Below are 57,671 nucleotides of genomic sequence, written 5' to 3'. Positions count from 1 at the left end.
AGGTCCCGAGAATGACCGGGAAGTCCGCGTTGGGCGCGCTGAGCACGACGGTGACGGCATTCGGCCCGCTTGCCTTGACGCTCTCGATCTGGTCGGCGAGCGTCTTGGCTTTCGAGGCCACTGCCGGGTCCTTGTGACGCATCAGCGAATAGACGACATCAGCCGGCGTCAATCCCTTGCCGTCGTGGAAGGTCACGCCCTTGCGTAGCGTGAAAACCCAGGTCTTGGCATCCTGCGTCGTGAAGGACTCCGCCAGAGAGGGCTGCGGCGTCAGCGTCGCATCCAGCTCGGTCAGATTGTTATAGAGCATCGTGCCGCGGCTATAGTCGGTTTTGTTCGACTGCTTTGCCGGGTCCAACGTATCGCTGGCAGACGCATTGTCCCCTGCCACACGGATCTTGCCGCCACGGCGCGGCGTCTCCGCGTGCGCGGTGGTCGCGACACCGGCCAAGGTGCCGGCGAGCGCCAACTGCATGCCGCCGGCGGCCAGGATCGCGAGCACGTCGCGACGCGTGGCACCTTTTTTCAGGACGGACATCAAATGATCCGATTGCCGTTCACCGAGCAGGGTCTCGAGTTTCTTGCGTTGCGTCATGGTGCCAAGTTCCGATGTCAAGTTCCAGGGAGTAATACGGTGCGCGCGGTCGACACGCATCGTGTCGGCGTGCTTCCGGTTGCGCGATGCTCAGGCCAATGCGTCTTTCATCTGGTAGTACATGCCGATGACCGGCAGGAACCACGGCGGTCCGACATGGCCCGGAATGGCCGGCCAATCGCGATGTCGCCACGGATTCGCTTCGGTATCGCCGAGCATGGTCTGCGCCATTTTCTGACCGGTATGAACCGACATCTGCGTGCCGTGGCCGCTGAAGCCCATCGCGTAGTAGAGCCCGTTGCGCTCGCCAGCGTGCGGCAAGCGATCGCGCGTCATGTCGACGATACCGCCCCAGCAGTGCGTCAGCGGCACGTCCTGCAGTTGCGGAAACGTTGCGAGCAGACCTTGCTGCAGAATCTTTCCGCTCGCCGCATCGGACAAGGGATTCGAGATGGCGAAGCGGGCGCGTCCGCCGAAGATCAGCCGATGATCGGGCGAGATGCGGAAGTAGTGATGCAGATTCGAGGTGGTGACATAGGTGCGTCGTTCGCGCAGCAGGGCGGTGGCGCGCGCCTCGCCCATCGGTGCGGTCGCGACGATGAAACTGCCGATCGGCACGATGCGTCGACGAATCCATCCGAAGGAACCGTAGCCGCCATGACGCGAAGCGCCGGTGGCGACAAAGACGCGTTCGGCGCGAATCACGCCGCGCGGCGTATGTACGCGATAACCGTGCACGCTGCCGCCGATACGCGAGAGCCGTTCCACCGGTGTCGACAGATGCAGGCTGGCGCCGTGCTTCACGGCCGCTCCCGCCAGGCCGCGACCGAAACGCCCCATATGCATCTGTCCGCTTTTTTTGTACAGCAAGCCGCCGTGATACTGATCGCTGTCGACTTCGGCGCGCACGGTGGCGCGATCGAGCAGGCCCATATCGGTATCGACTTTATCGTCGGCGAGCCGTTGAAAGCTGCGCGCCAGCGTCTCGTAATGCGCCGGGCGTGATGCCAGCTTCAACTTGCCGTGTCGCAGGAAATCGCAATCGATCTGTTCCTGCTGCACAAGGCGAGCAACCGTATCGACCGCATCGTCGTAGACATGATAGAGCGCACGCGCCTTGTCGGTGCCGATCTTGTCCGCGAGCGTGGCGTAGTCGACCGCCAGACCGTTGTTCACATGGCCGCCGTTGCGTCCCGATGCTTCCGCGACGACGTTGTCATGGGCTTCCAGGATGGCGACGCGCAGACCACTGCGGGCCAGTTCGAGCGCTGCGGAGAGGCCGCAGAAGCCGGCGCCTATCACCACGACATCCGCTGTCGCGGGCAGGGGGCTGGCCTCCCAGTGCGTGGGCGGCAGTCCTTCCTTCCAATAAGATTCCAGTTTCATCGAGCGGGCAATCGGCTTAGAGAGGGGACCCGGTGATGACCGGGCCGAGACAATGGAATGATTGAATCACGTCAAAACCAAGGCTTCACCTCGTATTGACCGTGCGCGGCAGCGGGAACTGCGGTTTGAAGGGGCCTTCACGGCATTGTTTGCGGTGCCGAAGCAAGGAACGGAAGAATTCGAAGGCTCCGATGAAAAGGACCGAATTTTCCTAGCCGCGCGGCGCGGGCGATAGGCATCATCGACATCGACGCGTCCTATTCCAGTCTATTCCGTCCTACCTCGTACCCATGAGCGCTTCGACGACCTCCTTCCTATTGCGCGATTCGCCCGATCCGGCGTTTCACATCAGGGATATGGCGGCGGCCGACCTTGCCACCGCCTTGCATTTTTCCGAAGACATCGGCTGGCCCCATCGACTCAGCGATTGGCGCTTGTTAAGCGACCTGGGTCAAGGGCGTGTAGTCGAGGCCCATGGCGGTCTCGCTGCGGTGGGGCAACGCTGGACCTGGGGCACGCAGGCCGGCTCCATCGGGCTGCTGGTGGCCGCGCCCGCCTATCGCGGAGGCCCGAGCGAGCGGCGCTTGCTGGCGGATTTGATGGCCGGCCTGTTCGATCGCAGTATCGTGCTGTATGCCTTTGGCGATCGACTGCCCCTCGCGCAAAGCGCGGGTTTTCACCAGGATGGCGGCATCGAGCAATGGCAAGGCCGACCGCGCCCGGCGCCCTTGATGCCGCTGCCCGATGGTGCCCGCCTGCGCCCGGCAAGCCGCCGCGACGTGGCGTCGCTTGCGGCCTTGGACGCGCGGGCGAGCGGCATGTCCCGGGAGCCGATGATCGCGGCCTGGCTCGATCATGCGATGCACGCGATCGTCCTGGATAATGAGATGGAAGCCGTCGGCTTTGCGATCATGCGGCGTTTCGGGCGCGGTGTCTATATCGGGCCGGTTGCGGCGGCAAATGCGCTGCAGGCCCAGGCGATGATTGCGCATCTCTGTAGCGCGGCCACCGGGCGATTCCTGCGGATCGATGTTCGCAGCGAGATCGTCGCGGAAATGCGCCCCTGGTTGACCGCATTGGGCTTGAGCTGTGTGACCACCGTGCCGATGATGCGTCACGGCCCCGCGCTTGCGGTGGATCCAAAGGTGCGTCATATCGCGATCGCTGCCCAGGCGCTGGGATAGAGGGTTGCCTTGGAGCCGGCGTGCGCGGTACTCTCTAGCCGGTGCGCTGCGCCCGGCGCCGGCAGGACGCACCGTGCCACGACACAACGACCTCTGGCTGGAAATTCATGGCAGCAAATCTGAAACTCGATCGACTGGATCTCCGCATCCTGAGCCAATTGCAGAAAAACGGCCGGATGACGAATGTCGATCTCGCGGAAGCGGTGGGTTTGTCCGCCAGTCCATGCCTGAACCGCGTGAAACGGCTGGAGCAGGGCGGTTTCATCGACGGTTACAGCGCGCAGATCAGGATGGAGAAGTTGGGCGACACCTTGACGGTGTTTACCGAAGTCACGCTGTCGGATCACCATCGCGAAGACTTCATCCGTTTTGAGAAAGCGGTGAAGGAGATGGACGAAATCATCGAGTGCCATCTTGTCAGCGGCGGCTATGACTATCTGCTGAAGGTCATCACCCGTGGGGTGAATCACTATCAGGAATTGATGGAAGGCTTGCTCGAACGCAATATCGGTATCGAAAAATACTTCAGTTTCATCGTCATCAAGTCGCCGTTCATCAAGACACACTACCCGATAGAACGGCTTTTCTCGCCCTCGGCCTAGGCGCCTGCGGCCATCACCACATAGACTTTGCGAATCGGGGCCTTGACGTCCCAGACGCCATTCGTGTCGGCCGGGAAGAACAGCGTATCGCCTGCGCGAATCGCGAGCGCTTCGCCCCCAACCGGCGTGAACGTGCATTCGCCGCTGAGGATATGCATGACTTCGGCATTGGCCAACTGCCGTTCGAAACGCCCCACGCTGACTTCCCAGATTCCGCTGCGATTCGCACCGGCCCCCTCCAGGTCGACGGCGAGACTTTTGGTGACGCAGGGGGGCGTCGACAACGGCCGGGCTACCGGTCCGTCGATTTCGAGCGAGTCCAGTTGCGCCGCCTGGCGCAAGATCGTGATCGGCATGATGGTGGTTTTCCGGTAGGCGCGCTTATTGGTCGGCTTCCACCGCGTCGGCCAATTGGGCGAGCGTATGGAAATGGAAATCCGGCACCGTATGGGCCGATTCGATCGTGCCGCCCGAACTGGTCTGGCCATGGCGCCGTTCGATCCAGCAGGTCGTGATCCCTAGCTTTTTCGAGATGCCGATGTCGTGATACTGGCTCTGCGCAACGTGCAGATTGTCTTCCTGCGTATAGCCCCATGCGCCTTCGAAGCGGCCACGCGCGTAGGCGAAGTATTGCGCATCGGGCTTTTCGCAGAGCGAGTCGTCGGCGCTCAATTTCAGATCGAAAGGCTGGCCGAGTGTGGTCGCGAAGTGTTCCAGCGCCCAGCGTTGGCCGTTGGTCATCGTCACCAGCTTGAAATGCTTACGCAGGCGCGCCAGCGCTTCGATGGAATCCGGGAAGGCCGGCCAACGCGATACCGAATCTCGGAAACCTTGCGCGATGGCATCGGTGTCGGGCAGGCCAAGCCCCGGTGCCACGATGTGCCAGCAAAGTTCCAGGTCGTCCGGATAGGCGATCGTATCCGGGCGCTTGCGGGCCTGACGATAGGCGGCGAGAAAGTCTTCGTCCTGCACCTTCGAATCCGGTGCGACTTCGCGCAGATAGTTCAGCATGCCACGTTCGAAATCGATCAGCGTGCCGACAACGTCGAACGTCAGGACCTTGAAACGCTTCAGACTCATGAAAGACTCTCTAAGGAATGAAAGTGAACGGCATGGCCGCCGGCGAGGGCGGCCTGACTGTGTGAGGGTGAAAAATTCGTCGATGCGCCAAGACGAAGCCGGTGCATCAACGTCTGACATTCCACGGCATGCGCGGTACCGACGGTCTTCATGCTGCGGGAAAGATGACTTTGATCGTAGAATCCGCTGGCGAGCGCGGCCTGTAACGCTGTCGCGCCGCTTTCCAGCATCGTCAGCGCATGCTGCACGCGAACACGCGAGACATATTGATGCGGTGGCACGCCCACGTGCTGCTTGAACACCCTTGCGAAGCGCGCGACGCTCAGGCGCGCGATGGCGGCCAGCACCGGCACCGCGTGATCAGCCGCGGGGTGCCGGTGGATCAGCGTACAGATGGCCTCGATCGCCAGTGCATGGCGCCGGGACACCTGGACGCGGGCGCCGTGTGTCGCAAGCGGAAAGGATGCCGTCATGTCGGACCGTGGAATCGGGTGCATGACGGAAAGCATAAGGCACGCGAAGCCGTCGAAAAAACTGATTTCGCGCACGGCCGCCGCAGCGAATAGCGATAAGGCGAGGTCGCGCCGCAGATTCTATGCCGTATTGCCATGACAGGTATCGGTGCGTCGCGCGCCGCCGTTGCCTGCGTGTTGCGCTCGCATCTGCGGAAAGCGATCACCGACGCGACGCATGTTTTCGCAGATCTCGGCAACGATCCAATCACGCGCCTCCGCCACGATAGACGGACTCGATCAACTGTCCGCAGGCGCGTTGCCGTCCAATCTCGTCGCGTAAGCGCAAGCGGCGTGTCGTGCTCCGCGTGATGTCCGTGCGCTACGCGGTCTGCCGAGGCGCATCGACCGTGGTATTTTGCAGCGCGAATTCGAGCGCTTCACTAAACGATACCAGGAGCTTTTCGCTGGCCTCGGCCTGCGCCGGTTTGCTGTCTTCGGCGAAGGGATCGGCAATGCGCACGGCCGCGCGCGCAGCGTGAGGCAGCCGCGCGGCAATCGTGTTCGTCAGCCCCTCGGCGTGCGAATCGGTATCGGCATCCGCCGGGCTATAGACGAGGAAACACGCCCCGACCAATGCCGGGTTCGCATTCGGCGGTGGCGACATGAATTCTTCCGGCGTGATGTGGCGCGCATCCAGATCGCGCGCACGAAGCACGCGTACGAGAATTTCGGCCATCAAGGAGTCATAGAGCGCGTGGGCCGGCACGACCAGAATCAAGGAGCGAGGCGGACCGCTGATAGGACCTTGCATCTTGCCCAGAACCGCTTCCCGACGCGATCTCAAAATTTGGCCGAGACTGGCGCCGTCGGCCAGCGACACTTTGGGCAGACGCCGCCGGCGCCGCTTCGAGTCCGCGGTGATGTCCTCGAGCACCACCAGAATGGAGTTGCCGACGGCGCTCCGCTCGGCCTCGCCAATCGTACCCCGGTCGACATCGGCTTTGGCGAGCATCAGCGCTGGAATCAAGACCTTGTCGCAATAGGCCACCAGCGAGCGCTTGCGAATATAGCTGCGCGCGTCGCGGCTGATTTCGATGGCGTCATTGGATAGCGCGCGTTGGTAAAAGCGCTCCGAAAGACTCAAGGCGGGAAGGTCCGCGAGCAGTATCTCGAAAATACGCAAGGACTCGAAATGTCGCGCGAAGACGACCAGGCACAGCGTGAGCGGCGTCGATAGAACCAGTCCTACCGGGCCCCATAACCAGGCCCAGACAATCGCGGACAGCACCACGGACAATGGTGAGAGTCCGGTGCTATGGCCATAGAACAGCGGCTCGATGAATTGCGAGAAAACCAGCTCGACGGACACGAAGATGACGACGACGGTCAGCGCCAACGTCCATCCATCCGACGAGATCATACCCATGAAGGCGGCGGCCGCCGCGGCGATCAGCACCCCGACATACGGAACATAGCGGAAGACGAAGGCGAGAATGCCGAACAGCAGGGCGCCCGATAAATCGGCGATCCACAATGCGATGGCGATCGTCAAGCCGACACAGGCATTGATGATCAGTTGCGAGACGAAGTAGTGCGACAGCCGCTGCCCGGCTTCATTGACCGCCACGGTGGTTGCCCGGATGTCGCGGGTGCCCGTGACGCGGATAAAGCGGTCGCGCAGCGCCTCGTGTTCGAATAGCACGAACACGAGGACGGCCAGGACGACGCCGGTGGACGACAGGATGGGCCAGGCGAAACGGATCAGCCACTGCAGCAAGAAGCGCGGGTCGTTTCCGGGCAGCGACGCGCCGTCGAGGAATTTCGGGACGGCACCCCCGGTGGCGGCGCCGTTGCTGCTATTCAGGGTGCCGTAGTCGAACACCGACCGGAAACGCTCGCTGAACCAATTGGTGCCGACATTGGCGAAATTGGATAGCGCGAGGATCTTCTCGTGCAGCACCACGGCGTACAGCGGAGCGTCGGAGGCCAGTTGAATCACGCGAGACGCGATCAGGATACCGATAAAGCCCGCCACGACGACCGCGATCAGCACCGCCAAGGTAATCGACAAATTGTGACCGAAGCCGGCGCGCCGTAGCCGGGCCACCAGCGGCATGATCAGGAAGCTGAGGATGATGGACAAGGTTACCGGGATCAGTACCTCGGCCGCGAAATGCAGCGACGCGACGATGACGACGAAAGCGATCGCATAGACACTACGCTCGAACAGCGTGGATACGGACTTGGGTTTCTGCACGGTTGGATCGATCGGTCAGCGGAGAAGGGCGGTGCAAGCGTGGACGATAGCGCAACGGTCGGCGTGCCGGACAAGTGGACAAGTCGCCCGGCAGCGATCGCCATGCCTTACTGCGTAATCTACCACGGCCGCCGTCGCGGCTCCGGCGACGGGAAACGTTCGCGAGCGTGGCGAGCGCACATCACGGAATAACGATAAGACGTTCTTTCGAGATGGAAAGATGCGGTTTCCATTTGTAACGAATCGTTATTTTATATTACAATCGCTAAATTCACCGTTCCTTTTCACCGGTAAGGCCGCGACCGGGCTGTATGGCGCCCGCTTTTTTGCGATACCGCTGCGAATCTTCCATAAAACCTCATTCATCTCACAATAAATGGATGCGATTCGATTTGGTGCTCTTTTCAAGGCCAGTTGGACGAACGGTATCGCGGCCATCGTCAGCCGCCCATTGATCAGTCTTATTGTTTTCACGCTGACCTTTTCCACCACGCTGTGGAGTACGGAGGTGGCGGAGGTGATACGCGCTGCAAAGGTAACGGGCGCCGCGGTTGTCCCAAAATATTATTTGCGAGAATTCGGCGCGGCGATCGGCGCGGTGCTCGGTATGGTGATGTTGTCGGTTCAGGTCATGCGGTATGCGACGTTCGGCGAAGACAACAGCGCCGGCATCTCGTATTTGCGGGGTGTCTGGCGGAATTGGTGGCTGACCTGGATTTTCGCGTTTGCGTCCGTGTTCGGCGGGATTATCGCATTCGTCGTACCGTTTTTGCTGATGCGTCTGACGTCGTTGACGCACGGCGGCGTGCTGATGTGGCTCGTGATCGGCGTGCCGCTTTTTATCGTGGTTATCGCGCTCGATGCGTTTGCTTTGATTCGGCTGGAGATGCTTTACTGCAGTCGCGCAATCGGCGAGCGTTTGTCGATATCCGGTGCGTGGCAATTGACTAGGGGACGATTCTGGACCATTTTCTTATTACACTTCGTCGTCGGCATCCCGATTTACGCAGCGAAAATACTGCATTATTTTTTCTATCATATTTTGCTTTCGGTATTGAGCCACGCCAATCTCCTGTTGGAAACGGCGACCGTTGGCGCGATCACGACGATGCTTGCGACGGCCGTCTGGTCGGCATGCGTTGCCTCGCTGTATCGTGAGTTTGTTGCACACGCGAAAGTCGCGTCGCAAGACATCGTTTATTGAGCCCGTTGCAGGGTAGAAGTCCTTGAAATCCGTCGTTTTAACCTTTGCCGTATTTTTGGTGCTCTTTGTGGTTCTGCGGCAATGCCATCCCGCGGGCATGCTTCTCTATCAAGGCATCGCCATGGCGTGCTTTGTGTCGGTCGCGCAATACGTTGTCGCGCGTTACCGCGATCAGGCCATCGCGCTCGCGGCGAAAGACGCCTTCCTGGCCTTTCTGGCCATCTACGCCTTTGTGTTGACGGTGCCGGCCAGCGTCGATCGGTCCGCTTCCGTGAGGATGATTCAGCATCTGTTTGCCTCCCGCGATGGTCTGACGCGAGACGAAATGGACCGTTTCTACGCCGACGATGTCTTTAGCGCCCGCGAGGTCGACAAGCGTCTGATCGAGCAACGGGACAGCGGCACGATCATCGAGCAAAACGGCCGCTTTCTGCTGACGCCGAAGGGGCGCGTGTTGGCAGAAACGTTCAGTGCAGCCGAGCGTCTGTTCGACTGTGGACAGTAAATCTTAACGCTCGAAATGGGTGGCACCGAGGGACATGCGCTGTTTCACTGTGGTGGCAAGCATCCACTGTTTTCAAAACGGATGGAATGTCGCGCTTGACGCGTCGGAGATGTGATAAAAAGGATCTTAAGAGATCCACACAGGTTCGACGGGCATGCGAACAGAGTCGGCGTCCGATATACGATCCGTTCCAAACGAACGTATTAACGAGCGTATCGCGCGCTATGCGCGTGTGGGTGTTCGGCTCGCCTGCGTGGTCGCGTTGTTGATTGTATTCTGCGCCGTGCTCGGGCAAATTCAATCGCCCGCGCTGGCCGCGACACGGCAAGTGGCGATGGCCACGCTGACTAGTGTCGGCATCGTCTGTCTCGCCCTGTCCGGCTTCCTCCCTCCGCGTGATTCCGGTCGTGCCATACGTGCCCTCAGTGCGGTCGCGCTCGCGGCCGCGATCATCGCGTTGGTGTCGCGTGCTATTACCGGCGCCGATGTCGTCAGTCCGCTGTTATCGCGCGTGATCACGCTGGGCTATCTCAAATCTGAGGCGCAGTGTTCGATCGCGACAGCCGTGTGCATGGCCTTGGTTGCCATTGGTCAGTTCCGACGTGCATCCGGTCATATCGTGTCAGCCGACTACCTGACCGGCAGCGCGCTGCTGATCGCCAGTGCCGCCTTGTTGGGGCTGGCCTTTGGCGTGCCCGATCTGCACCATGTATTTTTCTACTCGACGATGTCGACGCCGACGGCTGGCGCGCTGTTCCTGTTGTCGGCCGCGTTCATCGTCACCGATCCCGAGCAAGGATGGGCGGCGTTGATCACGTCGGCGAGCGCGTCCGGTCGCGCGACGCGCCGCCATTTGCTGCTGGCCGTGTTTCCGATCATTGTGGCGGCGTCGCTGTTGCACGCCATTCATGCCGAATCGCTGAGTGTGGAAGCGGCAGTCACGTTTCTGATTCTGCTGATTCTCGCGCCGCTGCTGCTGTTGATTTTCAGAGAAGGACTCGCCCGTGAAAACCGCGAGAATGCCTACGCCGCGCTCGCGCGTTTCGAGCAACATGCGGCGTCGGATCTGAATCGACAACTGGCGGAACAAGCGGCCTTGTTACTCACGCAGGGCGAGGAACGGCGGAAGGCGGAATCGGGTATGTACCGCGCGCAGCGCTTGGAGGCGCTCGGTCAATTGACGGGCGGCATCGCGCATGATTTCAATAATATGCTGATGGCCGTCAGCGGCAATCTGCATCTGGTTCGCCAATACATCGCGCCGGGTCACCCGGGTCACGGTCATCTCGAAAGTATCGAGACCGCCGCGCAACGCGGCGAGCGCCTGACGAAGCAGTTGCTGGTGTTTTCTCGGACGCAGTTGATCGATGTTCGCGCGGTCGAGCTGGATGTGGTCATCGAAGGGGCGCGCGAACTCGTCGGCAACGCGCTGGGTCCTGACGTCGATGTCGTGCTGGACGTGCAGACGGCGGGCGTTTGGGTGCGGACGGACCCCGAGCAACTGCAACTGGCCATTCTGAACCTTGCGATCAATGCGCGCGACGCGATGCCGATGGGGGGCCATCTGCGCATCGGCACGTCGCCCTCGGTCATCGAAACCGTCGATACGCAGCCTCGGCAATTCGTCGCCATCCATGTCGTCGACGACGGGCTCGGCATGACGCCGGACGTTGCGGCCCGCGCGATCGAGCCGTTTTTTACGACGAAGGAGGCGAGCAAGCGCTCCGGTCTCGGATTGGCGCAGGTCTACGGCGTCATGCGGCAAAGTGGCGGCGAGCTGCGCATTACCAGCGACGTGGGCCGTGGGACGACCGTCGATCTGTTGCTGCTGCGGACCGAGCCGGTGATCCAGCCGACGATGCCCGAACCACATGCATCGCAGCCGGCGGCGACGCACGCGTCACGGGCGCCGGTGCTGCTGATCGATGACGATGAAGAAGTGCGTGCGGCCATGGCCGAGCTGTTCCGCTGCAGCGGCCATGAGGTCATCGAGGCGGCCGATGGCAAGGCCGGTCTCGCGGCCTTGGCATCGATCAAGCCTGCCGTCGCGGTGATCGACTATCTGATGCCGGGCCTCAACGGCGCCCAAGTCGCACGTCTCGCGCGCGAGCTGCAGCCGACGCTGCCGATCATCTTCGTCAGCGGCTATGCGGACACGCTCGCGCTGGAACAGTTGAGCGATGCCATTGTGCTGCGCAAGCCGGTGCCGATCGACGCGTTGCTGTCGACGGTAGCCCGCTTTGCGGTCGAGCAATAGCCACGCATCCATCATGCGGCATGCCGAATCACGTTTCGCGGCGCGCGAGCAGTTCCCGGACCATGGTGGACAGTGCTTCGGGTAGATAGGGTTTCGTCAGCAAGCGAACGTCCGGCGCCAAAACGTTGTTTTTCGAGATGATGTCGCGGGTATGGCCGGACGTGAAAAGCACCGGAATCGGTGGGTAGTGATTGCGCGCCCAGGCGGCGAGATCGGCGCTCCGAACCTGACCGGGCATAACGACGTCGGTGAAGATCAGGTCGACCTTGACGCCATTCTTCAGCATCGACAACGCAGCGCCGGCATCGCACGCCTGATGCACGGTGTAGCCGAGTTCGTGCAATAGCGCGACCGACGTCGCACGCACGCCGGCGTCGTCCTCGACGACCAGAATCGTTTCATTGCCGCCACCGGGCAATACCGAGACGCTGCGTTCGGAAGGCGTTTCCTGACCGAGGCAGCGCGGGAAGTGCATATGCACCGTGGTGCCGAATCCAAGTTCGCTCTCGATCGATAAATGGCCGCCGCTTTGCCGGACAAAGCCGAACACCATGCTCAATCCCAGCCCGGTCCCCCGCCCGAATTCCTTGGTGGTGAAGAAAGGTTCGCAGGCCCGTTCGATCACCTCGGCCGACATGCCCGGCCCGTTGTCCCGGACGCTGATGCGTACGTAGGCGCCGGGCCCGACCTCGGCGCCAACCAGATCGGTGTGATCGAGCATCACATTCTCGGCCATGACCTGTAGCTCGCCTTCGCTATCCATCGCATCGCGGGAATTGATGGCGAGATTCAGGACGGCATTTTCGAGGCGGTTGCGATCGACGTGTATCAGCCAGGGTTCGCTGGGAAGCTGCATTTGCACGGCGATGTTTTCGCCCACCGCACGTTCGAGCAGACTGTTCAGATCGTCGAAGATGCGGCGCGGATTGACGGCGGCGGGCGAGAGCGGCTGGCGCCGTGCGAACGCCAGCAATTGCGACGAGAGCTTGGCCCCACGGTCGACGGCGGCCAAGGCGATGCCTACGCGGTTCTGCACATTCTCGTTCTGACGCTCCTGCATGGAAAGCAGCTGCAGATTGCCGGAAATGATTTGCAGGATGTTGTTGAAGTCGTGCGCGACGCCGCCGGTCAATGCGCCGATCGCTTCCATTTTTTGCGATTGCCGCAGCTGCTCCTCTACCTCGGCGTGTGCCTTCACCGCATCGGCGACACGTTGCTCGAGATGGCGCGTCAGTTGAATCAGATCGGCTTCCACCGCATCGCGTTGGCGTCCGGCGATAACGCGTTCCGTGGTCTCGATGACGATCGCTATGACGCCTGCCGGGCTGCCGTCGTCTTCGATGACAGGACTGTAATACAAGTCCATCCAGACGTCCTCTGCCTGGCCGTTGCGGAACAGCACGAGTTCCTTGTCGCGGTACGACAGGGTGCCTCCGGCGAGACAGGTGTTGACGACATTGCGGTTGAAGGCGGCGACTTCGGGCCATCCGGTCTCGACCGGTGCGCCCAACAGGAAAGGATGCCGCCCGCCGGCGAAGCCGGAATAGGCATCGTTGTAAATCATATAGCCTGCTTCGCCCCACAACATGACGAGGGGGACCGGCGAGGCGAGCACCAACCGCACGGCGGCGCGCAAGCTGCTCGACCAGCGGTCTAGCGGTCCGAGGGAGGTCGTGGACCAATCGAATTCCTGGATTCGATGCGCCATCTCGCCATGCCAGCCGGCACATTGATGGTCGTTGCTCAACACCCGCATAAAGACTCTTCTCTCGTGCTCGGACCCATCAGTGTCCAATGACCGTCGTTAGCGGTCAACTGGGGCGATGGCACTAGAGTAGCGGAAAAAGTGCCGGCCGTTGCGATGGCCACGGAGAGGTTTGCAGCCGCCATCTCGGCGTAAGCGCTGGAGCGGCTAAGGCGCGGTATCGGCGAGTGCGCCGCGCAGGCGCAGGGCCAGCGGTAGGATTGCCAGCGCCGTGGCCGCGGTGGCGATCGTCGCGCCGTGGACGCCGATGCGGTCGCCGAGTACGCCGTAGATCACCGGCGCGATGGCTCCCGCCCCGATTGTCCCTGTGTAGAAGACGGCAAACGCGCGCTCGGTCCGGTCCGACGAGGTCAACTCGGGCACGGTGCCGTACAGCACCGACGACGTGCCGTTCAACATCATGCCGAGAAACGGCAGCAGGACGATGGCCAGCGGCAAGGGGCAGACCAGTACGGCGAGGATGGCGGCGGCCGTGCCGCTTTCCGTCGCCAGGACGGTCCCGATAACGCCCATGCGCGCACCGAGCCAGCCGCAGGCGAATTTGCCGGCCGCGCCGCCGATAAAGACCAGCGCCAAGGCGGTGCCGATCAGCGCGCCGCTCGCGCCTTTTTCTTTCATCAAGAAAGGGAGGAAGGTCAGCAGGCCCATGCGCACGCCGGTATCGAGGATGCCGATCGTCAGCAGCACGGTAAAGCCGACACGGTCGCTTTGAGGCGCGGCGCGCTGCGATGCGGGCTTGCTGGCGGAAGGCGCGGTACCGGGCGCGCGCGCGACGTCGGTTTCCGGCAGGGTATGGCGGGAGATCGCGGGAAACGCCACGGCGAGCACCGCCGCCACGACAAAGCCGATTATTGAGACGATCCACAGAGCGTGTCGCCAGGGCATCACCGTCACCATCAGTGAGATGGCGGCAGGCAGTGCGGACTTTCCGAGATCGCCGGCGAAGTTATAGATGCCGAGGGGGCCGCGTGCATTTTTGCCATAACTGCGCGAGACGGCGCCCGAGGCCAAGGGATGCTGGGTGCTCGAGCCGCTCCCGGAAAGGGCCAGGGCGATGCAAAGTCCCACCAAGCCACCCGACAGACCGGCCAGCGCATAGCCGAGCGCCGCGAAGAAAGTGCCGAGTGCCAATGTCGCGCGACTACCGAGCCACTGTGCAAGTCTTCCAGCGGGTAATTGCAGGCCGGCCATCGTGCCGGCATAGATGCCGCGCAGCACTGCCAGTGCGCCATAGCTGAGTCCGAAATCCGACTGCCACACCGGCAGCAACGCGTAAATCATATCGGTATAGCCATCATGTAGCGCATGCGCGATACAGGACAGCCACAGCACGCGTTTGCGGGTGTCCCGCGCGGGCCCGGGCGGCGTCGTGTCCGGCGACGGCGCACCGGGAAATCGGAACGGGGGGATCAGGCGCATGCAAGGCCTTTTTTAGGACGGAGCGTGGAGACGGTCGGGCGCAGCGTCGAGGGAAATAAAGACCCGTCTTGCGATGCGCCGGAGAAGATGACTATTTTATGACGGTGCTCCCGGCGCCTCAATTGACGTAATATCGCGCGATAGGGGAGAAAAAGTCACGTCATGGAGGGAATGGCGAATGGATAAACAGCCGGATCGATTGCCGCCGCTGAACGCATTGCGTCACTTCGAGGCGGTTGCGCGGCAGGGCAGTTTCGCCTCGGCTGCGGTGGACCTGCATGTGACGCACTGGGCCGTCGGCAAGCAGATCCGCTTGCTGGAGGATTGGTTCGGCGTGCCGCTTTTCGAGAGACGCGCCAGCGGGGTGGTGCTGACCGACGAGGGCGCGGGATTGCTCGACGATGTGAGCGGTGCGTTCCGCCGACTGTCTTCGGCGGCATCCCGTGTTCGTGGCGATGCCGCGGTTCGTCGGATCTCGGGCAGGGTTCGTGTCAATGTGCTGGCCAGCTTTGCGCTGTGCTGGCTATTGCCGCGCCTTGCGGATTTCCAGGCGCAGTTTCCGGACATCGATGTTCGCGTGTCGACGACGTCGCGCAAGCTGCGCTATATCGGTGATGCCTACGACATCGGCGTGCGATCCGGCCATGAGGCGGGACAGGCGGTGCAATCGCGTGCCTTGATGGCGGACGTTCGACTGCCGGTCTGTAGCCCCACGCTGTTAAGTCGTCTGCCCATTCAGCAAGTCGCGGACTTGCGGCATCACACGCTGCTGCATTCCGCGAGTACGCGCGCGGGGTGGTCGCATTGGTTGGATGCGGCCGGCGCAGCGGAGTTAAAGCCAGCGCGGCATGTGGAGTTCGAGCATGCGTATTTGCAATTGGCGGCGGCGATCGAGGGCTTGGGCGTCGCGCTGGTATCGCTGCCGCTGATCCAACGGGATCTCGCCGCCGGACGTCTGGTCTGCCCGATCCCCGCGCCGACATGGCGTGCCGACGACTACACCTTGGTGACGCATCCGGATCGCGCCGACGATCCGGCGGTTCAGGCCTTCGAGCGCTGGATCACGGCGATGGCCGAGCCGGAGGGCGTGCTTAAAACGTCGCGCCCTTGACGCCGCCCCCCGCAAAGGCACGGAGCATGTCGACGATATGCGTCACTGCGGGGAGCAGGATTTCGTCCTTCCGGAAGGCAAAGCCGAGCGCCATCGTCGGTATCGGGTCGGACAGCGTGCGCCGAACGATACGCCCGCCTTCGTGGGACCATTCGCGATACGTCAGGTCCGAGAGAATCGTCACGCCAAGGCCGTTGGCTACGAGGCTGCGAATGGCTTCCGGCGATTTGGTCTTCATCACCACCTTCGGCGCCAAACCGTAGCTCGCCCAATACTTCTTGGTCGTCTGTACGTGCTCGTCCTTGTCCAGCAGGTAGAAATCCCATTCCGCAACATCTTGCAGGCTGATGGTCGCGCGATCCCGCAGCGGATGATCGACGGAGAACCAGAGCTTCCGCGGAAAATCGAGCAGCGGCCGGATGCTGATCGCGTCGATCGGTTGCATATTCGAGACAAGCAGCAGCGCGAAATCGACCTCCCGCTTCAGGAGCGCGCGCTGGATGCCGCGTCTTTCGTCTTCTACCAACTGAATATCGAGATCGGGGAAAAGCCGGCGGGATTCCAATAACAGGGCCGGTACGAGATAGCCGCTGATGGTTTCCGTCACGCCAATTCGCACGACGCCGCCGACGCTCGTGGGCTGCTGCCGCATGTCCAGATCGGCGCGTGCGACATCTTGCAAGATCTGGCGCGTGTGCTTGAAAAACCGCTCACCTTCCGCCGTCAACGCGACGCCGGTACGTTGCCGCGTGAATAACGGGGTACCAAGCAATTCCGAGAGATTTTTCAGCGAGGCGCTAAGGGACGGCTGTGAGATGTAGCATTTCTCCGCCGCGCGCGAAACGGAACCGGTTTCGGCGACCGCCGCGAAGTGCCGCAATTGCTGAAGCGTATAGGACATGTTCTCAATATAGGAGGAAGCCATATCTGGGAATAGGATATCAGTATTTCCCGAGATTTATGACGCGCTACCCTCCGAACTGCCATCACCTGCGTCAAGGTGGGCCGCCTTCCAGTCTGCGATATATAAAACGGACGTTGTGCGGCGTGGCACTTAAACCAAACAGCTTCGGGGCGATCAGAATGAAAAGGATGCAGGCGGGGAGGGGAATCCGAGCGTTGCCGGACACGCGGAGGGAAAGTTGGCTTGCGCGATTGGCGATGCGATTTGCCGCGTGGGCAGAGCGCTGGTTCCCTGATGCGTTCGTGTTCGTTGCGCTGGCGGTGGTCATCGTCGCTGCGGCCGCGCTGTTCAATGGCGCACCGGTAAAAGCGGTGGCGAAGTCCTTTGGCGACGGCTTCTGGAGTTTGATCGCCTTTACCTTGCAGCAGGCGATGATCGCCGTGACCGGGTATATCATCGCGCGCTCGCCGCCGGCTGGCCGCCTCATCACCCTGATGGCACGTATCCCGAAAAGCGGCAGATCGGCGGTAGCCTTCATTGCGCTGTTGACGATGTGCATCTCCCTGCTCAATTGGGCCGTGAGTTTGGTGTTCAGCGGCTTGCTCGCGCGCGAGATCGCACGTCGCACCGATATCCGGATGGACTATCGCGCTGCCGGCGCCGCGGCCTACCTCGGCCTGGGCTGCATTTGGGGCCTGGGCATCAGCTCCGCGGCGGCGCAGTTGCAGGCAAACGCCAGTTCGCTGCCAAAGTCCATTTTGAGTATCACCGGCGTTATTCCGTTTGCTGAAACCATCTTCCTGTGGCAATCCGGCGCTTTGGCGCTGGTGTTGATCGTGCTCTCGACCGCCATCGCGTTCTGGTCGTCGCCGTCGGAGCACAGCGCGGTAACGGCGCAGGATCTCGGCGTGGATGTGTCGGTGGCGCCGAAGACGCTGCCGAAGCGGACCCGCCCGGGAGAATGGTTGGAATACAGTCCGATCTTGACGATTCTGATTGTTGCGTTGGGAGCCGGTTGGCTGATTCAGGAGTTCGCCGGCAAGAATTTCCTTCTTGCAATCTCGAATTTGAATACGTACAACTTCGTGATGTTGCTGTTGGGATTGTTGCTGCACTGGCGTCCGAGAAGTTTTCTCGATGCCGCCGTGGGTGCCATACCGGCAACGTCCGGCGTGCTGATTCAGTTCCCTTTTTATGGCGGTATCGCGGCGATCATGACCGGTGCCATCGGCTTTGGCGGCAACTCGCTGGCGACGGTTCTGGCGCATGCGTTCGTCAGCATCAGCAGTACGCATTCGTTTGCCGCGGTGATCAGCATCTACTCGGCCGTGCTGGGCTTCTTCATTCCTTCCGGCGGCGGTAAGTGGCTGCTGGAGGCGCCCTATGTGATGCAAGCAGCCAACGATCTGCATGTGCACCTCGGCTGGGCGGTGCAGGTCTACAACTCCGCGGAAGCGCTGCCGAACCTGCTGAATCCGTTCTGGATGTTGCCGCTTCTGGGCGTGCTGGGCTTGCGCGCCAAGGACATCGTCGGTTTCACGGCGCTGCAGTGTCTGGTGCATATCCCCGTCGTCATATTCTTGCTCTGGGCGTTGGGATTTACCTTGCAGTACGTGGCGCCGGTCATCCCCCATTGATCGTCGCGCCGGGCATCGCGCCAGCGTGCTTCACGTGAGGCGGCCGTCGGGAACGACGCATCGTTAAAAGGTGCATGCCGACGGCCGTATCGCTATGCGGGCTGAGAGATCGCGTGAACGTCGTTCAATTTGAAAGGAATCGGGTGTGAGTCATACAGTACGTTTATCGCTTGAAGAGGTCCATACGCTATCCATCGCGGTGCTGACGGCCAATGGGCTTGCCATGGACCATGCCACCGCGATCGCGAAAGTCATCGTTGCCGGTCAGCGCGACGAATGCCATTCGCACGGCGTGTACCGCTTGATCACCTGCGTCAACACGCTGCGAAATGGCAAGGTTGCGCTGGCGGTTCAGCCGGTGGTGCAAGACGTGTCGCCGGCGATCGTGAAGGTGGATGCCGGATGGGGATTTTCTCCGCTGGCTTTCGAGTTGGGCAGCAGTAAGTTAATCGAGAAAACCAAGGCGATTGGCATTGCCTCGCTGGCGATCAATCATTGCTTCCATTTTTCCGCCCTGTGGCCCGAGGTCGAAGCGCTCGCCGAGCAAGGGCTTGCCGCCATTGCCATGACGCCGAGCCATAGCTGGGTCGCCCCGGCCGGCGGCATCAAACCGATTTTTGGGACGAATCCGTTTGCGTTCGCCTGGCCCAGACCCGGTGCCCATCCGTTTGTATTCGATTTCGCCACGAGCGCCGTCGCGCGCGGCGAGATCGAATTGCATCGACGCTCGGGGAGCAAGATTCCGCTCGATTGGGCGGTCGACGCCAGCGGCCAGCCGACCGATGATCCGACAGCGGCGCTGAACGGCGCCATGCGGACATTCGGCGGACATAAGGGGTCGGCATTGTCGGCGATGATCGAGCTGCTTGCCGGTCCGCTTATCGGCGATTTCATGAGTTCGGAATCGCAAGCATTCGACCAGCACCCGGGAACGGCGCCTTGCCACGGCGAATTCATCATGGCCTTCGATCCGGCCATGTTCGGCGGTCCGAACTGGCGTGACGACAACACCCGCGCGGAGAAACTGTTCGACGGGATCGTCTCGCAAGGGGCAAGGTTGCCGTCGCAGCGCCGCTTCGAAGCGCGTGCCCGAAGCATCGTGTCCGGCGTCGACATTCCGCAAGCTTTATACGACGATGTCTTGGCGTTGATGTAACGCGCCCCATGCGGAGTCCGCGATGACCGGCATCGCGGCGCTCGCAGGTATAGAGGCAAGCTATATCTATTTTCATTCAAAAAGCGTTTCTCTTCGATGCAACGTCCCTCTACGATGCCTTGGAGGCATGACGAGGATGTGAGTCGACGATGGCGACAGTAGAAATCAAAGGGTACTGCACGTTGTGCCGTTCCCGATGCGGCACGATCAACACGGTGCAGGACGGCCGGTTCGTCAGCGTGCGCCCGGACTTTGACCATCCCACCGGAAGCGCGATGTGCATGAAAGGACGCGCGGCACCGGAGCTGGTCTACAGCCCGCATCGCATCCGATTCCCGATGCGTCGCACAAACCCGAAGGGCGCGGACGATCCGGGCTGGGTACGAATATCCTGGGACGAGGCGCTCGATGTCGTTGCCGGCAAGCTCGATACGATTCGCCGCGAGAGCGGTGCGGAAGCGGTGGTATTCGGCGTAACGACGCCCAGCGGTACGCCACTCTCGGATAGCATCGACTGGGTCGAGCGTTTTATCCGCCTCTACGGCAGTCCCAATATTTGTTACGCGACCGAGATCTGCAATTGGCATAAGGATTTCGCGCACGCATTCACGTTCGGTTGCGGCATGCCGAGCCCGGATGTCGAGAACGCCGATCTCGTCATGCTATGGGGTCATAACCCGACGTCGACGTGGTTGGCGCAAGCGGATGCAGGCGGTCGCGGCCGCCGCAAGGGCGCGCGTCTGATGGTGGTCGATCCGCGACGCACCGCACTGGCCCAGCAGGCAGACGTCTGGCTCGACGTCCGGCCCGGAACCGACGGTGCGCTGGCGCTCGGCTTGATCCATCTGTTGATTGCCTCCGGCCGCTTCGATGCGCGCTTCGTACGACGATGGACCAACGGTCCGGTTCTCGTGCGCGAGGACAACGGCGCCTTTCTACGCGAACAGGATCTGGATGCGGATGCGCCGACCAATCGCGTCTTGATGTGGGATGGGGCATCGGCCACACCCGACATCGATGACGACGTGGCCCTGCGCGGGTCGTTTCTGATCGATACGACATCAGGGCCCGTACGTTGCCATCCCGGCTTCGAATTGCTGGCGCGCGAGACATCGTCATACGATCCGGAGACCGTCGCGCGGTTGACTGGCGTGTCATCCGACACGATCCTGCGCGCGGCCGATCTGATCGCCGCGGCGAAGCGCGTGGCGTATCACGCGTGGTCCGGCGTGGGGCAGCATACGAATGCGACGCAAACCGAGCGTGCCATCGCCGTGCTCTATGCCTTGACCGGCGCATTCGATGGAGTGGGCGGCAACCGTCTTTATCCAAAGCATCCGACCAACCCGATCACCGAATTTTCACAGCTCTCCGCTATACAACGGGAAAAGGCGCTCGGTATCACGGAACGCCCGATCGGGCCGCCCTCTCAGGGATGGGTCACCGCCCGAGATACCTATCACGCGATCCTGCACGGTGCGCCTTACCCGGTGCGCGCGATGTTCGGGTTTGGATCAAATATCCTCTCGTCGCAGGCCGATATTCGCCTGGGCGAAAGCGCGCTGCGCGCGCTCGAATTCCACGTCCATTGCGATCTTTTCGAGACGCCGACAGCGAAATATGCCGACATCCTGCTGCCGGTAGGAACGCCGTGGGAAAGAGAGGGGCTGCGGGTCGGGTTCGATCTGAACGCCGCGTCGCAGCAACGGGTGCAATTGCGACCGCGCATCGTGGCGCCGCAGGGCGAAGCGCGCGCCGACTACGACATCGTCTTCGAATTGGCGCGGCGTCTGGGCATGGCGGAGGACTTTTTCGGCGGCAGCCTGGAGGCAGGCTGGAACCACATGTTGGCGCCTACCGGTATGCGCGTTGAGCAATTGCGCGATCTGCCGGGCGGCATCGATCTGCCGCTTCCCGAGCGGCACCACCTCTACGAATCGACCGCGTTCGACACGGAAACCGCACGCGTGGAGCTGTATTCCGCGTTGCTACACCGGCACGGACAGCCCGCGCTACCGACGTTCATCCCGCCTGCGGAAGCGATCGACGCAGGCGGTCGACGATATCCGCTCGTCCTGTCGTCGGCGAAGAACGGCTATTTCTGTCACAGCCAGCATCGCGGCATCGTATCGCTCAGAAAGCGCGCGCTGCGCCCGATGGTTGAAATGTCGCCCGTGACGGCGCAGGCGCGGGGGATCGAAGACGGTGACCCGGTCATGATCAGGACGCGCAATGGACAGGCGCGATTCACCGCGCAATTGAAGGCCGATATGCAAGCCGATGCCGTCGTGGGCGAGTTCGGCTGGTGGCAGGCTTGTCCCGAAATCGGTGCGCCGGGTTATGCGCTAGACGGCGCGGACAATAGCCATTACAACGGCTTGATTTCCTCGGAGCATGCCGATCCGATCAGCGGTTCGGTCCCGCTGCGTTCCTTTCGCTGCGAGGTGATCCGTGATCCGGATTTCGATATCGCGACGCGACGATGGACCGGCTGGCGACCTTTTACCGTGGCGCGTCTCGAACCCTTGGCCGACGGCGTGTTGGGTATCCATTTCGAACCGGTGGATCAGGGGGGCCTGCCCGATTTTCTCCCCGGCCAACATGTCGCGATTCGAATCGAGCGGGACGCGTCACGCGAACCCTTGCTTCGCGCCTATTCTCTGACGGGCGCGGCGATTCTCCCGGGACGTCGACGCTACAGTATCGCCGTACGTCATCAAAAAGGCGACGGATGGACCGGGGCGATGTCGGGGCATTTGCATCGGGAGCTGGCGCTGGGCGACGTCGTGGCATTGCAGGCGCCATCCGGGCGCTTCACGTTGCCGCTCGAATCGGCGCAGCCGGTCATTTTCATCGCAGGGGGCATCGGCATAACGCCCTTTATCAGCCAACTGGAAACGGTGCTGCGTCTGGGCGGCAACGTGCCTGAGATCGTCTTGCACTACGCAAACCGAAACAGCGTCTCGCATGCATTTCGGGAACGACTGGCCGCCTTGGCGGCGCAATTGCCGTCGCTGACGGTAATCGATCATTACGACGCGCCGCTACCGGGAGACCGGTATGGGCGTGCGGGACGCATCAGCGATGCGGTCGTCAGCGACGCGCAGATTGCGGCACGCGCGCGGATCTATATGTGCGGACCCGGTCCGATGATGGATGCGGTGCGTGCGGGATTACTTGCGCGGGGCGTGCCGAACTTCGATATCTTTCACGAGCAATTCGTCTCGCCACCGAAAAAGGTCAGCGGCGATGCGACGTATACGGTGCGCTTTTTAAGATCGGGTCGGACCGTGCAATGGACCGCGGCATCGGGCACATTGCTGTCGCTTGCCGAGGACAGCGGCATTGCGCTGCCGAATGGATGCCGGGTGGGGCAGTGCGAGAGTTGCGCCGTACCGCTAAAAGCGGGACGGGCCTTGCACTTGCATGGAGAGGCGCCGGAGGATGCCGGAACGATTCTGGCCTGTCAGGCCATTCCCGCATCGGATCTCGAAATAGACGCGTGATAGCGCCTGTCGCAAGCCGTTTTCATGTTGGGAATGCCTTGTTACGCGACGGCATTCCCAACAGCGCGATACGTTAGCGGCGTGCTTGCGCCGACTTGCGTCTCGACCGGATGCCCAGCAGGACGATCACGATCAATACCACCGCGACCCCCGCGCCGATGCCAACGCGCGCGAGCGTCAGCAGATTCGAGCGCGGTCCGCCTTGCCGGATCACCTCGACATCGGCGGCCGCGACCTTCTGCGTCGCATTGCCGTAGTGGGACAGCAGGTAGTTGGCCAGCGCCGCCACGTCGTCGTTGCTCAGATTCGCAACGGCGCCAGGCTGACTGCCGAACGACGGCATGAATACATGACCGCTCGCCGTTTCCCGATCGACGCCATACAGGATGGTTGCCAGCAGATTGTTCGGGTTCGCGCCGGCCGTGGCCGAGTTGTTGAACAGGCTCGGGTAATAGCCGTCGCTCGACCCTTGCCCGTTATAACCGTGGCAGGAGGCGCAGTTCGCCGAAAATACCACGGCGCCACGGGTGTCGCCGGCCATACCCGCCTCGAAGCCCTTGCCGCGGAAAGCCGGCAGTGCGTTGGACGGCTTGCCCTGATCGAAACGCGAGGTTGCGGCGGCGCCTTGTATTGCATCCTCACTGCCGTTGGAACCGATGGCGGGGATGCTCTTCATATAGACGGCGATCGCGTTGACGTCGGCGTCGTTCAGGTAACGGAAGCTATGCGTGATCGCCTCCGCCATGCTGCCCGCTGCTTGCGCCTTGCCCGGCAGACGACCGGTCTTCAGGTAGGTGACCAGATCCGCCTGTGACCACGTGCCGATGCCGTGCGCGGCATCGGGCGTGATGTTCGGTGCGTACCACGGGCCCACCTGCGCGCCGGCCATCGACAGGTCGAGCTTTTCCTGCATCAACACACCGCGGGGCGTGTGGCAGGTGCTGCAGTGCGCCGCGCCGTCCACCAGGTAGCGGCCGCGATTCCATTGTTCCGATTGATGCGGATCGGCGACATACGGCTTGTCGTTCAGGAACAGCGCATTCCAGAATTTCATCGACATCCGGATGTTCATCGGGAAGGGCAGATGCGTCCGCGCCGTCGGCTGATCGACTGGGGCCACGCCTTGCATGAAGTAGGCGTATAGCGCGTGGATGTCGTCGTCGCTCAGCGTCGCGTAGGCGGTGTAGGGCATCGCCGGGTACAGGTTCGCACCATCGGCGCGTACGCCCTTGCGCAGCGCATCGGCGAATTGCTGCTCCGTATAGTTACCGATGCCGTTGGTCGTCGACGGCGTGATGTTCGACGCGACGATCGTGCCGACGGGTGAGGCGATCGCCAGGCCACCGGCCATCGGCTTGCCACCCGCCACGGTATGGCAGGCGATGCAGTCCGACGCCGTTGCGAGGTAATGCCCTTGCTCGACGAGGCTCGGCGAGAAGCGGCCGTTTTGCGGCGCGGCGGTGTCGGCGACGGTGCTGCTCGCCGGCGTCGCGGCGGCGGTTGCCGAGGGCGTGTCCGCTGCCTGCGCCGACGCGACGACCGCGCCGCTCAGCAACATCGACGCGGAAGCGGCGCGCAGCGCGCGCGCCAGGGAAGTCATATGAAATCGCATCAGGCCCCCCGCGTCTGGCTGACGATGGCGTCGGCGGCCTTGAAGGCCAGGGCCGTCATCGTGATGGTGCTGTTGCCGCAGGCCGTGCTCGGCATCGCGGCACCGCCCGGCAACCACAAATTATCGTGATCATGCGCGCGGCAGTCGGCGTCGACCACCGAGTTGGCGGCGTCATTGCCCATGATGGTGCCGCCCATGATGTGCTTGCTTTGCGCAAACTTCGACGCCAGCTTCATGTCGGTCGCGCCCATCGCCGCGGCGAACTTCTTCGCGATCGGAATCGAATACGTATCGGCCGACTTGCGCACGTAGTCGCCCACGTCGTAATGCACGGCGGGGCGCGGCAGGCCAAGCCAATCCTTCTTGTCCGACAGCGTCAGGCGATTGTTCGGATCCGGCAGGATCTCGTGTGCCAGCACGATGTCGACGGTACACGCGGACAGGCGACGGATTTCCGCATCCAACGCCTTCCCGACGAGTCCTTTCTTCAAGGCGCCGAACGTGACGAAGCGGTTCCGGCTGAAATTGTTGAAGCGGAAATATGCCCCGGCGTGCTCCGAGCGGAACGCACCCTGCGAGGTTTCCATGATGCCGCTGTTGACCACCGGGCCGACGCCGGACCAGAACGGATCCTGCAGGGTCAGCGTCATCGTCAACTGCGGATGGTCCATCATATTGCGACCGACTTGATCGGAGCTGTTCGCCAGTCCGTGCGGATTGCGGTCGTCCTTCGACATCAACAGCAGCTTCGGTGTTTCGATGCCGTTGCAGGCGATCACGAAGCGCTTGCCTGTGACGCGATGGCTTTGCTTGTTTTGATCGAAGTAATGCACCGCTTCGATCTGGTTCTTGCTGTTCGTCTCGACGCGGTAAGCCACTGCGTTGCAGAGGATCGTCGCGCCCTTGGCTTCCAGGCGCGCGAGCGCGGTCGACGCGTCGTACTTCGCGGCGACGGGGCAGACCGGCACGCAGTTGTTGTTGGCGCAGCAAGCCGGACGATCGTCATACGACGTGCCGCTATTGCGTGCCTGTGCCGTCGGAATATTGTTGTAGCCGAGGCTTTTTGCGATATCGGTGAAGCGTTGTTCGCCCGGACCGAAAGGCAGTGCCGGCATCGGATAGGGCGCCGAGCGCAGCGGCGGCCATTGCAGTGCCGGATCCGACGGACCGCAGATGCCCAGATGATGCTCGACGCGGGTATAGAACGGCTCCAGCGTCTGATAGTCGAATGCCCAATCGCGACCCACGCCGAAATTCGAGTGCAGACGCATGTCCTCCGGCGTCAGGCGCCAGCAGGTACCGGCCCAGTGCCAAGTCGAGCCGCCCGCGTAGCGGATATACGTCTGGCCATAACTGTCGACGCCGTCGAGCTGCAGATAATGGTCGTGCGGATCCTCGTGCGCCCACATGGGATGCGGCGCCCATTTTGCAGGCGGATAGCAGGACGACGGATCGCCCTTCAGCGACAGCGGCAGGTTGCGGAAATTCTCGACGATCTCGCCGCGCGATACGCGGGGACCGGCTTCCAGCATCAGCACCGATGCGCCGGCATCGAGCAATTGCTCGGCGACCGTGACGCCGACGACGCCGGTTCCGACGATGACGACGTCGGCACTCTCTTTGTTAGGCATGGGGAATGAAAGTTATTGCGAACGCGATGCCGTGGCCCCGGAAGCGGGCGGCGGCATCCGCGTCGTCATGTCGATTTTTAGAAATGCGGCATGTCGGCCAGGGGTGCGTTCGGACGCGTCCAGGCGTTGGGACCGGAAAGCCCGTATGACGGGATCTGGGTGACGTCCTTCGTGACCTGATAGGTCAGCGCGAGTTCGTAGGTGAAGACCTCGGCATCATGCTTCGCCGACGACGACCCCGAATACCACGCCGCGATGATCCAGTGCGCCAGATCCTTCATTGCGCCATCGGGGATATCGTCGAAGAATCCCTCGACGGTGGTGGCGTTCTTTTGCTGCGCGATGGCGACGATGCCGTCCATCATCTTCGGCAAATCCGCATGCGCTTGCAGCGCGAATGCCGCGATGCGCGCACCCACGCCGCTATCGAGCTGATGATCGATCAGCAGCGACGAAAGGCGCATGAACTGCGCATCGATCGCGGCAGAGGTGCCGAGCGTTCCCGATGCAGCAGTGGCCGATTCCGGCAGGGCCAGAGCAGGCAGTCCCGATACGGCAACGTAGGTGCCGACGGCTGCGACGCCCCCGATAAGAAGCTTGCGGCGCGCTAGTAACATCTTTCTGAGATTCTTAGTGGCAACGGTGCGCGATAGTGCCATAGAAATATTTCAGCAGGCGCAAATGTCGCACGCCGGCGTCGCGCATCGCCGAGAATACAGCATAAAGCAACTAACAGGCATTTTATTATTGTCGGCAAAACAACAATCGCCGCGCGGTCCGATGCGGAGGCAAGCGGGCAAGCGGGCAGGCCAGGGGGCGACGCGCCGCGGCGGCCCGCGACGCGCAAGCCTGTCACTGCAGATTACCCCAGCGCTCCGTGGCCGGCTCTGCCTGCGCCCATTTCCATTGGCCGTCCGAGCGACGACAGACGGAAGTCTGGAACCACTGAATAGAGGCTGTCTCGGTTGTCTCCGCTGCCTTGGATGCGGCGTCGGCTCCGCTTCCCGGCTTCGCCGGCGCGGCCGCCGCGCTCGCGGCAACTCCCGCCGCGGCCTGGCGTTGCTTCTTGGTCAATACCGAGAACAGCACGACGCGGCAGGGACTCAGCGCGTTGTCGATATCGGCGACCACTTGCATATTGCCCTCTTCGCTGGGAAGCGGCCAAACCTGCTTCGCCTCCCAGGCGGCGGTTTGGCCCACCAGCAGGCTCGCGGCCTGCGCGGCTATCCGATCCTGCTCGCCGCGCTGCATGCGTCGGAAGATCGTATCGAGAAGGGCATCGCTGCCGGCGCGAATCGCGATACCGACGCCGATACCCACGGCCGGATTGGCACTGGCACCCGCGGCGGCCACGCCGCCGACCGCACCGGCATAGCCGCCGAACGATTGACAGCCGGCGAGCATCGACACCGCGATCCCAAGGGATAACATCGGCCCCAGCGAAAATGGCAAGACCGGGGACCTCACTGCAGTGCTCCCCACCGCTCGGTGGCGGGTTCGGCGCTGGCCCATTTCCATGTGGCACCGTCGCGGCAGATGGTGGCGACATAGAAGGCGCTGATCGGCTGTTCCTTATACGTGACGATGTCGCGCGGCGCCTGGTGCGTATCGCGCTCCGGCTGCCACGCATCGCTGGTCAGCGGGCTCTGGGTCGACGCGGTAATCGGCGTGGTGTGGACATGCTTGATGATGGTATCGACCGAGAAGACGATCTCCTTGCATTCCAGCGCACCCGCCGCGATGACGCGGCTGACGGTCACATGGCCGTGTTCCTCCGGCTCCAGCTTGATTTTGGGATCGAACTTCCAGTCCGCGACCTGTCCTGCCGCGAGCGCGCCGGCGCGCTCGGCGATCGTGTCCTGTTCGCGTTGATGCGCGCGTTTTTCGACATACTTCGCGCCGGACTGCGCAGCGGCCAGCGCACCGAGGCCGATGCCGGAGGTCACCGCCGCGCTCGCGCTCAGCTTACTGGCGACAGTCGCGCCGATGACGCCGGCGCCGGCGGCTGCCCCCTCGTCGAACAAGGACCCGCAGCCACTCAATGCCAAGGGCAACAGGCTCAGGGTCGCAAGCCAGACAGCGGTGTGAGATCGGCGGGCGTGGCGGGGCAAGGCGCCAACGGAGCGGTCAGCGATATTCACGGCGCATTGTCTCCCTCTGGATATCTGCTTTATTGTGCCCGACGCTTTGCCGCAGCGTCGGCGACAGGCATTGTTACTGTCTAGAATGCCCGATATCCGGCGAATGTGCCGAGTGCGTCCTCAGTGGGTCCTCAGTCCGTTCTGGCGTCGGTCGATCGCGCGACGGCGGTCGGCGCCGTCGCGGGCCGTGCGTGGGCATCGGGGAAAAGGGAGAGATGCAGTCCGACCAGCGAGTGCACGATATCGATCCGCTGTTTCGATGTCAGCACCGCTGAGTGGACGACGCGCGTGACCGTGATCTCGATCAAGGTCGACAGGCGCAGATCGTCGGGTGCCCGCTCGCCGCGGTCCAGGCGCCGTTGGAAGTGCGCGCCGACGCTGTCGACGATCTGATGCAGATTGCGCCGCAAGGCGCCTTCATGACGAAGCGCGCGCCGACGCAAGGCGACGGCGTTGAGGCCGATCCGCATATCGCGTAGCGCGTCGACTTCTTCCTGCGCGCCGGCGCGGCCCTCGGCGGTGCGCGGTATCAGTTGCACCAGTCGGTCTAGCAGACGGCCGTGGAAATGCCGTTGCGCACGCAGGTCCATCGGAGCACCCCGCCGCGCGATGTCGCGCCAGCTCGCCTGTATCAGTCGGGCCGACATGAATCGGGCGCCGAACGGGCGCATCACGGCGATCGCCAGCGACGCGAACAGGATCCCCGCGCAGCTCGCGATATTGCTGTCGAAAAACACCGCGACGTTGTTGCTATAGCTGTCGTTGATGCCGAGCGTTAGCGCCGTCATGAAGGCGATAAGCGTCGTCGTCAGCGCCACTTTCGGCCGCGTCATGAACAGTCCGAGCGGAATGAAGACCAGCGCGAAGAACATCACCAGCATCGCGAAGTCATGGACGCTCGGCAAGATGACGAAGTAATACGCGGCGGCGAGCAGCACCGCACCGCAGGCGCTGGTGAAGTAGGTCATGATCATCGATGCCGGCTGATCGCTGGCGACGAACAGCCCCAATCCCACCGCACCGAGCGACACCGCCGACGCGCCGTCCGCCCAGCCCGTGAAGATCCAGACGCAGGTGGAAGCGAACACGACCGTCGCGGCCGACAGCGCGGAGAAGAGGGCACCGGCGTGATCCAGATAGTGCTTCTGCGTGCCCACTTGAACGTGCCGATACCGCGGATGCCATGTGCCTTCGCCGAAATGAATCACGGTCTGCAGGCGTTTGCAGTCCTGCCAGATCTCGATCAGATTGCGCAGGCGCCATAGGGCGAGTGACAGCAGCGCGTCGTTCCACGCATAGTCTTCTCCCGCCGACGCAGCGTCTGTGTCGATATCGACGGGGGGCTCGAGGCGTGCGATGGTGGCGAGCAGGGCCAGCACTGCCGGATCGTTCCCGGTATCGCCGCGCCGACTTTCCTCGCGATAAGAGACGGGCTGACCGAACCATGCTTCGAACGACTGCAGCAAAGCCGGCAGCGCCGGATGCACGAGCGCGAGCGGATCCCGCTTGAACGCCGCCTCGTCGCCCGAGGCGCTGGGCCCGACGCTGTTGGTGTCGGCATCTGCATCGCGACGGATGGCCTGTCGCAGCCCTTGCAGGCTATCGCCGAGCGACGACGCCAGGGGCATCAGCAACTGCATGCGGCCCTGCAGCGCCATCGCATAGCGCAAGGTTTGCGGGCTGACATGGTCGTAGGCGAGTTGGCTGAGCAGCGTCTCCATGCCGCGGATATGAAGCGCCATGCTGCGGCGGCCGGCCGCCAAGGTGGGATCGAGTTGATCCCCATGCAGCGTGCGTGCGACGAAATGTCTCGCGGTGGCAAACCAGGCTTCGTTGCGATCGCCCACGGTGGGCGCCAGTCGATTCGGAAACACGACGCTGCCGATGACGCTCGAGCAGGTGATGCCGAGCAGGATCTCCTCGACGCGCGAGACGGCGATATCGAAGACGGCGCCGGGATCGTCGACGGCGCTGAAGGCAACGATCGGCAACGTGTAGCTGGCGAGCATGAAGACATAGGCGCGCGCCGCCCGTGTCGAAATGGCGAGGTAGAGAAACGCGGCAAACCACAGCGCGACGGCCGCGCTGAGAAGCAGGGGCGTATCGATCAGCATGGGCACCAGGATGACGGCGGCAACGGCGCCGAGCGCCGTGCCGATGGCGCGATACAGTGCCTTGCTGCGGGTCGCGCCGACGAAGGGGTTCGACACGATATACACGGTTGCCATTGCCCAATACGGACGCGGCAGGTCGAAGTAGAACGCGATATAGAGAGCGAGCATCGCGGCGGAAAACGTCTTCGCCGAAAAAATCCAGTTGCGCATCACGGGGAGGGGTTGCGCGCCATGTCTGCCGATGGCACGTTGCGGGACGTCCGGGTGTTCCGAGCGACGCATAAGAGGGCGGGGAGGCAGCGGCGTCTACGCTGTCTCCCCGCCCTCTTATGCATCAACGGTCTATTACGCCAAGGCGCGATCTCAATGGCTGTACGTCGATTCCGATTTGAGGCGCGAAACCGGCGGCCGGTACCCCGATGCACTGCTGCCGCCGACATCGCTGCCCATGCTGCTGGCGGCTTGGCGGTCGGCCAGTTTGGCCTCGGCTGCTTGAATGTCGGCCGGGTAGTTATTCGAGACGTTGGCCGGGTCGTACCCGACGCTGCGCAATGCGCGGAGTTGCGCTTGCACCTGGGTGCGCGTGAGCGGCGTTGCGGTCTGCGCAAAAGTGATGATCGGGGCGGCCAATGTGGCGGCGACAACGATCGCCTTTAAAGAACCTTTCATGATGAAGCGCCTTCAATTTCCGTGTTTCGGTACTGCAAGCCCTTGCAGCAAGCCGATAAACGAATGATAGGCCTGTCACGTCCCGGAATTAGCCAGGCAGATGGGGAAGGACTCTTCTGCGCCTTGCAACAATCCTTGCCGTGGATCAAAACCGGGCGAGGTCGCGCGCGGTATCCTGAATCCTCGCGGGAAGCCAGGCGCGCAGAAAGTCGATCCAGGTCCGCGTCTTGGCATCGACATATTGCCGGGACGCATACATCGCATACACATGCATCGGCTGCAACGTGTATTCGGGCAGCACGCGCACCAAGGTGCCACGCGTCAGTGCCGGCATCGCGGAGTAGATCGGCAGCATGCCGATACCCATGCCACTCTCCAGCGCGCTCGCCATCGACTCGGCGACGTTGATCTGCACGATGCCGTCGATCTCCAGCGACACGGCTTCGCCTTCACGCTCCAGGCGCCACTGCGAGGCGCGGAATTCCGGCGTCTTCAACAGCAGGCATCGATGGCTCGGAAGCGCGTCCGGCGTGCGCGGCGTCCCGTATTGCGCCAGATAGTCGGGCGACGCGCACAGCACGTTGAAGGTCAGTCCCATGTCGTGCGAGATGATGTCAGAGTCCGGTAACGACGCCGCGGCGACCAGCGCCACATCGACGCTGCCGTTATACAGATCCGGTGTGTGTTGCAGCTGCGTCAGCTCGACTTTTATTTCGGGATAGCGTTCGCGATAGGCGCGAATGGCCGGCACGACGTAGTGCTGTCCCAGACTCACGAAGCTGAAGAGCCGCAAGGTGCCACGCGGTGAATCGGAGGCGTTGCTCGCTTCCTCCTCGGCCCGTTCGAGATCGGCCAACAGCTGCTGGCAGCGCAGCAGGTAGCGATCGCCCGCATGCGTCAATGCCAACTTGCGGGTGGTGCGCTCCAACAGGCGCGCGCGAAGATGCCGTTCGAGATCGGCGACGGCACGGGATACCAGGGACGTATTGACGTTCAGCGACTGCGCCGCGGCCGTGAAGCTTCCTGCTTCGACGACACGGACGAAGATCCGCATATTCTCCAAGGTATCCATATTCTTACGGTTTGCTTTCCTGTCGCGGGGGAGGCGTCACTGGCGCGTCGCGCTCGCGCTAGGCGCGCGCCCTGGCCGTTTCAAGGTCGGAGTATGGCGTGTGCAGAATCAGAATCAAAGGGACGCCGGTAACACGCCGTTTCCGGCTGTGGCATTTATGAGACGAGCCAGGTCGAGCCGGCGACCCCATCGAGAATCCCGTCGCGATCCCCCATAGGAATTTCCTAGTCAAGGCATCCGAAAAATATTCTTCGTCGACAAATTTGTATTGATAGTTTAGCCATCTATTGACGTACCGGAAATTTCGCTTTCCGCAAACAGAATTTCCCTGCCGGAACATGCGACGATGACATTCGATTGGAAATACCTGCTAAGCCTCCTTAGCGATGTGGACTTCTGGCTGGCAACGTGGACCGTCATCAAGCTTAGCGTCCTCACCTGGGTCATCAGTATCGGGCTCGGCTTCCTGGTTGCACTCGCGCAGCAGTCGCCGCGCAAAATTCTGAGCCTTCCGGCGCGCTTCTATATCTGGCTTTTTCGGAGTATCCCGCTCCTGGTCTTGCTGATCTTCGTCTATAACCTGCCGCAGGCCGCCCCGGCGCTTTCGGTGGTGCTGGGCAATCCGTTCTGGGCCGGTTTGATTGCCCTGGTGATTTGCGAGACGGCGTATGTCGCGGAGATTCATCGCGGCGGGCTGCTGTCGATCAATAAGGGACAGCGTGAAGCAGCACAGGCGCTCGGGCTGCGCTTCGTCGGGATTCAGTGGCGGATCGTCATCCCGCAAGCGCTGCGCGTCGCGTTGCCGGCGTTGACCAACGAATATATTTCGATCGTCAAACTGAGTTCGCTGGTATCGGTCATCTCCTTGACGGAGATTCTGATGGTCGGACAACGCCTCTATTCCCAGAACTTCCTGGTGATGGAGACGATGGTCGCCGTGGCTTTCTACTATGTCGTCATCGTCACCGTCTTCGATTTCATCCTGAAACGTGCGGAAAAGATGCTGGACGTGACGCAGCGGAAAGTCGATCGTCAGCCCGATGCCGCCATTCTGGCATTGGCGACCCGGCCCCGAGCCGTGGCCGCGCGTCAAATCGCGGTCGGCCAGGGGCCTGCATTGCAGGCGTCGCGTCTGCACAAGGCCTATAACAATGTCGAGGTACTGGGCGCAGTCAATCTGCAGGTCGAGCCGGGAGAGGTCGTCTCCGTGATCGGACCGTCGGGCTCCGGCAAGACCACGTTGATTCGCCTGCTCAATGGCTTGGAGCAGATCGATAACGGCGAGATCCAGATCAACGGCCAGCCATTTATCCATTTAAGCCGGCAGGGCACGCAGAAGCCGCGCATCGTCGAACATGTGGAGCATCGTCTCAGAATTGGCATGGTGTTTCAGAGCTTCAATCTGTTTCCGCATCTGAGCGTGCTGAACAATCTGCTGCTCGCTCCGCGCTATCACCGCCTCGGTGCCGAGGACGCGCTGAAACATGACGCCTATGCGCTGCTGCACAAAGTGGGCATGTTGGAGCATGCGTGGAAATATCCGCATCAGTTGTCGGGCGGCCAGCAGCAGCGCATCGCGATCGCGCGGGCGTTGATGATGCGACCGCAGATCATGTTGTTCGACGAGCCGACCTCGGCCCTCGACCCGGAAAAGGTCAGCGAAGTACTCCAAGTGATCGAGACGCTCGCGTTGGAGGGCACGACGATGGTCATCGTCACGCATGAAATGAATTTCGCCTTCAAGGTGTCCGACCGCATCGTCTTCATGGAGAAAGGCCGTGTGATCTGCGACGACGCGCCCGCCGCGCTGCGTAATGGGTCGAATCCGCGAATGGAGGCGTTCCTGAAAGACGTCATGCTGGCGTGATCGTGGCCTGTGACGACAAGTTGTAAAGCCGTTTTTACCTTCCCTCTCCCACTGCAATAGGAATATCCATGAGTCTGCTGCGCGTTATCAACCGCCGTATCGCCCTGGCCGCGTTGGGTTGCACGTTGGCGATGAGTTCGATGTCGTCGTTCGCGTTTCAACAGGCGGGGAAGCTCATCGTCGGATCCGACATGACCTTCTTCCCCTACGAATACATGGATAAGGACCATCCCGCCGGTTTCGACATCGAGTTCATGGACGGCGTAGCGAAAGCGATGGGGCTGAAGGCGGAGAATATCGATACACGATTTCCCAATCTGATCCTGGGCTTGCAGGCAGGGAAGTTCGATGTGTTGAATTCGTCGATGTACATCACCGCCGAGCGGATGAAGGTCATCGACATGGTGCCTTATCTGAAGAGTGGCGAGTCGTTGTTGGCGCTGAAGGGCGCCAGCTTCCAGCCGAAGGTCCCGGAAGACCTCTGCGGCCATAAGCTGGGGTCGATGGGCGGGACGGTCTGGCTGAAACAGATGCATCAGCTGTCGGACGATTACTGCGTCAAGAAGGGACTGCAACCGATCGCCATCAGTGAATTCGTCACGGATCCGCAGACGACACAGGCACTGTTGTCGCACGCGGTGGACGCACAGATCACCGACGCCGCGGTTGCACGCGGTGTGATTCAGAAGCTGGGCAGCCGCGTGGTGATTTCGTCGAACACGCTGATCTATCCGGTGTTGAACGGCTTTGGTATCAAGAAGGGCGACGGCGCCGACAAGAAGGCCCTGCTCGCCGGTATCGAGAAATTCAAGAAGACGCCAGCCTATGCCGCCTTGCTGAAGAAGTACAACTTCGAAGCGCCGACCGCGGACGATATCGCCTCGCTGATGCCGAAGCAATAACGCATGGCGCCCTGCTTAGTCGGATCGATTGATCGATCGAACCGTAGCGGGGCGCACGGTGAGCGGGGCGCGCACGGCACCGCCGCGTTTTTAGGATAGAGCAATCATGTTGACCGAATCGCAGAAATCTTTTTTCCACCAGAATGGCTATCTCGTCGTGGACAACGTCGTCGGCGAGGCGCTGCTGGCGCGCTTGAAAGCGGAGTTCGAGCGTTGGGTTGCGCAAAGCCGGGAGCACGCGGGCGCATTCGGGGAAACGATGGACGGCCGTGCGCGCTTCAGCGTCGAGCCCGGGCATAGCGCGGCACGCCCGGCGCTGCGCCGCGTGAATTCGCCGGTGGAAATTTCGCCGGCCTATATGGAAGCAATGCGCGATTCGGCCATGGTCGATGCCATTGCCGACTTGATCGGCCCGAATGTGAAATACCATCACAGCAAGGTCAATTCTAAAATGCCGGGTGCCGCGACCAAGGTCAACTGGCACCAGGATTTCCCCTTTACGCCGCATACCAACGACGACCTGGTAACGGCGTTGTTGATGGTCGACGAGGTGACCGCGGAGAACGGGCCGCTGACGGTGGTGCCGGGCAGCCATATCGGGCCGATTCACGATCTGTGGCGCGATGGCAAGTTCACCGGCGCCGTCGCGGAAGAAACCGCGCGGACATTCGCCGCACAGGGCGTGCAGTGCACAGGCAAAGCGGGCGCAGTGTGCCTGATGCACACGCGTTTGCTGCATTCGTCGGAAGCGAATCTATCGACGGCACCGCGCACCTTGTTCATCTCGGTATATTCCGCCGAGGATGCGGTGCCGATCTGTGCCAATCCGATTCCGAGCCGCTTCGAAGGCATGGTGGTTCGCGGCACCGCCACCGGCCGTGTGCGCTCGGTGCCGTTTCAACTCAGTCTGCCCGAGCACCCGAAAGGCGCTTCTTTCTTCGAACAGCAAGCTGCGGCAACGATGTCCTGACGCGCCGCCGCACTGCCGCGCGAACGGCTTACGCGTCTCGCCGCGCCGCGTCAGCCGAAACATCGCGCGTGTCGCGCGCGTACCGCGCGAGAAACATCTCGGCGGAGGCATCGGCGACCCGCAGTTGTTCGTCTTCCGACAGCGGCGGCTGGCCCATCGTCACCTGGGGCCAGAATGCAAAGCCCTTGACCAGCCATTGCAACTGCTGCGATGCAAATGGGATATCGTCGATCTGCAGGCGGCCCGCGGCGCTCGCCGTGCGGATCCAGATCGTCAGATCTTCTTCCCGCTCGCCCAGCCGCGCAATCATGTCGCGCGCCCGTTCCGGCGAATGAATGCCGGCCGCGACGGCGACCCGCGCCAGCGAGAGAAACGACGTGTTGTTCAACAGCCGCAGTTTGTTCTGCAGCACGCGACGCAATTGCGGATGTAGTGCTTCGTCGTTCTGGAAGGCCGCCTTGCTGTCACCCTCGCTGGTCTCCCACAACTGGTGCAGGATTGCCGCGAACAGCGCTTCCTTGCTGTCGAAGTGGTTGTAGACCGTGCGTTTGGAGACCCCGGCGAGCGCGGCGATGCGATCCATGCTCGTGGCGTCGAAGCCGGCTTCCAAGAATGCATCGATCGCCGCCTCGATGATCGCGGCGCGCTTTCGGTCCGTCAAACGCGATGACGATCCGGGGAGGGAAGAGGAGGGCAGTTCTTTCATGCGCGAATTCTACACCGCGCAGTTTACCTTTCGGAAGGGGCGCGATACACTGTCGATAAACTACACCGAGTAGTGTACATTCAAAGACCTCTCACGGGAAGGTCGAGGAGCGCGGGCATGGAGAGGGCATCGGAAAACGAGACGGCGACGCAAGCACGTGACACGGCACGACAGGACGTGTCGCCGGCGTCGTCGGGCGGTTTGTCGTCGATCCTGGGATCGACGGCCGCTCGTCGCGGCCAGCGGTGGTTCGGGCGGTCGCGGCAGCACGATGGCAAGCGCTTCCGCAATGTGAAGCCCCGCCCGGCGGAAACATTCGTCAAAACGCTCGGCATTATCTGGGACATGCTGTTCAACAAGCCCCGCGATACCCGTCCGGATGACGGTTCCGGCGGCATTCCGGTGAAGGCGCTTTCTCGTGCGAACCTGGATGCCGCGCCCGATCTCAGTCTGTATCGGCTGGGCCATTCGACACTGCTGTTCAAGCTGCGCGGGGCGTTCTGGTTGACGGACCCGGTATTTGCCGAGCGGGCATCGCCGTTCAAGCGGATGGGCCCGAAGCGCTTCCACGCGCCGCCGATCGCGCTCGACGAACTGCCGCCGCTGCGCGCGGTGATTCTGTCGCATGATCATTACGATCACCTGGATCGCGAAACGGTGTGCGCGCTGGCGGAAAAGACCGGCGTGTTCCTGACGCCGCTGGGGGTGGGCGATCGCTTGATCGAATGGGGCATCGATCCGGCCAAGGTGCAGCAGTTCGATTGGTGGCAGGGGACGGTCGTCGACGGCATTGCGTTCACGGCGACGCCCGCGCAGCATTTCTCGGGACGCAGTCTGCTCGATGGCAATAGCACCTTGTGGGCCTCGTGGGTCATCGTCGATGGCGCGAAGCGCTTTTTCTTCAGTGGCGATACCGGCTATTTCGACGGCTTCAAGGAAATCGGCGAGCGCCTCGGGCCGTTCGATGTGACGATGATGGAAACGGGCGCCTACGACAAGCGCTGGCCTTACGTGCATATGCAGCCGGAAGAAACGGTGCAGGCGCATATCGATTTGCGCGGTCGTTGCATGGTGCCGATTCACAATGGCACTTTCGATCTGGCGATGCATCGCTGGCAAGAGCCGTTCGAGCGTGTCAGTGCCTTGGCGCAGGCGCGGGGCGTTGTGTTGTCGACACCGCCTATCGGCGAGCGGCTCGATCTGGAGGTGCCGGGGACCGGTGCGTCGTGGTGGAGTGCGGCGACGACGGTGGCATCGAACGCCGGTCAGGCCGCCGCGCGTCCGCGGTTTTTGAAGCGCTGTTCGCAGGGCGCGTGAAAACGCGGTAACGGGCGTTCGGCAGCAGAGGCGCGATGAGGAAAGGGCCGGACGACACGGCCTTTATTCGCGTCGCGCGATCGCTTACGCCGAGAGGGGAAAATAGGGTAGATTCCGAGTCAGCCACCCCCTCGCAATCTGATCGGATTGTCATGACGACTTCGCCCTTTGTGTTGCCGCCTCACTATCTCGTCACGCCCGAACCGACGTCGAACGCACTGCTGTCCGGCTCGGTTTCCAGCACGCATTCTTTCTATCTCGCAGCATTGGAGGCGGCGCTCGCGCGCGGTATCACCTTGGTACAACTGCGAGCAAGGACGCTGGACGCGCAAGCGTATCGGCGGCTCGCGACCGACGTGCTGCGGTGTTGTCATCGACATGGCGCGCGGTTGTTGCTGAATGCGGCGCCTGAGCTGGCGCTGTCGTTGCACGCGGACGGGGTTCACTTGACCAGCACGCGTCTGATGGCATGCACGCAACGTCCTCTGCCGGCGGACTTTCTGGTGTCGGCGGCCTGTCACGATGAAACGCAAATACGGCATGCCACGCAGCTCGGCGTGGATCTGTTGACGGTCTCCCCGGTCTTGCCGACCAAAACCCATTCGAACGCGATCCCCTTGGGCTGGTCGCGATTCAGCACGCTCGTTGCGCTGACATCAGTTCCGGTCTACGCGTTGGGGGGAATGCGCATCGAATCATTGGCGGAGGCGCAGCAGGCAGGCGCGCGAGGCATCGCGGCAATCCGCGCCTTTTGGGGCGAAGATGTGATTTCCTGAGGGGCCGCCGCTCCTTATTGCCGGAAGGTGGTTTTTGGATCATTTTGCGATGCCATCCGACTCGAATTAACGCCTGTATGTTCAACATCGCGATCGCATTAAAGCTCTCGGATGATTTGGTCGAAACAGCAAAACCGCATGCGGCAGCCACGCATCGGAATCCAGGTGCACAAGTATTCTTTGGAAGCGGCGGTTCGGTTAAATTTAATCCGGGTGGACCTTAATTATTGGTTTGCTTTCAGGAAATCGTCATGGAAAAAGCATCTTCTATCGAAAGCGTGAGACGGAAAGCGTTTGCGCATTCCTTTGCATACGTCGATCTCGATAGAGCACTTCCCGAACGAGTTTTCTCGTCGGAGGTCTCGAATTTTTCGTTCTTTGAGTCTGATTTCATTTTCGCACCTGATTTCGTGGAACTTGTCTCGGGATTGCTTCGTATAGAAGGCGCGAGGTCGTGTTGTCTACTGAACGTAGCAAGAAGCAAACCGATCGACTACGAACACGCGGAAATGATTTTCATTGATTCGGATATGGACGCAAATCGGTTTTTTGAAAGACTTAAAGAGGGCGGAGCATCGAATGGATGGCTCTACGACATAGGGCGTTATTGCTGTAGCTCAGATGTCGGAGAATGGGCAATTTATTGCGAAAGAGCAGAGGATCTTGCCGTTTTCGCGGTTCGGGATGGTGTGGAATCAGCGGCGTATGGCTCGATACTTGAAAAAGTGCATGCCCAGAAAGTAGGTGGAACAGGGGACGCGCGTTGGCGAGTTGGGCATCCGTTTAGTCGGATATTGCCCGAGTGGCAAGATAAATTATTGGAAAATTATGGCAATCCTAGTTAATTTTTATAAATGAGAAATGGCGCGGTGTCACTGTCGGACAGATACTCCGCATTTGGTGCCGCTGACCTGCCCCCGGCATTAGTCTCCAACCGCTGTAGAGTCCGTCGTTAAAAACCCTTTCTGACAGTACGCGGTGGCGAACTGTTCAGGCGTTAGATAACCAAGCGAACTATGCGGCCGCTCGGTGTTGTACTCGATGCGCCAGGCTTCGATGATTTCCCTGGCATGACGCATCGACGTGAACCAATGCTCATTCAGACATTCGTCTCGAAACTTGCCGTTGAAACTCTCGATATACGCGTTCTCGACAGGCTTTCCTGGTCGAATGAACGACAGCGTGACACCTGCATCATAAGCCCAGGCATCAAGCACTTTCCCTGCAAATTCCGGCCCGTTATCCACAGTGATGGATAACGGCAGGCCACGCATCTCGCAAAGCCTCTCCATAACCTGCCGTACCCGCAAGCCCGGCAACGACGTATCAACTTCAATCGCCAAACATTCTCGCGTGTAATCGTCGACCACGTTCAAGCTTCGGAAGCGACGTTCATACGCTAGGCCATCCGATACAAAATCCATCGACCAGCTCTGGTTAGGGCCACTGGGCACGGGCTTTTGCACCCGCTCGACAGCCGCAATTCGCTTGCGCTTTCGTCGGCGAACGCTCAAACCAGCAAGACTGTACAGCCGCCATATCTTCTTATGGTTTGCAACCCAGCCTTCGCGCCGAAGAAGCACGTGAATACGGCGATAGCCGTAACGTCGCTTCACAGCAGCGATGGCCGTCATGCGTTCGTTCAAAGCCACATCGCTCTCGCGAGTCGACTTATAAAGAAACAAGGACCGGGAGATACCAACAAGCCCGCAGGCACGGGTGATGCCCATAGCGCGTTCGCTCATTAACTTCTGAACGGCTTCGCGCTTGGCCTGCGGGCTTGCTACTTTTGGCGCACGAGGTCCTTCAACGCGGCGTTGTCGAGCATCGACTCAGCCAGCAATCGCTTCAGCCGGGCATTCTCGGATTCCAATTCCTTCAGCCGCTGAGCCTCTGAAACCGTCATCCCGCCGAACTTTGACTTCCAATTGTAGTAGGTCGCCTCGGAAATCCCGTGCTTACGGCACAGCTCCGATGCCTTCAGACCCGCCTCGGCTTCCTTCAATATGCCGATGATTTGCTCTTCCGTGAATCGCGTCTTCATGTCTCCGCTCCCTTTGGAACGGACTCTACATCATTCGCGTACCAATCGCGGGGAGCAGGTCAATACAACGCAGCCGCTGACCGGACTGGCAAGGAAGCGGTAATACTTCTAAAGTTGCGCGGTGTATGCGACTGGATTGTAATTAAAAATTCAATGCAGAATGAAAAATAATTATACGTTCAGCAAAACGCTATAAATACGCATGGATAAAATATTCACTTTACTTTCAAAATTCTTTCATACATATTTTGCAGTGGCAATTTATCCGATGGTGTTTTTCCTGAACTCTGATTTCCTGCCAATGATTTTTGGCAACTGACTTAGTAAGGATGCTTGCATGTTCGCGACAATACGAATCATTATTTGCCTTGCGTTCGCTGCATTCTTTATTTCGTCACCGACACCCGTCCAAGCCGGTTGGGGTTACACCGGAAGTAGTGGGTGTGGGTCAAACTGTAGTAGTCCTCAAGAAGTATGTGACTATTGGGGTGTTTTTTACGGCGGTGGGTGCTTGGGAGTACAAGGCCCGGTCTTTGATAATTACGGGCGAATTCAGGGGTACCGATATCAAGTCCAATACGTCACGCCGCTCGATGGAACGGCGTTCGCTGATTGTCCATCCTCTGCTATCGATGGATTGCAACCGAGCGGGTGTTCTAATGTCGCTAAGGTTCTTCCCAAGCAATTAGGGTGTGGTTGTACTCCAGGCGAGAAAATGGTCGGGAATCCTGTCGCCGTGAACATTGGCAACAAATACGAAGCCACCACGGATTTCACTACGGTCGGACAAGATCCTTTGATCTTCAGTCGCCATTACAACAGCCTTTCCCAAGAAATCTCTTCATTAGGTGCTGGCTGGCGGTCGAACTTCGACAGACATCTCCGATTTAACACGGGGGATGGCAGTGCTGCGACGATGACCTATGCCACGAGAGCGGATGGCGCCATCATCGCCTTTGAAAAGCAGTCGAACAGCTGGTACCCAAGCGATGGCGACGTCAATGCGACACTCACGTCTATCAATAATGGTCTGGTGCTGACGGACTCGAACGATAACGTCGAAACGTATTCGCTTGATGGTCGCCTCACCTCGGTCATTTCGCGGTCGGGTTACGGTCAGACGCTGACCTATGATGCGAACAACAATCTCTCATCGGTCGTCGATTCGTACGGGCGGTCCCTCACGTTTACGTTTGTCAACGGCGCCATGCGCACGATGACGACGCCTGACGGAAACGTCTATACGTATAACACTGCGGACCTTGTTGGTACCGCCAAAATCCTCACGAGCGTCGTTTATCCTGGCAGCACGCAGCCAACGGTTGTCTATGTGTACGATGATCCTTCCTATCCACGTGCGCTGACCGGCATCATCGACGAGAATGGAAAGCGCTACGCCACCTGGGGATACGATCAAAACCTTCGAGCGGTCAGCAGCATGCATGCCGGGGGAGCGGACGCGACAACGCTAAGTTATAACTTCGATCTTATTGGAACGGGATACGTTACCTCCACAAATGCGTTTGGAAAGGTATCAACCTACGATCTGACCTGGTCTGCAAACATCGCCAAGGTTTCCCGTATCAGTACATCCGCGACAGCCAATACGCCCGCGACGACAGAAAGCTTCGCTTACGATGGGCGTGGCTATATATCGAGTCACACCGATAAAAATGGCAATGTCACAAATTACGTGAACGACGCAAGAGGGCACATCATCAGCCAAACGGACGCTGTTGGGACCGCCTCTGCCAGGACAGTAACAACGACGTGGGACAGCACCTACAATTTACCGACGCAAATCGCTGTGCCGGGTCTGACAACCGACTTCACCTATACGGGCGGGCTACTCAGTAAAAAAAAACAGACTGATACTACAACTTCGACAGTGCCCTATAGTACGCAAGGCACGACGCGTATTTGGACTTACGCCTACTATCCTAACGGGCTACTGCACACTGTCGACGGCCCCCTCTCTGGTTCGGCTGACACGGTGTCGTATGTGTATGACGCACATGGCTGTCTCGCCTCGGTTACGAACGAGCTCGGGGAAACCACAAGCAATACGTCGATCAACGGACGTTGCCAGCCTCTAACGTCGCTGGATCCGAACGGAATAACAACGAACTTTTCCTACGATGATCGCGGGCGCGTTACCGCCGTGACGATCAATCCCGGAGCGAACCAGTCTGCAACAAAATTCACTTACGATCCAGCAGGCAATTTGACGGTTGTGACGTTCCCTGATAACTCGACGCTCTCGTATAGCTATGATGATGCGCATCGTCTCGTTGCTATTACGAACACATTGGGCGAGAGCATCAACTACGCGTTAGACGCGCTCGGAAATCGCACAGCGACAACTGTCAAGTCGGCTTCATCGGTGGTGACCGCAAAGCAATCTGCGACGTTTGATGAACTTGGTCGCATGATGGCGAATATCGGCGCAGCATCGCAAACCGTGAAGCATGCTTACGATGCAAACAACAATGAGACGTCGACGATTGATCCGCGCGCTAAAATTTACGGAACGACCTTTGATGCGCTGAACCGTGTTTCAAAGGAAACAGACCCGAATGCGTTTGCGACCGTAACAACGTACAACGCAAAGGATGAGGTCATCGGTGTGACTGATGCGAGGGAGCTTGCAACCACCTACGTGCGGAACGGCTTCGGCGACGTCATTCAACAAACAAGTCCGGACACCGGTGCTGACGTTTTTTGGTACGACGCGCATGGCAATCCGACTAAGCACTCAGACGCACGCGGCGTCGAGACGGATGCAACGTACGATGCGTTAGACCGAATCTTGACGAAGAGCTTCCCGCCGGATCCTTCTGAGAACCAGGCGTTTTATTACGATTCCACGGCAAGCGGCAACAAAGGGGTTGGATCGCTCACGTCTTTCACGGACCAAAGCGGATCTACATCCTTCGAATACGACGCCTTAGGGCGTGTCGTTTCGACGACGAATGTGATTGCCGGAAAGTCGTATGTGAGCAAATTTGCATACGATGCGGCGGGTCGTGTGACTTCACAGACCTATCCATCGGGCCGCGTTGTTAACTACACGCGCGATGCGATGGGGCATATCGCTGCGATCGATACCCAGCAAACCGCCACGGCACCAAAAACGCAAATCGCATCGTCCATTACCTACGCCCCATACGGTGATGTGACGCGGTTCATGCTCGGGAATGGTTTGATCGTTACGCGATCTTACGACCTGGACTATCAACCGACTGGCATTAGCGCTTCTGCCGGAACGGCGACAGTGCAAAGCCTCACTAATGTTTTCGACGCTTCCGGAAACATCACATCAGTACAAGATGCCGTGACGGCAGCGCGGAATCAAACAATTACGTATGACAACCTCAATCGCGTCGCCACTGCGACTGGCGTCTACGGCTCGCAAAGCTACGGATATGATAGTGTCGGTAATCGCCTTACACGTAATGCCAATGGCGCAAGCGAGACACTCGGCTATTCGACGACGTCAAATCGGCTTAATTCCGTCACGACCTCTGGTGCTGGCGTTAGGAGCCTGAGCTATGCCGCGAGTGGGCAGGTCGTTCAGGACGTGCGTGATAGTTCGCATACGTATGGCTATACGATCAATAGCAACGGCAGGCCCGCGGCGGTTACGCTGAATGGCGCTGCGGCAGGTTCCTATCTTTACAATGCATCGGAACAACGCGTGCAGAAAATTGTTGGCGCCACCACCACACAATTGGTCTTCGATGAGACAGGGGCATTGCTTGAAGAGGCGGATGGTAGTGGCGCCGCACTGCGCGACTACATATGGTTAGACGATATACCGGTAGCGCTGGTAGACAATTCGACATCGACGCCTTCGATTTACTATGTCCACACTGACCAACTCAATACGCCGCAGAAGGTTACCGATGCCGCACAAACGATTGTATGGGACAACCCACAAGATCCGTTTGGTATAAGCGCTGCCGGAGGCTCGACGATAACACCGCCTGGAGATATCGGTCTGCGCTTCTCTGGTCAGTATTTCGACGTTGAGACTGGATTGCATCAAAATTGGAATCGAGACTATGATCCGACCATAGGCCGTTACGCACAGTCCGATCCTGTCTGGTTAGGTGACGGCGTAAACATTTATACATATGTAAATGGCAACCCTGTTGGCAACAGCGATCCGACGGGCGAGTTTGGACTCGTTGGTGCTGCGATTGGTGCGGGTGTCGATCTCGGCATCCAGCTGCTTACCAACGATGGCCGTTTTGCGTGCGTTGATTGGACGAGTGTCGGTTTGTCGGCGATAGTTGGCGCGTTGACGGGTGGCCTTGCAAATGGGTCCTTTGCATGGAAGACGGGTTCGAATACGTGGAGCGCCACGCGCAAATGGCTTGCAAAGGACGTGTGGGATCTGAAAAAAGGGCAGAACGTACACCACTGGTTCATTGAGCAAAATAGTGCAATTGGGAAGGTGGTTCCAGATCGGATAAAGAATCAGCCATGGAATTTGAATCCTATGCGAAGCGCTTTATCTCACAGCAAGCTGCACCGTTTAGATCCTGTAACCCGCACTCTGATTGGTGCTCCTGGATGGGCGCAAGGTGCGGCGATTGGGGGCGGCATTTCTACAAAAGGCGCAGCATTTGGAGAGAACTGTGGCTGCAGATAAGACGGTTTTACTTTTGCTAAGTGATACAAAGAAAAGGCACAGATTGTTTCCCTGGTACGAAACTGATGGGGTTTATTTGGAATTTCCGCTTCAATGGATCTTGTTCCGCGAGATCACAGGAGCCCAGCTAATAGACCAGTCATTTGTGCTATCGCGCATCGACAGCTTCTCAATCGCACGTGTCCCAGCCCCTCGTTCCAGAGACACGCCGTTTCTTGCTCATCTGTGTATGCTCGTATTCGGATGGTTGTTTCTCGCCACACCCATTCTTGTGCGGCTAAAGCTGTCGGATTCGCAAGCGAAGTCGCGGGAGGATGTGCGCGAACTATTAGTGCAAATCGTCTCCGAATCTGAATCCGGGCCCGAGCTACTGAATTCCGTAGTGAAGCGCATACGCCGTGCGCGGTCGTTGAGGGCGATGGCCGATGCGCTGATGGAATTTTATGACTGAGACTTGGTCTCTGTCGCGCCTCAGTTCTAAGCTACGCTGTGGCGCCTTGATGGGCGCCGTCTTGTCGGATGGATTCGCCCCTGTATAACCGGACACAGCATCACACCAAGTGGACTCCCCCCGGTCTGGGTAAACAAATTGGACCCTCACGCCGAAGCACTTTTAAAGGCCTCGGGACTGACGCCGCCTAAATGACTGCGTCCCCGGATGCGCATGTAATATGGCGCGACCTCTGCAAGGCGTTGATTTTGCGACCGCCTGTTCGCGCTAACGAAGTCGCCATACGCGCGGGGCGGCCGTCATTGTCATAAACGTCGTACCAACACCGCCAAAGTCGCACCACCGACCAACGCGGTAATAACGCCGATCGGCAAATCGTCGGGCGCGATCAATACCCGGGCGCCGACATCGGCCCATATAAGAAATAACGCACCGTAGACCGCGCAAAGTGGCAATAGGCGTCGATGCAGTGCGCCGCTGAAGCGGCGGCAGAGATGCGGAATCACCAGCCCGACGAAACCAATCGCGCCGCTGACGGACACGGTGACCGCGGTTAACAGCGCACAGACGACGAACAGTTCACGTCGTAGTCGCGCCGTATCGATGCCCAGCGCGGTTGCCGACAATTCGCCGCTCATCATCGCATCGAGCGCGCGACTGCGTGCCCAGAGCCAGATGATTCCGACCGTGGCGCAGAGCGCTGGCACACCCAACAAGGACCATCGCGCGAGTCCGAGTCCGCCCAGCATCCAGAACAGCACCGATGACGCGGCGCGTTGATCGCCCAGATAGAGCATCAGATTGGCGAGGGCCGACGCGGTAAAGGCGACCGCGATGCCCGACAGCAATAAGCGGGACGGCGTCAGCGCGCCCCGCCAGCCGCCCAGTATCAGTACCGCGGCACTCGCCAGCAGGGCGCCGATAAAAGCAAACAGGGACAGCGTCCATTGCCCAGCCAGATTCCCGGCGACGACCGTCGCGATCACCGCGCCACAGGCTGCGCCGGCACTCACCCCCAGCAAATGCGGATCCGCCATCACATTGCGCGTGCTGGCTTGCAGCGTCGCCCCGGTCACGGCAAGCGTGGCGCCGACGATCACTCCTAGCAGCACGCGCGGCAGGCGAATCGACCAGACGATGCCATCGGTTGCCGCCGAGACGAAGGGATCGACCGGACCGAGGCCGACGTGCGTCAGCAGCACCCGTCCGATATCGATGGGCGCGAGCGTCACGGGCCCGAAAGCGGTGGCGACGACGATCGAGATCAGCAGGGCCAACAGCGAGAGCGGCAGGACGAGGCGCGTAAGGCGGGATGCACGTGCCATTTAGTGCGCCCCTGCGTGCAATGCGTCGACGAGAGCTTCGGGGAAGGCGTCGGGGTGCAGCGCATGCGCGATCGTTTCGACGGCCTCGGCATTGTGGATGCCGGGCGTTGCCGCGTCGTAGGGCAATACGATAAAGCGATGGGATCGTATCGCGGCGACGCTGGCCAGCGCAGGATTGTCGAGCAGGAACTGTATTTTTTGCCGTGCGGTGATCGGGCCGTAATCGACGATGACGATGAATTCCGGATTGCGTGCCACGACGGTCTCCCATCCCACCTGCGTCCAGCTTTGTCGGACATCGTCGAGGACATTGCGGCCGCCCGCCGCGTCGATCAGCGCCGTGGGCATGGCCAGCGCGCCGGCGGAGAAGGGCTTGTCCTGCCCGCTATCGTAGACGAACACCGTTGGCGTATGCGACCGATGCGCAAGCGCCGCGCGTACGGCCGTAACACGCTGCTGCATCCCCGCGACGATCTGTGCCGCGCGTGCGTCGACATCGAATATTGCGCCGAGATTGCGTAAATCCGCGTACGTGTCCTCCAGTGACGCGGCAGGCCGCCGCATGACATGGGCGCACGACTCGCGCAATTCGTAGGTCGCGATATGAAAGTCCGCGAGCGTCGACGGCGTCACCGGGCCGCCGACCTGCATCCCGTACAGCCATCCCGCGACATAGAGATCCGCGTGCGCATCGACCAGTGCTTCCAGCGGCGGGTAGCGGCGCGCCAGCTCGGGCAAGGTCCCCAGAGCGGCTTTCAATTCAGGCGGAGCGGTCTTCCAGCCGGAGATGCCGGTATAGCCGACCATCCGCTCGCGCAACCCCAAGGCCAACATCATTTCGGTCAGGTTGATATCGTGGCTGACGGCGCGCCGCGGAGAACGATCGAACGTCACGCTGCGGTTGCAACTGCGAATCGTCACGGGGTAATGCGCTGTGCGTGGCGCGGCGGCTTCCGCAGCGGCAGCGGCGTCGGCCTGGAAGCCGAGGCCCGCGAAGAAGGCACAGGCAATGAGGCATCGAAGAAACATGCTGTTCGCTACTCCATAATCGGCGTGATGCGGGGCGTCGCATGCACTGGATGGTCGTCGATCACCGCGTCGATGCCGTAATGGGCTTTCAGTCGCGCGGCGGTCAGCACCGAACGCGGGCACCCCTCGGCAACGATCCGTCCGTCAACTAGCAGATAAAGGCGATCACAGAAGGCGGCGGCCAGATTCAGATCATGCAAGGCGACCAGCGTCGACAGGCGCTGCGCCTTGATATGCTTCATCAAGCCGATCTGATGACGGGGATCCAGGTGATTGGTCGGTTCATCGAGCATCAGCACGCGCGGCTGTTGCACCAGCGCACGCGCCAATAGCGCACGTTGGCGCTCGCCTCCCGAGAGCGTGGCGAACGGCCGATACCGCCAAGCGAGTAGATCGACATCGCGGAGGCATTGTGTGACAAGACCCACGTCCTCCTGCGTCACACCGTCGAAGGGACGCTTGTGCGGCGTTCGCCCCATCGCCACTACCTCCTCGACGGAGAGTCCGAACGCATCGGGCGCGTCCTGCAGCACGACGGCGATGCGCTGCGCGGTCCAACGCGCGCCGGTCTGCCAGATATCGGTGCCGTCGAGCCGTATCTGGCCGCTGTCCGGCCGCGCGTAACGGAACGCGCACCGCAAAAGACTGCTCTTGCCGCTGCCGTTCGGTCCGATCAATCCCACGCACTCGCCCGGCCCGACGCGCAGCGACACCCGCTCCAGCAAGGCGTGACGCGCAATGCCCGGTGCATGTTCCATGCGTGGTCGGTGGCTCGTAGGCGACGGCGACCACGACAAGTCCGTGATCGTCAGCAGACCGGTTGCGGTATCGGTGTCGGTGCCGGTGATCAAAACCGCACCGTCGCCGTGACGCCGCCCGAGCGCGGCGCGCCCAGCAGCCATTGCGTGCCGCTATTTTGGGATGTAATCGCGTAGGTGCGGTTCGTCAGATTACGCAGGTAGAGCGCCAGCGTGAGATTGCGCGATACGCGCCAGGAAGCGCTGGCGTCGAGCAGCAGGTAGGCGGGAATGCGCACGCTATTGGCCGTGTCGCCGTAGCGGCTGCCGACATACCGCAGGCCGGCACCGACATTCCAGCCCGGCGTGAACGCCCAGTTCACCCAGACATTGGCGGTTTGCTGCGGCACGTTGAAGGGCACATTCCCGGCGCGGGAGACCGAGCTGGCGCCCACCGTTTCATCGAACGTATCGTAGCGGGCCCGTAGCACCGACGCGTTGGCATCGACGGACCAGCCGGCGGGCAATTTCGCGCTGCCGGTCCATTCGATACCGCGAGACGACTGCCTGCCGATCTGAATCGTTTGTGTCGGATCGTTCGGGTCGGTGCTGAGCAACTGGTTCTTGACGATTTGATAGAAAGCGAGGGTCCAGTCCGCTCGCCCGCCCGCCAGGATCTGTTTGATCCCGGCTTCCCACTGATGTCCGGTGGACAAGGCATAGGCGCTGCTGGCTTGGGACAAGCTGATCAAGGAGCCGACGCCATCGGAACCGGTGGTGTATTGCCCGTACAGCGTCAGCACCGGGGTCAGCGAAAACACCAGGCCGGTGCGCCAGCTGGTATTGGCAAAGGTGCGCTTGAACTGCGTGGCGGCCGTGGTCGCTGTGGCAAAGGTGTCGCGTCGGTAATCGATATGGTCGTAGCGTAGCCCGCTGACCCACGCCAGGCGATCGGTCAACTCGATGCGGTCTTCGGCAAAGAGGGCAGCTTGAGAGGTGCGCGTGCGAAACACCGGTCGGGTCGCATCGGTGCTACTGAACAGGCCCGGATCGAAGCCGCTTTGCGGGACGACGGAGCCGCCGTCGAACGGGGTGTTGCTGCCATCGACGAAGGTCACCGAATTGAACTCGCCGCCGATCACGAAGCGATTCTGTCGCCCCGCGATAGGCCCGTTCAGCGTGGCGTCCAGACGGTCGCCGATCTGCCGTTGATGATGCAGTATCTCGATATAGTCACTGCGCGCGACGCTATCGTTTGCCTGCAGCGCATAGCTTTCGGCGTCGCGCCAGTGTCGATCGATCAACATGCCATACAGCTGATTGCGTACCGTCAAGCCGGGTAATGCTTGCCACCGCGTATCCAGACGCGTCCAGCGATCGTAGTAGGCGATGTTCGCATCGGCGACGTTATAGTTCTGCCGCGTCAGCGCGGCAGAGAGCGCCCCGTCCCGCACCGGCACGCCGAAATAGGCCATCGGCATTTGCCGCGCATAGTCGAACGACAGCGTGAAACGCAGCGTCGGCGTCGCGTCCAGTTGCAGCGCGCCGCCCACCGCGGTCGTATGCGATTCACCGCGTAGCATCCAGCCATTGCTGCGCTCGTCGTTCAGATAAAAGCGATAGCGCAGCGGTGGCGTGCCGGGGTGCCCGGTGTCGATCGGTCCGGTCGTGTCGAATGCCACGCGCTTCTCGCCGTACGCGCCGACGCCTAGCAACAGCGTCGTGCTGCGCACGCGTTGCGGCAGCTTCGGGATGACATCGATCACGCCGCCCATGCCGCCCGCGCCGTTGAGTACCGAGGCGGGACCGCGCAGCACCTCGATGCGGTCGACGGACCAGGTATCGAACGGAAAGGTCACGGTGCCGGCGCCAACGAATAGCTTCGTGCCGTCGAACAAGGTCGTGATCGATTCCTGCCCGCTAAAACCGCGTACCGAGAGGGCCGTCCCCCCATTGCCGGGTGCAGCGTTGTTCGCGTAACCGGCCGCGCGGGTCACGGCGTCGAGCACGGTCGTGTCGCCGCGCGCGCGGATCGTGTCACCAGAGAGGGTATCGACGCTGGCGGGCGTATCCATGCTCGACATCCCGAGGCGACTGCCGGTGCCGATCGGCACGGCCAGGCGCTCGGTCTTGTCGGCGTCGCGCGGTGCCAGGACACGAACGGGCGGCAACGACGCGTGTTCCGCCACCGTTTCGTCGGCGTTGGCTGCGCGTAACACGCCGGCCGAGGCGAGCATGGCCAACACCGCCATCGCGGGTCGCGTGGGATGCCGCGGGGCCATCGGTGGCGCTTGGCGCCGGCAGCGCTTCGGCATGCCAAGCGTCGATCGACGTCGTGCGGGAAGAAAGGGAGACGCGGCAGCGGGTTCAGGCGCAAGGGCGCCTGTCCGCGAGCGGACAAAGGGATTCACGCAAATCGCTCCATGGGGTGACGCGCCCCGTTGGGTAGGGAAGAAAACGGTACGGAGCCAGGTCTGACTTCCAACGCGCAGCGAGGGGTTTTCCCATCCTGCGCGTTGGTCACAGTGGCGCGACCGCGCTGGATTTACACCAGCTTCCGGACTCCGCATAGCGCGCATTGTACTGTGCAAACGCGTCGGCGCAAGCGCCGTGACCAGATCAGGCATAAAGATTGCGCCATGGCCCGACTTAGCACGGACTTTCCTTCTACAACGACAACAAGGAGTGCGATGGCCAAGATTCTGTGGAAAGGCGCGATTGCGTTCGGCCTCGTGCATGTCCCGGTTCAGCTCTATCCGGCCACGCGGGGCTCGAAGCCGTCATTCCATTTGCTCGACGAACGCTCGCTCGATCCCATCGGCTATCGTCAGTACAACAAGCGGACGGGGAAAGAGGTCCCTCGGGACAAGATCGTGCGCGGATTCGAGTATGAAAAAGACCAATACGTCGTGCTGAGCGACGACGAGTTGAAAGCGGCGAATCCGAAATCGACGCAAAGCATCGATGTCGTGTGCTTCGTCCCGGCCTATCAGGTCAACTTTCTCTATCTCGATACGCCGTATTTTCTGGCACCGGACAGCCGCGGCGAGAAGGTGTACAAGATGTTTCGCGAAGCGTTGGACGTCTCCGGCAAGATCGCCATCGCCTTGGTCGTCATGCATGAGCGTCAACATCTGTGCGCCCTCGTGCCGACGCCAGAGGGGTTGTCCTTGACGACTTTGCGTTGGGCGGAAGAAGTCCTGGATGCCGGCGACGTCGGCGATATGGGCGCCAGAAGTTGGCGCGATGCAAGCGTCAGCGCGAAGGAGCGAGAGATGGCGGTGCGCCTGATCGACGATATGAGCGCGGATTTTACGCCCGACGAATACAAGGACACGTACCGAGACGACGTGCTCGCGCTGGTCGATCGAAAGGTGCGTGCCGGCAAGACGAAGACCGTCGAAGCGGTACCGGCGGCCGGTGACGACGACAACGGGCGGGGGGCCGATATCCTCGATCTTACGGCGTTGCTGAAGCGCAGCCTCGGTCAGCGCGGTCGCGGCAGCGCTGCTGCGGACGAGCCGGATGACGACGGCAAGCCGGATACGTCGCGACGCGGCGCGGGAGCAAAGAAAGCCTCCAGTAGAAAGACGACGACGCGCAAGACCGGGACAGGAGGGCGGTGATGGCCGACAATCTGGCGACGTATCGGGGCAAGCGGCGCTTTAGCGGCGAGGCAGCGACGCGAGAGCCGGAAGGTGGCCGCGCCTCGCGTGCCAGGAAGGCCGCCAACGAGGGTCTGCGCTACGTCGTCCAGGAACATCACGCGCGAAATCTGCATTACGACTTCCGTCTCGAATTGGATGGCACCTTGAAGTCGTGGGCGATCCCGAAAGGGCCGAGCGAGGACCCCAAGGTCAAGCGGCTCGCGGTCCATGTCGAGGATCACCCGGTGGAATACGGTGCTTTCGAGGGCACGATTCCGAAAGGCCATTACGGCGCGGGCGACGTCAAGATTTGGGATCATGGCTCGTGGGAGCCCGAGGGCGGTATCGCCGCCGCGCGAAAAGGATATGCGGCTGGCAAACTGACCTTCCGGCTTCATGGCGAACGGCTGCAGGGTAGGTGGGCGCTGGTCCGCACGCGCATGCACGGAAAACAGGCGCAATGGCTGCTGTTGAAAGAACGCGAGGCCGAGGCGAGCGCGGACGCCGCGTCAGCCGAAACCGCCGCGTCCGCGCCGCCCGCCAAGACGGCAAAGCGCGCAAAGCCCGGCAAGCCCGGCAACGGCAAGCCGACCCAGGCGGACGACTGGCGCGCCATTTGGGAAAGGGTAAAGACGCAGGGTCGGCGCGCCGCTTGTCCGGAGACGATGAAGCCGCAACTGGCGACCTTGGTCGATAGCGTGCCCGGCAGCGGCGAATGGTCGTACGAAATCAAATTCGACGGCTATCGTATCGTCGCGCAGGTGCGCGCTTCCGCGACCAAGGCGAAGCGCCGCGCAGGGCCGGTCAGCGTGCTTTACACGCGAGAGGGCAACGATTGGACGGCAAAGCTGCCTGAGCAGGCCGCGGCGTTGAGCGCGTGGACCGAGGCCATCGGGGAGCGATACGGCAGCGCCATTCATGGCGCGTGGTTCGACGGTGAGGCCGTGGCCTTTAATAAGGAAGGCGTTCCGGATTTCCAATCATTGCAGAATGCGTTCGATGCGCATCGCAGCAGCCATATCGTTCTGTATCTGTTCGATCTGCCCTATTTCAACGGATACGACTTGCGGGAAGTGCCGTTATCGGAGCGACGTGCCCTGTTGCGCGCCTTGCTTGCCGAGATCCCGGTCCCGGACCTATTGCGGTTTTCCGAGGACTTTGCCGCACCGCCCGCGCAATTGCTGTCGCATGCGTGCGCGCTGTCACTGGAAGGGGTCATCGGCAAGCGGACCGACAGCGCCTACCGTGCCGGGCGGGCGCCCAGTTGGATCAAATTGAAATGCCGACGTCGACAGGAGTTCGTCATCGCGGGCTTTACCGAGCCGGCGGGTTCCCGTTCGGGCGTCGGTGCCTTGCTGCTGGCGGTGTATGACAAGACGAATACGGGGAAGGGTAAGGGCAAGCCGACACTGCAGTACGCCGGGCGCGTCGGGACCGGCTTCGACGCGGCGATGCTGAAGGCCTTGCGTGCCAAGCTCGACGCACTCGAGAAGAAGCACGGATCGGCGACGGCTCCGGTGAGCAATCCCCCCGCGTCGCGGGCCGGCGGCAAGGTGCACTGGGTGACGCCGACCTTGGTCGCCGAATGTGCGTTTGCCGAATGGACGCGCGATGGCGTATTGCGCCAAGCCTCGTTTATCCAATTGCGAGATGACAAGTCAGCGAAAGACATCGTTCGGGAGGACGCCGCCGTGCAACCCGCTTCCGCCAAAGCATCGAAAAAGACCGCCGTCGCCAAGGCGTCGGCGCTGGAAAAAGAAGCAAGCGGCTTCAAAGGCAACGACGTCATTGCAGGCGTTCGCGTGACCCATCCTGACCGGGTGGTCGACAAGCAGAGCGGTGCCCGGAAGATCGATCTGGTGCGCTACAGCGAATGGATCGCGCCATGGCTTTTGCCGGAATTGAAGCAGCGGCCGGTATCGTTGATGCGCGTCACCGGCGATATCGACGGCGAGTCGTTTTTCCAGAAGCACGCGCCCAAGCAATCGATACCGCACGTCACGCAGCATGCCGATTTGGACCCGGGGCATCCCCCCTTGCTGACCTTGGATAGCGTCGACGCGTTGGTGGGGGCGGCCCAGATGGGGGCGATGGAACTGCATACGTGGAACGCGCGCGTGGACAGTATCGAAAAGCCCGATCGCATGATCTTCGATCTGGACCCGGGCGCCGGCTTGCCGTGGGCGCGAATGATCGAAGCCGCGCGGTTGACGCATACGATCTTGGAGGAGATCGGCCTGAAGGCCTTTTGCAAGACCAGTGGCGGCAAAGGTTTGCATATCGTCGTGCCCTTGACGCGACACGCGAGCTGGGAGCTTGTTCGCGACTTTGCGCAATCCGTCGCGCAGCATCTGGCGAAAACATTGCCCGATCATTTCATTGCAAAAATGGGAGAAAAGAATCGCAAGGGCAAGGTTTTTGTCGATTATCTCCGCAACAACCGGGGCGCGAGCACGGTGGCGGCATTCTCGCTACGCGCACGCCCCGGACTAGGTATTTCGGTGCCGATCACGTGGGACGAGCTTGCATCGATACGCGGCGGCGATCATTGGACGCTGGAGACGATCCCAGAAAGAATGGCGCAATGGCCCGATGCCACCGACGGCAAAAAAGGGCCCTGGCACGGCTATGCGACGGCACGGCAACGCATCACTGCCGAGATGCGCAAGCGGCTTCAGCCTAGCAAGGACTGAACGTGCGCGGCCATTTGCTTGTTCTCGTCGGACGCCACGACGCGGGTCTCGAGCGATAGGAATCCTAGCTTGTCGGCGATACGTTCGCGCAGCGCCGCGCTATGTTCACCGACGCCGCCAGTGAATACCAATAGGTCGACACCGCCCAATATCGCCGCGAAGGAACCTACCGCTTTTGCCACGGCCGTGACGAAATACGTCAGCGCGAAGGCGGCCGTTGCATCGCCTTTATCCGCCGCTTCCTGGATGACCTGTACGTCGCTGCTGAGCCCCGACAAGCCTTTCAAGCCGGATTGCCGGTCCAACAAGGTTTCGAGCTTGTCGGCGTCATAGTCGTGTTCGCGCATCAGATACAGCAGGATCGTCGGATCGAGATCGCCGCTGCGGGAACTCATCGGAATGCCGCCGGTCGGCCCGAGCCCCATCGTGGTATCCATCGGCTTAGCGTCTTGCAGTGCAGCTAAACTAGCGCCGCTTCCCAGATGCGCGATGACGGTGCGCGCCGGAATCGACTCGCCCAGCGTCGCGACGGTATGTTCGTACGACAAGCCGTGAAAGCCATAGCGGTGCAGGCCGTTCTGACAGAGCGCCTCGGGCAGGGGGAAGCGCTTCGCGACGGCGGGTAGTCCGTTATGAAAGACGGTATCGAGACAGGCGAAGTGCGGCACGCCGGGGAAGCGCGTGCGCGTTGCATCGATCAAGGCCAGTTCGATCGGTAAATGCAAGGGCGCAAAGGGCATTGCCTCTTCGAGCAATTTCCGCGTCCTGTCGTCGATCGGGCCGTGCTTGGTGATATCGGGGCCGCCGTGAACGATCCGATGCGCGATCGCATCGGGCCGTGTTGCCCACCGTTGACCCGCCGCCGCTTTCTCTACCGCTTGCAATGCGGCATCGAATGCGCTCGGCTGATCCGGCCACCGGCCCTGTGTCTCGTTGCGGCTTTGCGCTTCCGGCTTACTTTCCGCACCGTTTGCCCGCGCCTGATCCGTGAAAAGCGTGATCGTCAGCGTGCCGGCATCGCTGCCGATGCCTTTCATGTCCGCTTTGCAAAGTGGCACCGGTTGCGCGCCGCCGATACGGAACCAGGCGAGTTTCAACGACGAGGAGCCACTGTTGACGGTCAATACCGCGGCATCTTGCATGGAATCCTCCGGTTAGGGTTGCCGTCGTCGCGTATCAAGCCGATTTCCATTGCCAGTGCTTGATTTCGGGCAGATCGTCGCCGTGCGTCGACACGTATTCGCGATGACGGTCTTTCAGCGCCGCGATGCGTTCCGCGGCGGCTCTCCATTCGGGCTTATCGGCACGCGCGTGTCGCAACGCCGCGGCAGCCAGCGAATAGCGATCGATCTCGTTCAGGACGCACATATCGAAGGGCGTCGTCGTCGTCCCGTGCTCCTGATAGCCGTGCACGTGGAAGTCGTGCTGATTCGCTCGCTTGTGAATCAATTGATGGATAAGTGGCGGATAGCCATGGAAGGCGAACACGACTGGCGTGTCCTCGCCGAACAGCTTGGAGAAACGTTCATCCGGCATGCCATGCGCATGTTCGTTGGGTTCGAGCAGGGACATCAGGTCGACGACATTCGTCACCTGAATACGCAGGTCCGGTGCCGCGTCGCGCAGCAGCATCGCGCTCGCGAGAATCTCGCGGGTGGGCGTGTCGCCAGCGCAGGCGAGGACGACGTCGGCCTCCTCCACGTCGTCGACATTGCCTGCCCAGCGCCAGGCATCGGCGCCCAGACGACAGTGATCCTTCGCCTGCTCCGGTGTCAGCCACACCGACTCCGGCTGCTTGCCGGCGATCACGACGTTGATCATGTCGGTGCTTTTCAGGCAATGTTCGAAGACGCTGAGCAGCGTGTTCGCATCGGGCGGCAGGTAGACGCGCACGATGCGGCTGCTCTTGTTCATGACGTGGGAGATAAAGCCCGGGTCCTGATGGGAAAAACCATTGTGATCCTGCTGCCAGACGTGCGACGTCAGCACGTAGTTCAGTGCCGAGACCGGCTTGCGCCAGGCGATGTCATGCGCGCTTTCCAACCATTTCGCATACTGATTGAACATCGAATCGACGATGTGCATAAAAGCTTCATAGCAGGAAAACACGCCATGACGGCCGGTGAGCAGATAGCCCTCCAACCAGCCTTCGCACAAGTGTTCGCTCAACACTTCCAGCACACGACCGTCGGGCGATAAGTTGTCGTCGGTTTCTTCGTGCGAACCAAGCCAGCATCGTTTGGTCACTTCGAACACGCCATCGAGACGATTGGAGGCTGTTTCATCCG

Annotated in this window: 44 protein-coding genes and 1 riboswitch (2 of these 45 running past the window's edge); of the genes, 19 read left to right on the top strand and 25 right to left on the bottom strand. The window is 61.1% G+C overall.

Translation table 11 applies throughout. The features are described from left to right. Together ABEG21_RS15835 and ABEG21_RS15830 are read right to left on the bottom strand one after the other, a co-directional pair. Positions 1-595, bottom strand: the 5' portion of a protein-coding gene (locus ABEG21_RS15835; protein ID WP_347557606.1) for an ABC transporter substrate-binding protein. Its footprint begins 1,025 nt before the window's first position; 595 of the gene's 1,620 nt are visible here — the first part of the coding sequence; it begins with the start codon at positions 593-595; its stop codon lies off the left edge, out of view. Positions 596-685: 90 nt separating this feature from the next. Further along, complete coding sequence (locus ABEG21_RS15830; RefSeq protein WP_347557605.1) at positions 686-1,981, bottom strand: FAD-binding oxidoreductase; 1,296 nt, start codon at positions 1,979-1,981, stop codon at positions 686-688. 290 nt (positions 1,982-2,271) lie between these two features. Here ABEG21_RS15830 and ABEG21_RS15825 point away from each other — a divergent pair, with 290 nt between their 5' ends. Both ABEG21_RS15825 and ABEG21_RS15820 read left to right on the top strand, forming a co-directional pair. Beyond that, positions 2,272-3,165, top strand: a complete 894-nt coding sequence (locus tag ABEG21_RS15825; protein WP_347557604.1) for an N-acetyltransferase — start codon at positions 2,272-2,274, stop codon at positions 3,163-3,165. Positions 3,166-3,272: 107 nt separating this feature from the next. Continuing rightward, entirely contained in the window at positions 3,273-3,767 is a 495-nt protein-coding gene (locus ABEG21_RS15820; protein ID WP_347557603.1) for an Lrp/AsnC family transcriptional regulator, read from the top strand. On the opposite strand, the gene ABEG21_RS15815 is transcribed toward ABEG21_RS15820, so the two are convergent. From ABEG21_RS15815 to ABEG21_RS15800, 4 genes are all read right to left on the bottom strand, one after another. Beyond that, positions 3,764-4,123: a cupin domain-containing protein gene (locus ABEG21_RS15815; protein WP_347557602.1), complete on the bottom strand. Its 360-nt coding sequence runs from the start codon at positions 4,121-4,123 to the stop codon at positions 3,764-3,766. The genes ABEG21_RS15820 and ABEG21_RS15815 overlap by 4 nt on opposite strands. A gap of 25 nt (positions 4,124-4,148) precedes the next feature. Further along, on the bottom strand, positions 4,149-4,847 hold the full coding sequence (locus ABEG21_RS15810) for an HAD-IA family hydrolase (RefSeq protein WP_347557601.1): 699 nt from the start codon (positions 4,845-4,847) through the stop codon (positions 4,149-4,151). Further along, positions 4,844-5,320 (bottom strand): AraC family transcriptional regulator, encoded by a 477-nt coding sequence (locus tag ABEG21_RS15805; RefSeq protein ID WP_347557600.1) that lies wholly within the window; start codon positions 5,318-5,320, stop codon positions 4,844-4,846. The genes ABEG21_RS15810 and ABEG21_RS15805 overlap by 4 nt, the downstream gene beginning before the upstream one ends. A 361-nt stretch (positions 5,321-5,681) precedes the next feature. Then, entirely contained in the window at positions 5,682-7,559 is a 1,878-nt protein-coding gene (locus ABEG21_RS15800; RefSeq protein WP_347557599.1) for an AI-2E family transporter, read from the bottom strand. Between the two features lie 376 nt (positions 7,560-7,935). On the opposite strand from ABEG21_RS15800, the gene ABEG21_RS15795 reads away from it, so the two are divergent. From ABEG21_RS15795 to ABEG21_RS15785, 3 genes are all read left to right on the top strand, one after another. Beyond that, a complete protein-coding gene (locus tag ABEG21_RS15795) occupies positions 7,936-8,763 on the top strand; it encodes a hypothetical protein (RefSeq protein WP_347557598.1) in 828 nt (275 codons plus the stop codon). Between the two features lie 97 nt (positions 8,764-8,860). Beyond that, positions 8,861-9,268, top strand: a complete 408-nt coding sequence (locus ABEG21_RS15790) for a hypothetical protein (protein WP_347557597.1) — start codon at positions 8,861-8,863, stop codon at positions 9,266-9,268. Between the two features lie 154 nt (positions 9,269-9,422). Then, positions 9,423-11,525 carry an ATP-binding protein gene (locus ABEG21_RS15785; protein ID WP_347557596.1) on the top strand — a complete coding sequence of 701 codons (2,103 nt, stop codon included), beginning with the start codon at positions 9,423-9,425 and terminating at the stop codon, positions 11,523-11,525. Between the two features lie 28 nt (positions 11,526-11,553). On the opposite strand, the gene ABEG21_RS15780 is transcribed toward ABEG21_RS15785, so the two are convergent. Both ABEG21_RS15780 and ABEG21_RS15775 read right to left on the bottom strand, forming a co-directional pair. Beyond that, positions 11,554-13,281 (bottom strand): ATP-binding protein, encoded by a 1,728-nt coding sequence (locus ABEG21_RS15780; RefSeq protein WP_347557595.1) that lies wholly within the window; start codon positions 13,279-13,281, stop codon positions 11,554-11,556. Positions 13,282-13,437: 156 nt separating this feature from the next. Next, positions 13,438-14,709 (bottom strand): MFS transporter, encoded by a 1,272-nt coding sequence (locus tag ABEG21_RS15775; protein ID WP_347557594.1) that lies wholly within the window; start codon positions 14,707-14,709, stop codon positions 13,438-13,440. Positions 14,710-14,887: 178 nt separating this feature from the next. On the opposite strand from ABEG21_RS15775, the gene gcvA reads away from it, so the two are divergent. After that, a complete protein-coding gene (gene gcvA / locus ABEG21_RS15770) occupies positions 14,888-15,820 on the top strand; it encodes a transcriptional regulator GcvA (RefSeq protein ID WP_347557593.1) in 933 nt (310 codons plus the stop codon). On the opposite strand, the gene ABEG21_RS15765 is transcribed toward gcvA, so the two are convergent. Then, positions 15,801-16,721 carry a LysR family transcriptional regulator gene (locus ABEG21_RS15765; RefSeq protein ID WP_347557592.1) on the bottom strand — a complete coding sequence of 307 codons (921 nt, stop codon included), beginning with the start codon at positions 16,719-16,721 and terminating at the stop codon, positions 15,801-15,803. The genes gcvA and ABEG21_RS15765 overlap by 20 nt on opposite strands. Before the next feature lie 191 nt (positions 16,722-16,912). On the opposite strand from ABEG21_RS15765, the gene ABEG21_RS15760 reads away from it, so the two are divergent. The 3 genes from ABEG21_RS15760 to ABEG21_RS15750 all read left to right on the top strand — a co-directional run bounded on the left by ABEG21_RS15760 (position 16,913) and on the right by ABEG21_RS15750 (position 23,023). Then, positions 16,913-18,361: a TIGR00366 family protein gene (locus ABEG21_RS15760; protein WP_347558047.1), complete on the top strand. Its 1,449-nt coding sequence runs from the start codon at positions 16,913-16,915 to the stop codon at positions 18,359-18,361. A gap of 145 nt (positions 18,362-18,506) precedes the next feature. Then, complete coding sequence (locus tag ABEG21_RS15755; RefSeq protein WP_347557591.1) at positions 18,507-19,517, top strand: Ldh family oxidoreductase; 1,011 nt, start codon at positions 18,507-18,509, stop codon at positions 19,515-19,517. Positions 19,518-19,666: 149 nt separating this feature from the next. Then, positions 19,667-23,023, top strand: a complete 3,357-nt coding sequence (locus ABEG21_RS15750; protein WP_347557590.1) for a molybdopterin-dependent oxidoreductase — start codon at positions 19,667-19,669, stop codon at positions 23,021-23,023. A 73-nt stretch (positions 23,024-23,096) separates the two neighbouring features. On the opposite strand, the gene ABEG21_RS15745 is transcribed toward ABEG21_RS15750, so the two are convergent. The 8 genes from ABEG21_RS15745 to ABEG21_RS15710 all read right to left on the bottom strand — a co-directional run bounded on the left by ABEG21_RS15745 (position 23,097) and on the right by ABEG21_RS15710 (position 32,262). Further along, a complete protein-coding gene (locus ABEG21_RS15745) occupies positions 23,097-24,623 on the bottom strand; it encodes a cytochrome c (RefSeq protein WP_347557589.1) in 1,527 nt (508 codons plus the stop codon). An 11-nt stretch (positions 24,624-24,634) separates the two neighbouring features. Beyond that, on the bottom strand, positions 24,635-26,266 hold the full coding sequence (locus ABEG21_RS15740) for a GMC family oxidoreductase (RefSeq protein WP_347557588.1): 1,632 nt from the start codon (positions 26,264-26,266) through the stop codon (positions 24,635-24,637). Between the two features lie 77 nt (positions 26,267-26,343). Beyond that, on the bottom strand, positions 26,344-26,883 hold the full coding sequence (locus ABEG21_RS15735) for a sugar dehydrogenase complex small subunit (protein ID WP_347557587.1): 540 nt from the start codon (positions 26,881-26,883) through the stop codon (positions 26,344-26,346). 235 nt (positions 26,884-27,118) lie between these two features. Then, positions 27,119-27,733 carry a hypothetical protein gene (locus ABEG21_RS15730; RefSeq protein ID WP_347557586.1) on the bottom strand — a complete coding sequence of 205 codons (615 nt, stop codon included), beginning with the start codon at positions 27,731-27,733 and terminating at the stop codon, positions 27,119-27,121. Further along, positions 27,730-28,407: a hypothetical protein gene (locus tag ABEG21_RS15725; RefSeq protein WP_347557585.1), complete on the bottom strand. Its 678-nt coding sequence runs from the start codon at positions 28,405-28,407 to the stop codon at positions 27,730-27,732. The genes ABEG21_RS15730 and ABEG21_RS15725 overlap by 4 nt, the downstream gene beginning before the upstream one ends. Positions 28,408-28,538: 131 nt before the next feature. Then, positions 28,539-30,803 (bottom strand): FUSC family protein, encoded by a 2,265-nt coding sequence (locus ABEG21_RS15720; protein ID WP_347557584.1) that lies wholly within the window; start codon positions 30,801-30,803, stop codon positions 28,539-28,541. Positions 30,804-30,884: 81 nt separating this feature from the next. Further along, on the bottom strand, positions 30,885-31,190 hold the full coding sequence (locus tag ABEG21_RS15715; RefSeq protein WP_347557583.1) for a DUF4148 domain-containing protein: 306 nt from the start codon (positions 31,188-31,190) through the stop codon (positions 30,885-30,887). Between the two features lie 145 nt (positions 31,191-31,335). Further along, positions 31,336-32,262: a LysR family transcriptional regulator gene (locus ABEG21_RS15710; RefSeq protein ID WP_347557582.1), complete on the bottom strand. Its 927-nt coding sequence runs from the start codon at positions 32,260-32,262 to the stop codon at positions 31,336-31,338. Between the two features lie 346 nt (positions 32,263-32,608). Here ABEG21_RS15710 and ABEG21_RS15705 point away from each other — a divergent pair, with 346 nt between their 5' ends. The 3 genes from ABEG21_RS15705 to ABEG21_RS15695 all read left to right on the top strand — a co-directional run bounded on the left by ABEG21_RS15705 (position 32,609) and on the right by ABEG21_RS15695 (position 36,001). Beyond that, positions 32,609-34,129: an amino acid ABC transporter permease/ATP-binding protein gene (locus ABEG21_RS15705; RefSeq protein ID WP_347557581.1), complete on the top strand. Its 1,521-nt coding sequence runs from the start codon at positions 32,609-32,611 to the stop codon at positions 34,127-34,129. Between the two features lie 68 nt (positions 34,130-34,197). Continuing rightward, on the top strand, positions 34,198-35,031 hold the full coding sequence (locus ABEG21_RS15700) for an ABC transporter substrate-binding protein (RefSeq protein ID WP_347557580.1): 834 nt from the start codon (positions 34,198-34,200) through the stop codon (positions 35,029-35,031). 106 nt (positions 35,032-35,137) lie between these two features. Continuing rightward, complete coding sequence (locus ABEG21_RS15695; RefSeq protein ID WP_347557579.1) at positions 35,138-36,001, top strand: phytanoyl-CoA dioxygenase family protein; 864 nt, start codon at positions 35,138-35,140, stop codon at positions 35,999-36,001. A gap of 28 nt (positions 36,002-36,029) precedes the next feature. On the opposite strand, the gene ABEG21_RS15690 is transcribed toward ABEG21_RS15695, so the two are convergent. Then, entirely contained in the window at positions 36,030-36,707 is a 678-nt protein-coding gene (locus ABEG21_RS15690) for a TetR/AcrR family transcriptional regulator (protein ID WP_347557578.1), read from the bottom strand. Positions 36,708-36,824: 117 nt separating this feature from the next. Between ABEG21_RS15690 and ABEG21_RS15685 the strand changes: the two genes are divergently transcribed. The 3 genes from ABEG21_RS15685 (at position 36,825) to ABEG21_RS15675 (ending at position 39,645) form a co-directional block, all read left to right on the top strand. Continuing rightward, entirely contained in the window at positions 36,825-38,024 is a 1,200-nt protein-coding gene (locus ABEG21_RS15685) for an MBL fold metallo-hydrolase (RefSeq protein WP_347557577.1), read from the top strand. A gap of 152 nt (positions 38,025-38,176) precedes the next feature. Beyond that, on the top strand, positions 38,177-38,800 hold the full coding sequence (locus ABEG21_RS15680) for a thiamine phosphate synthase (protein ID WP_347557576.1): 624 nt from the start codon (positions 38,177-38,179) through the stop codon (positions 38,798-38,800). Positions 38,801-39,051: 251 nt separating this feature from the next. Next, positions 39,052-39,645, top strand: a complete 594-nt coding sequence (locus tag ABEG21_RS15675) for a hypothetical protein (RefSeq protein WP_347557575.1) — start codon at positions 39,052-39,054, stop codon at positions 39,643-39,645. A gap of 78 nt (positions 39,646-39,723) precedes the next feature. Here ABEG21_RS15675 and ABEG21_RS15670 read toward each other — a convergent pair. Beyond that, a protein-coding gene (locus ABEG21_RS15670; RefSeq protein ID WP_347557574.1) for an IS3 family transposase occupies positions 39,724-40,844 on the bottom strand; the annotation gives its coding sequence in 2 pieces (ribosomal slippage) (positions 39,724-40,592 and positions 40,592-40,844; 1,122 coding nt in all). Positions 40,845-41,559: 715 nt separating this feature from the next. Between ABEG21_RS15670 and ABEG21_RS15665 the strand changes: the two genes are divergently transcribed. Together ABEG21_RS15665 and ABEG21_RS15660 are read left to right on the top strand one after the other, a co-directional pair. Then, positions 41,560-45,501 carry an RHS repeat-associated core domain-containing protein gene (locus tag ABEG21_RS15665; protein WP_347557573.1) on the top strand — a complete coding sequence of 1,314 codons (3,942 nt, stop codon included), beginning with the start codon at positions 41,560-41,562 and terminating at the stop codon, positions 45,499-45,501. Further along, the gene (locus tag ABEG21_RS15660) at positions 45,488-45,952 is read left to right on the top strand and encodes a hypothetical protein (protein WP_347557572.1); all 465 of its coding nucleotides are present in this window, start codon (positions 45,488-45,490) and stop codon (positions 45,950-45,952) included. Before ABEG21_RS15665 ends, ABEG21_RS15660 begins: the two co-directional genes overlap by 14 nt. Before the next feature lie 305 nt (positions 45,953-46,257). On the opposite strand, the gene ABEG21_RS15655 is transcribed toward ABEG21_RS15660, so the two are convergent. From ABEG21_RS15655 to ABEG21_RS15640, 4 genes are all read right to left on the bottom strand, one after another. After that, positions 46,258-47,277, bottom strand: a complete 1,020-nt coding sequence (locus ABEG21_RS15655; RefSeq protein ID WP_347557571.1) for an iron ABC transporter permease — start codon at positions 47,275-47,277, stop codon at positions 46,258-46,260. Then, positions 47,278-48,306 carry an ABC transporter substrate-binding protein gene (locus ABEG21_RS15650; RefSeq protein ID WP_347557570.1) on the bottom strand — a complete coding sequence of 343 codons (1,029 nt, stop codon included), beginning with the start codon at positions 48,304-48,306 and terminating at the stop codon, positions 47,278-47,280. An 8-nt stretch (positions 48,307-48,314) separates the two neighbouring features. Continuing rightward, on the bottom strand, positions 48,315-49,064 hold the full coding sequence (locus ABEG21_RS15645) for an ABC transporter ATP-binding protein (protein ID WP_347558046.1): 750 nt from the start codon (positions 49,062-49,064) through the stop codon (positions 48,315-48,317). 89 nt (positions 49,065-49,153) lie between these two features. Continuing rightward, a complete protein-coding gene (locus ABEG21_RS15640; protein WP_347557569.1) occupies positions 49,154-51,325 on the bottom strand; it encodes a TonB-dependent siderophore receptor in 2,172 nt (723 codons plus the stop codon). Positions 51,326-51,456: 131 nt separating this feature from the next. Further along, a riboswitch (adenosylcobalamin (AdoCbl) riboswitch) is annotated at positions 51,457-51,630 on the bottom strand. 103 nt (positions 51,631-51,733) lie between these two features. Between ABEG21_RS15640 and ABEG21_RS15635 the strand changes: the two genes are divergently transcribed. Together ABEG21_RS15635 and ligD are read left to right on the top strand one after the other, a co-directional pair. Then, positions 51,734-52,669 (top strand): Ku protein, encoded by a 936-nt coding sequence (locus tag ABEG21_RS15635; protein WP_347557568.1) that lies wholly within the window; start codon positions 51,734-51,736, stop codon positions 52,667-52,669. Then, complete coding sequence (gene ligD, locus ABEG21_RS15630) at positions 52,669-55,383, top strand: DNA ligase D (protein ID WP_347557567.1); 2,715 nt, start codon at positions 52,669-52,671, stop codon at positions 55,381-55,383. The genes ABEG21_RS15635 and ligD overlap by 1 nt, the downstream gene beginning before the upstream one ends. On the opposite strand, the gene ABEG21_RS15625 is transcribed toward ligD, so the two are convergent. Then, positions 55,365-56,525: an acetate kinase gene (locus ABEG21_RS15625; protein WP_347557566.1), complete on the bottom strand. Its 1,161-nt coding sequence runs from the start codon at positions 56,523-56,525 to the stop codon at positions 55,365-55,367. The genes ligD and ABEG21_RS15625 overlap by 19 nt on opposite strands. Before the next feature lie 34 nt (positions 56,526-56,559). Then, positions 56,560-57,671, bottom strand: partial view of a phosphoketolase family protein gene (locus tag ABEG21_RS15620; protein ID WP_347557565.1) — the final stretch only. 1,342 nt of this gene lie beyond the right edge of the window; 1,112 of the gene's 2,454 nt are visible here — the last part of the coding sequence; its start codon lies beyond the right edge, outside the window — the gene reads right to left on this strand; the stop codon is at positions 56,560-56,562.

It is taken from the genome of Robbsia sp. KACC 23696 (genome assembly GCF_039852015.1).
GTDB lineage: Bacteria > Pseudomonadota > Gammaproteobacteria > Burkholderiales > Burkholderiaceae > Robbsia.
The sequence above is the reverse complement of the archived record's forward strand: the minus strand, read 5'-3'. Positions and strand labels throughout refer to the sequence as shown.

What these genes read in the sequence shown, in the direction of transcription:
- ABEG21_RS15830 (WP_347557605.1), bottom strand. Translation starts at nt 1,981, where the DNA reads ATGAAACTGGAATCTTATTGGAAGGAAGGACTGCCGCCCACGCACTGG.
- ABEG21_RS15825 (WP_347557604.1), top strand. Translation starts at nt 2,272, where the DNA reads ATGAGCGCTTCGACGACCTCCTTCCTATTGCGCGATTCGCCCGATCCG.
- ABEG21_RS15820 (WP_347557603.1), top strand. Translation starts at nt 3,273, where the DNA reads ATGGCAGCAAATCTGAAACTCGATCGACTGGATCTCCGCATCCTGAGC.
- ABEG21_RS15815 (WP_347557602.1), bottom strand. Translation starts at nt 4,123, where the DNA reads ATGCCGATCACGATCTTGCGCCAGGCGGCGCAACTGGACTCGCTCGAA.
- ABEG21_RS15810 (WP_347557601.1), bottom strand. Translation starts at nt 4,847, where the DNA reads ATGAGTCTGAAGCGTTTCAAGGTCCTGACGTTCGACGTTGTCGGCACG.
- ABEG21_RS15805 (WP_347557600.1), bottom strand. Translation starts at nt 5,320, where the DNA reads ATGACGGCATCCTTTCCGCTTGCGACACACGGCGCCCGCGTCCAGGTG.
- ABEG21_RS15795 (WP_347557598.1), top strand. Translation starts at nt 7,936, where the DNA reads ATGGATGCGATTCGATTTGGTGCTCTTTTCAAGGCCAGTTGGACGAAC.
- ABEG21_RS15790 (WP_347557597.1), top strand. Translation starts at nt 8,861, where the DNA reads ATGCTTCTCTATCAAGGCATCGCCATGGCGTGCTTTGTGTCGGTCGCG.
- ABEG21_RS15785 (WP_347557596.1), top strand. Translation starts at nt 9,423, where the DNA reads ATGCGAACAGAGTCGGCGTCCGATATACGATCCGTTCCAAACGAACGT.
- ABEG21_RS15780 (WP_347557595.1), bottom strand. Translation starts at nt 13,281, where the DNA reads ATGCGGGTGTTGAGCAACGACCATCAATGTGCCGGCTGGCATGGCGAG.
- ABEG21_RS15775 (WP_347557594.1), bottom strand. Translation starts at nt 14,709, where the DNA reads ATGCGCCTGATCCCCCCGTTCCGATTTCCCGGTGCGCCGTCGCCGGAC.
- gcvA (WP_347557593.1), top strand. Translation starts at nt 14,888, where the DNA reads ATGGATAAACAGCCGGATCGATTGCCGCCGCTGAACGCATTGCGTCAC.
- ABEG21_RS15765 (WP_347557592.1), bottom strand. Translation starts at nt 16,721, where the DNA reads ATGTCCTATACGCTTCAGCAATTGCGGCACTTCGCGGCGGTCGCCGAA.
- ABEG21_RS15760 (WP_347558047.1), top strand. Translation starts at nt 16,913, where the DNA reads ATGCAGGCGGGGAGGGGAATCCGAGCGTTGCCGGACACGCGGAGGGAA.
- ABEG21_RS15750 (WP_347557590.1), top strand. Translation starts at nt 19,667, where the DNA reads ATGGCGACAGTAGAAATCAAAGGGTACTGCACGTTGTGCCGTTCCCGA.
- ABEG21_RS15745 (WP_347557589.1), bottom strand. Translation starts at nt 24,623, where the DNA reads ATGACTTCCCTGGCGCGCGCGCTGCGCGCCGCTTCCGCGTCGATGTTG.
- ABEG21_RS15740 (WP_347557588.1), bottom strand. Translation starts at nt 26,266, where the DNA reads ATGCCTAACAAAGAGAGTGCCGACGTCGTCATCGTCGGAACCGGCGTC.
- ABEG21_RS15735 (WP_347557587.1), bottom strand. Translation starts at nt 26,883, where the DNA reads ATGTTACTAGCGCGCCGCAAGCTTCTTATCGGGGGCGTCGCAGCCGTC.
- ABEG21_RS15720 (WP_347557584.1), bottom strand. Translation starts at nt 30,803, where the DNA reads ATGCGTCGCTCGGAACACCCGGACGTCCCGCAACGTGCCATCGGCAGA.
- ABEG21_RS15715 (WP_347557583.1), bottom strand. Translation starts at nt 31,190, where the DNA reads ATGAAAGGTTCTTTAAAGGCGATCGTTGTCGCCGCCACATTGGCCGCC.
- ABEG21_RS15710 (WP_347557582.1), bottom strand. Translation starts at nt 32,262, where the DNA reads ATGGATACCTTGGAGAATATGCGGATCTTCGTCCGTGTCGTCGAAGCA.
- ABEG21_RS15705 (WP_347557581.1), top strand. Translation starts at nt 32,609, where the DNA reads ATGACATTCGATTGGAAATACCTGCTAAGCCTCCTTAGCGATGTGGAC.
- ABEG21_RS15700 (WP_347557580.1), top strand. Translation starts at nt 34,198, where the DNA reads ATGAGTCTGCTGCGCGTTATCAACCGCCGTATCGCCCTGGCCGCGTTG.
- ABEG21_RS15695 (WP_347557579.1), top strand. Translation starts at nt 35,138, where the DNA reads ATGTTGACCGAATCGCAGAAATCTTTTTTCCACCAGAATGGCTATCTC.
- ABEG21_RS15690 (WP_347557578.1), bottom strand. Translation starts at nt 36,707, where the DNA reads ATGAAAGAACTGCCCTCCTCTTCCCTCCCCGGATCGTCATCGCGTTTG.
- ABEG21_RS15685 (WP_347557577.1), top strand. Translation starts at nt 36,825, where the DNA reads ATGGAGAGGGCATCGGAAAACGAGACGGCGACGCAAGCACGTGACACG.
- ABEG21_RS15680 (WP_347557576.1), top strand. Translation starts at nt 38,177, where the DNA reads ATGACGACTTCGCCCTTTGTGTTGCCGCCTCACTATCTCGTCACGCCC.
- ABEG21_RS15675 (WP_347557575.1), top strand. Translation starts at nt 39,052, where the DNA reads ATGGAAAAAGCATCTTCTATCGAAAGCGTGAGACGGAAAGCGTTTGCG.
- ABEG21_RS15665 (WP_347557573.1), top strand. Translation starts at nt 41,560, where the DNA reads ATGGTCGGGAATCCTGTCGCCGTGAACATTGGCAACAAATACGAAGCC.
- ABEG21_RS15655 (WP_347557571.1), bottom strand. Translation starts at nt 47,277, where the DNA reads ATGGCACGTGCATCCCGCCTTACGCGCCTCGTCCTGCCGCTCTCGCTG.
- ABEG21_RS15650 (WP_347557570.1), bottom strand. Translation starts at nt 48,306, where the DNA reads ATGTTTCTTCGATGCCTCATTGCCTGTGCCTTCTTCGCGGGCCTCGGC.
- ABEG21_RS15645 (WP_347558046.1), bottom strand. Translation starts at nt 49,064, where the DNA reads ATGGAACATGCACCGGGCATTGCGCGTCACGCCTTGCTGGAGCGGGTG.
- ABEG21_RS15640 (WP_347557569.1), bottom strand. Translation starts at nt 51,325, where the DNA reads ATGGCCCCGCGGCATCCCACGCGACCCGCGATGGCGGTGTTGGCCATG.
- ABEG21_RS15635 (WP_347557568.1), top strand. Translation starts at nt 51,734, where the DNA reads ATGGCCAAGATTCTGTGGAAAGGCGCGATTGCGTTCGGCCTCGTGCAT.
- ligD (WP_347557567.1), top strand. Translation starts at nt 52,669, where the DNA reads ATGGCCGACAATCTGGCGACGTATCGGGGCAAGCGGCGCTTTAGCGGC.
- ABEG21_RS15625 (WP_347557566.1), bottom strand. Translation starts at nt 56,525, where the DNA reads ATGCAAGATGCCGCGGTATTGACCGTCAACAGTGGCTCCTCGTCGTTG.